53 protein-coding genes and 1 pseudogene (1 of these 54 only partly in view) are annotated in these 56,034 nt (G+C 62.8%); 31 read left to right on the top strand and 23 right to left on the bottom strand.

Features of this window, described 5'->3' with window-relative positions; genetic code table 11:
- From OCL88_RS13090 to OCL88_RS13070, 5 genes and pseudogenes are all read right to left on the bottom strand, one after another.
- Positions 1-472 (bottom strand): annotated as a pseudogene (locus OCL88_RS13090) (lactonase family protein) (it extends 569 nt beyond the left edge of the window).
- 6 nt (positions 473-478) lie between these two features.
- The gene (locus OCL88_RS13085) at positions 479-1,309 is read right to left on the bottom strand and encodes an aldo/keto reductase (protein WP_264962791.1); all 831 of its coding nucleotides are present in this window, start codon (positions 1,307-1,309) and stop codon (positions 479-481) included.
- Between the two features lie 48 nt (positions 1,310-1,357).
- Positions 1,358-2,428: an SDR family oxidoreductase gene (locus OCL88_RS13080; RefSeq protein ID WP_264962810.1), complete on the bottom strand. Its 1,071-nt coding sequence runs from the start codon at positions 2,426-2,428 to the stop codon at positions 1,358-1,360.
- On the bottom strand, positions 2,422-3,393 hold the full coding sequence (locus OCL88_RS13075; RefSeq protein ID WP_264962790.1) for an aldo/keto reductase: 972 nt from the start codon (positions 3,391-3,393) through the stop codon (positions 2,422-2,424). Before OCL88_RS13075 ends, OCL88_RS13080 begins: the two co-directional genes overlap by 7 nt.
- 26 nt (positions 3,394-3,419) lie before the next feature.
- On the bottom strand, positions 3,420-4,241 hold the full coding sequence (locus tag OCL88_RS13070) for an aldo/keto reductase (RefSeq protein ID WP_264962789.1): 822 nt from the start codon (positions 4,239-4,241) through the stop codon (positions 3,420-3,422).
- A 186-nt stretch (positions 4,242-4,427) separates the two neighbouring features.
- Between OCL88_RS13070 and OCL88_RS13065 the strand changes: the two genes are divergently transcribed.
- A complete protein-coding gene (locus OCL88_RS13065; RefSeq protein WP_264962788.1) occupies positions 4,428-5,309 on the top strand; it encodes a helix-turn-helix transcriptional regulator in 882 nt (293 codons plus the stop codon).
- A 61-nt stretch (positions 5,310-5,370) separates the two neighbouring features.
- Here OCL88_RS13065 and OCL88_RS13060 read toward each other — a convergent pair whose 3' ends face one another.
- Both OCL88_RS13060 and OCL88_RS13055 read right to left on the bottom strand, forming a co-directional pair.
- A complete protein-coding gene (locus tag OCL88_RS13060; RefSeq protein ID WP_031216171.1) occupies positions 5,371-5,580 on the bottom strand; it encodes a dodecin in 210 nt (69 codons plus the stop codon).
- A gap of 94 nt (positions 5,581-5,674) precedes the next feature.
- Positions 5,675-6,481, bottom strand: a complete 807-nt coding sequence (locus OCL88_RS13055) for an SDR family oxidoreductase (protein WP_264962787.1) — start codon at positions 6,479-6,481, stop codon at positions 5,675-5,677.
- 154 nt (positions 6,482-6,635) lie between these two features.
- Here OCL88_RS13055 and OCL88_RS13050 point away from each other — a divergent pair, with 154 nt between their 5' ends.
- Positions 6,636-7,067 carry a universal stress protein gene (locus tag OCL88_RS13050; protein ID WP_264962786.1) on the top strand — a complete coding sequence of 144 codons (432 nt, stop codon included), beginning with the start codon at positions 6,636-6,638 and terminating at the stop codon, positions 7,065-7,067.
- A 68-nt stretch (positions 7,068-7,135) separates the two neighbouring features.
- Here the strand turns inward: OCL88_RS13050 and OCL88_RS13045 are convergent, their stop codons facing one another.
- From OCL88_RS13045 to OCL88_RS13020, 6 genes are all read right to left on the bottom strand, one after another.
- The gene (locus tag OCL88_RS13045) at positions 7,136-7,927 is read right to left on the bottom strand and encodes a cyclase family protein (RefSeq protein WP_264962785.1); all 792 of its coding nucleotides are present in this window, start codon (positions 7,925-7,927) and stop codon (positions 7,136-7,138) included.
- A 7-nt stretch (positions 7,928-7,934) separates the two neighbouring features.
- Positions 7,935-9,539 (bottom strand): phytoene desaturase family protein, encoded by a 1,605-nt coding sequence (locus OCL88_RS13040; protein ID WP_264962784.1) that lies wholly within the window; start codon positions 9,537-9,539, stop codon positions 7,935-7,937.
- Between the two features lie 13 nt (positions 9,540-9,552).
- On the bottom strand, positions 9,553-11,271 hold the full coding sequence (locus tag OCL88_RS13035; protein WP_264962783.1) for a flavin reductase: 1,719 nt from the start codon (positions 11,269-11,271) through the stop codon (positions 9,553-9,555).
- A gap of 43 nt (positions 11,272-11,314) precedes the next feature.
- Entirely contained in the window at positions 11,315-12,553 is a 1,239-nt protein-coding gene (locus tag OCL88_RS13030; RefSeq protein ID WP_264962782.1) for a styrene monooxygenase/indole monooxygenase family protein, read from the bottom strand.
- Positions 12,554-12,611: 58 nt separating this feature from the next.
- Positions 12,612-13,400: an SDR family oxidoreductase gene (locus OCL88_RS13025; RefSeq protein ID WP_319951658.1), complete on the bottom strand. Its 789-nt coding sequence runs from the start codon at positions 13,398-13,400 to the stop codon at positions 12,612-12,614.
- A 145-nt stretch (positions 13,401-13,545) separates the two neighbouring features.
- Complete coding sequence (locus OCL88_RS13020) at positions 13,546-13,701, bottom strand: hypothetical protein (protein ID WP_264962781.1); 156 nt, start codon at positions 13,699-13,701, stop codon at positions 13,546-13,548.
- Positions 13,702-13,862: 161 nt separating this feature from the next.
- Here OCL88_RS13020 and OCL88_RS13015 point away from each other — a divergent pair, with 161 nt between their 5' ends.
- Entirely contained in the window at positions 13,863-14,834 is a 972-nt protein-coding gene (locus OCL88_RS13015; RefSeq protein ID WP_264962780.1) for an AraC family transcriptional regulator, read from the top strand.
- Between the two features lie 73 nt (positions 14,835-14,907).
- Here OCL88_RS13015 and OCL88_RS13010 read toward each other — a convergent pair whose 3' ends face one another.
- Positions 14,908-15,609 (bottom strand): FadR/GntR family transcriptional regulator, encoded by a 702-nt coding sequence (locus OCL88_RS13010; RefSeq protein WP_166184919.1) that lies wholly within the window; start codon positions 15,607-15,609, stop codon positions 14,908-14,910.
- 71 nt (positions 15,610-15,680) lie between these two features.
- Positions 15,681-16,484 carry an alpha/beta fold hydrolase gene (locus OCL88_RS13005; protein WP_264962779.1) on the bottom strand — a complete coding sequence of 268 codons (804 nt, stop codon included), beginning with the start codon at positions 16,482-16,484 and terminating at the stop codon, positions 15,681-15,683.
- A 121-nt stretch (positions 16,485-16,605) separates the two neighbouring features.
- Between OCL88_RS13005 and OCL88_RS13000 the strand changes: the two genes are divergently transcribed.
- The 5 genes from OCL88_RS13000 (at position 16,606) to OCL88_RS12980 (ending at position 21,988) form a co-directional block, all read left to right on the top strand.
- Complete coding sequence (locus OCL88_RS13000; RefSeq protein ID WP_410868384.1) at positions 16,606-18,120, top strand: four-carbon acid sugar kinase family protein; 1,515 nt, start codon at positions 16,606-16,608, stop codon at positions 18,118-18,120.
- Between the two features lie 23 nt (positions 18,121-18,143).
- Positions 18,144-19,043 carry an NAD(P)-dependent oxidoreductase gene (locus tag OCL88_RS12995; protein WP_021471278.1) on the top strand — a complete coding sequence of 300 codons (900 nt, stop codon included), beginning with the start codon at positions 18,144-18,146 and terminating at the stop codon, positions 19,041-19,043.
- Between the two features lie 152 nt (positions 19,044-19,195).
- Positions 19,196-20,665 carry a GntP family transporter gene (locus OCL88_RS12990; protein WP_166184931.1) on the top strand — a complete coding sequence of 490 codons (1,470 nt, stop codon included), beginning with the start codon at positions 19,196-19,198 and terminating at the stop codon, positions 20,663-20,665.
- Positions 20,665-21,540, top strand: coding sequence for a class II fructose-bisphosphate aldolase (locus OCL88_RS12985; RefSeq protein ID WP_264962777.1), 876 nt, complete (start codon positions 20,665-20,667; stop codon positions 21,538-21,540). Before OCL88_RS12990 ends, OCL88_RS12985 begins: the two co-directional genes overlap by 1 nt.
- 55 nt (positions 21,541-21,595) lie before the next feature.
- Positions 21,596-21,988: a DUF1304 domain-containing protein gene (locus tag OCL88_RS12980; protein WP_264962776.1), complete on the top strand. Its 393-nt coding sequence runs from the start codon at positions 21,596-21,598 to the stop codon at positions 21,986-21,988.
- Positions 21,989-22,002: 14 nt separating this feature from the next.
- Here the strand turns inward: OCL88_RS12980 and OCL88_RS12975 are convergent, their stop codons facing one another.
- Entirely contained in the window at positions 22,003-22,422 is a 420-nt protein-coding gene (locus OCL88_RS12975; protein WP_264962775.1) for a VOC family protein, read from the bottom strand.
- Positions 22,423-22,590: 168 nt separating this feature from the next.
- Between OCL88_RS12975 and OCL88_RS12970 the strand changes: the two genes are divergently transcribed.
- Together OCL88_RS12970 and OCL88_RS12965 are read left to right on the top strand one after the other, a co-directional pair.
- A complete protein-coding gene (locus tag OCL88_RS12970) occupies positions 22,591-23,931 on the top strand; it encodes an acyltransferase family protein (protein WP_264962774.1) in 1,341 nt (446 codons plus the stop codon).
- Complete coding sequence (locus OCL88_RS12965) at positions 23,928-24,284, top strand: GNAT family N-acetyltransferase (protein ID WP_021471272.1); 357 nt, start codon at positions 23,928-23,930, stop codon at positions 24,282-24,284. The genes OCL88_RS12970 and OCL88_RS12965 overlap by 4 nt, the downstream gene beginning before the upstream one ends.
- 3 nt (positions 24,285-24,287) lie before the next feature.
- Here the strand turns inward: OCL88_RS12965 and OCL88_RS12960 are convergent, their stop codons facing one another.
- Positions 24,288-24,890 (bottom strand): hypothetical protein, encoded by a 603-nt coding sequence (locus OCL88_RS12960; RefSeq protein WP_264962773.1) that lies wholly within the window; start codon positions 24,888-24,890, stop codon positions 24,288-24,290.
- Positions 24,891-25,029: 139 nt separating this feature from the next.
- Here OCL88_RS12960 and OCL88_RS12955 point away from each other — a divergent pair, with 139 nt between their 5' ends.
- From OCL88_RS12955 to OCL88_RS12910, 10 genes are all read left to right on the top strand, one after another.
- Positions 25,030-26,643, top strand: coding sequence for a sigma-70 family RNA polymerase sigma factor (locus tag OCL88_RS12955; RefSeq protein ID WP_264962772.1), 1,614 nt, complete (start codon positions 25,030-25,032; stop codon positions 26,641-26,643).
- 287 nt (positions 26,644-26,930) lie between these two features.
- Positions 26,931-30,563: a DUF11 domain-containing protein gene (locus OCL88_RS12950; RefSeq protein ID WP_264962771.1), complete on the top strand. Its 3,633-nt coding sequence runs from the start codon at positions 26,931-26,933 to the stop codon at positions 30,561-30,563.
- A 17-nt stretch (positions 30,564-30,580) separates the two neighbouring features.
- Entirely contained in the window at positions 30,581-30,979 is a 399-nt protein-coding gene (locus OCL88_RS12945) for a hypothetical protein (RefSeq protein WP_264962770.1), read from the top strand.
- Between the two features lie 269 nt (positions 30,980-31,248).
- Positions 31,249-32,811 carry an aspartate aminotransferase family protein gene (locus OCL88_RS12940; RefSeq protein ID WP_319951657.1) on the top strand — a complete coding sequence of 521 codons (1,563 nt, stop codon included), beginning with the start codon at positions 31,249-31,251 and terminating at the stop codon, positions 32,809-32,811.
- Positions 32,808-34,142 (top strand): lysine N(6)-hydroxylase/L-ornithine N(5)-oxygenase family protein, encoded by a 1,335-nt coding sequence (locus tag OCL88_RS12935; protein ID WP_264962769.1) that lies wholly within the window; start codon positions 32,808-32,810, stop codon positions 34,140-34,142. The genes OCL88_RS12940 and OCL88_RS12935 overlap by 4 nt, the downstream gene beginning before the upstream one ends.
- On the top strand, positions 34,139-34,729 hold the full coding sequence (locus OCL88_RS12930; RefSeq protein WP_264962768.1) for a GNAT family N-acetyltransferase: 591 nt from the start codon (positions 34,139-34,141) through the stop codon (positions 34,727-34,729). The genes OCL88_RS12935 and OCL88_RS12930 overlap by 4 nt, the downstream gene beginning before the upstream one ends.
- Complete coding sequence (locus OCL88_RS12925; RefSeq protein WP_264962767.1) at positions 34,726-36,561, top strand: IucA/IucC family protein; 1,836 nt, start codon at positions 34,726-34,728, stop codon at positions 36,559-36,561. The genes OCL88_RS12930 and OCL88_RS12925 overlap by 4 nt, the downstream gene beginning before the upstream one ends.
- A gap of 127 nt (positions 36,562-36,688) precedes the next feature.
- A complete protein-coding gene (locus tag OCL88_RS12920) occupies positions 36,689-37,480 on the top strand; it encodes an SDR family NAD(P)-dependent oxidoreductase (RefSeq protein WP_264962766.1) in 792 nt (263 codons plus the stop codon).
- An 831-nt stretch (positions 37,481-38,311) separates the two neighbouring features.
- Positions 38,312-38,746, top strand: a complete 435-nt coding sequence (locus OCL88_RS12915) for a hypothetical protein (RefSeq protein ID WP_264962765.1) — start codon at positions 38,312-38,314, stop codon at positions 38,744-38,746.
- A 20-nt stretch (positions 38,747-38,766) separates the two neighbouring features.
- The gene (locus tag OCL88_RS12910; protein WP_264962764.1) at positions 38,767-39,237 is read left to right on the top strand and encodes a hypothetical protein; all 471 of its coding nucleotides are present in this window, start codon (positions 38,767-38,769) and stop codon (positions 39,235-39,237) included.
- A gap of 123 nt (positions 39,238-39,360) precedes the next feature.
- Here OCL88_RS12910 and OCL88_RS12905 read toward each other — a convergent pair whose 3' ends face one another.
- Positions 39,361-40,410: an FUSC family protein gene (locus tag OCL88_RS12905; protein ID WP_264962763.1), complete on the bottom strand. Its 1,050-nt coding sequence runs from the start codon at positions 40,408-40,410 to the stop codon at positions 39,361-39,363.
- A gap of 137 nt (positions 40,411-40,547) precedes the next feature.
- Here OCL88_RS12905 and OCL88_RS12900 point away from each other — a divergent pair, with 137 nt between their 5' ends.
- Entirely contained in the window at positions 40,548-41,018 is a 471-nt protein-coding gene (locus tag OCL88_RS12900; RefSeq protein WP_264962762.1) for an SRPBCC family protein, read from the top strand.
- Positions 41,015-41,530, top strand: coding sequence for a GNAT family N-acetyltransferase (locus OCL88_RS12895; protein ID WP_264962761.1), 516 nt, complete (start codon positions 41,015-41,017; stop codon positions 41,528-41,530). Before OCL88_RS12900 ends, OCL88_RS12895 begins: the two co-directional genes overlap by 4 nt.
- Before the next feature lie 57 nt (positions 41,531-41,587).
- Here OCL88_RS12895 and OCL88_RS12890 read toward each other — a convergent pair whose 3' ends face one another.
- Positions 41,588-42,211, bottom strand: coding sequence for an FMN-binding negative transcriptional regulator (locus tag OCL88_RS12890; protein WP_264962760.1), 624 nt, complete (start codon positions 42,209-42,211; stop codon positions 41,588-41,590).
- Positions 42,212-42,233: 22 nt separating this feature from the next.
- Entirely contained in the window at positions 42,234-43,166 is a 933-nt protein-coding gene (locus OCL88_RS12885; protein ID WP_264962759.1) for a DMT family transporter, read from the bottom strand.
- Here OCL88_RS12885 and OCL88_RS12880 point away from each other — a divergent pair.
- Entirely contained in the window at positions 43,165-44,574 is a 1,410-nt protein-coding gene (locus OCL88_RS12880; RefSeq protein WP_264962758.1) for a PLP-dependent aminotransferase family protein, read from the top strand. The genes OCL88_RS12885 and OCL88_RS12880 overlap by 2 nt on opposite strands.
- 8 nt (positions 44,575-44,582) lie before the next feature.
- On the opposite strand, the gene OCL88_RS12875 is transcribed toward OCL88_RS12880, so the two are convergent.
- Entirely contained in the window at positions 44,583-45,323 is a 741-nt protein-coding gene (locus OCL88_RS12875) for a FadR/GntR family transcriptional regulator (RefSeq protein WP_264962757.1), read from the bottom strand.
- A gap of 110 nt (positions 45,324-45,433) precedes the next feature.
- On the opposite strand from OCL88_RS12875, the gene OCL88_RS12870 reads away from it, so the two are divergent.
- From OCL88_RS12870 to OCL88_RS12845, 6 genes are read left to right on the top strand one after another with little or no spacing between them, the layout of a single operon-like run.
- Positions 45,434-46,693 (top strand): ABC transporter substrate-binding protein, encoded by a 1,260-nt coding sequence (locus OCL88_RS12870; RefSeq protein ID WP_264962756.1) that lies wholly within the window; start codon positions 45,434-45,436, stop codon positions 46,691-46,693.
- Complete coding sequence (locus tag OCL88_RS12865) at positions 46,693-47,676, top strand: carbohydrate ABC transporter permease (protein WP_264962755.1); 984 nt, start codon at positions 46,693-46,695, stop codon at positions 47,674-47,676. Before OCL88_RS12870 ends, OCL88_RS12865 begins: the two co-directional genes overlap by 1 nt.
- Positions 47,673-48,506: a carbohydrate ABC transporter permease gene (locus OCL88_RS12860; protein ID WP_264962754.1), complete on the top strand. Its 834-nt coding sequence runs from the start codon at positions 47,673-47,675 to the stop codon at positions 48,504-48,506. The genes OCL88_RS12865 and OCL88_RS12860 overlap by 4 nt, the downstream gene beginning before the upstream one ends.
- 10 nt (positions 48,507-48,516) lie before the next feature.
- Positions 48,517-49,704, top strand: coding sequence for a mandelate racemase/muconate lactonizing enzyme family protein (locus tag OCL88_RS12855; RefSeq protein WP_264962753.1), 1,188 nt, complete (start codon positions 48,517-48,519; stop codon positions 49,702-49,704).
- A gap of 25 nt (positions 49,705-49,729) precedes the next feature.
- Positions 49,730-51,211: an aldehyde dehydrogenase (NADP(+)) gene (locus OCL88_RS12850; protein WP_264962752.1), complete on the top strand. Its 1,482-nt coding sequence runs from the start codon at positions 49,730-49,732 to the stop codon at positions 51,209-51,211.
- Entirely contained in the window at positions 51,212-52,381 is a 1,170-nt protein-coding gene (locus tag OCL88_RS12845; protein ID WP_264962751.1) for a fumarylacetoacetate hydrolase family protein, read from the top strand. It begins immediately after the preceding gene.
- 115 nt (positions 52,382-52,496) lie between these two features.
- Here the strand turns inward: OCL88_RS12845 and OCL88_RS12840 are convergent, their stop codons facing one another.
- Together OCL88_RS12840 and OCL88_RS12835 are read right to left on the bottom strand one after the other, a co-directional pair.
- Entirely contained in the window at positions 52,497-54,119 is a 1,623-nt protein-coding gene (locus OCL88_RS12840) for an MFS transporter (protein WP_264962750.1), read from the bottom strand.
- A 274-nt stretch (positions 54,120-54,393) separates the two neighbouring features.
- Positions 54,394-55,164 (bottom strand): putative protein N(5)-glutamine methyltransferase, encoded by a 771-nt coding sequence (locus tag OCL88_RS12835; RefSeq protein ID WP_410868834.1) that lies wholly within the window; start codon positions 55,162-55,164, stop codon positions 54,394-54,396.
- A 269-nt stretch (positions 55,165-55,433) separates the two neighbouring features.
- Between OCL88_RS12835 and OCL88_RS12830 the strand changes: the two genes are divergently transcribed.
- Both OCL88_RS12830 and OCL88_RS12825 read left to right on the top strand, forming a co-directional pair.
- Complete coding sequence (locus OCL88_RS12830; protein WP_062094694.1) at positions 55,434-55,631, top strand: hypothetical protein; 198 nt, start codon at positions 55,434-55,436, stop codon at positions 55,629-55,631.
- Positions 55,632-55,676: 45 nt separating this feature from the next.
- Entirely contained in the window at positions 55,677-55,937 is a 261-nt protein-coding gene (locus tag OCL88_RS12825; RefSeq protein WP_166186786.1) for a hypothetical protein, read from the top strand.
- Positions 55,938-56,034 lie beyond the last annotated feature (97 nt).

Genomic DNA, 56,034 nt, shown 5'->3' with positions numbered 1-56,034 from the left:
GAAGCATCAGGCTGGAGTGAGCGCGACTGGGCCGCGGCTCGTCGGTGGGTCCGTTGTGGTGGGGGTCGACGGCGGCTTCCGCGCTAAAGCGCGAGGTGATGGCGCCGTCGTCGTCCAGTTCGAAAAGGATGACCTGCCCGTCGCCCCAGCAGGTGGTGATGATGAAGCGGCCCTGTGGGGCGGCTGCCACATGGCAGGTGGCTTCCCCTGTAGGCTATGCCTCTCCGAATGGTTCCAGCTCGGCCACTCCCGTGCGGCGGTAGGGCTGCACCGTGCCGGCCTCCTCGGCTACTGCATAAAGGATGGGCAGTGTGGGGTGCCGTGCCAGGAATGAGGGCGAATTGGCGGTGACGGCCAAACCGACGGCTTCGAGGTTGCCCTGCCCGTCGATGGCAATAGCGCCGATGCCTTCGCCCTTTGCGTTGCGGTCGGCGGTGTAGGACCCGGTCCAGATCATTGATTCCACGCTCATCCTTCCCTAGTGTCCTTGGACGTCCGAATCGACTCCGGTGTCAGGTCCGGCGTCGAGTGTTTGCAGGCGGTCCAGGTCCTGCCCGTCCAGTTCGAAATCGAAGACATTCAGGTTCTCCTGCATGCGCTTCGGGTTCGCCGTCTTGGGGATGGCAACCAGGCCTTGTTGGACGTGCCAGCGAAGTACCACCTGGCCGGGAGTCTTCCCGTGCTTTTCGGCAAGCCTGGCCAGGACGGGAGCGTTCAAGAGATCAGTGCTTGCACCAAGGGGACTGTACGATTCGGTGACGATGCCGTTCCGTTCGTTGAAGGCGCGGGCGGCAGGCCGTGGAATGGCTGGGTTGATCTGGATCTGGTTGACGGCCGGAACCACGTCCGTCTCCGCGAAGAGGCGGTCGAGGTGGGCGGGCTTGAAGTTCGAAACACCGATGGAGCGGACCTTGCCTGAAGCCTGCAGTTCTTCGAAGGTCTTCCACGTGGAAACGAACTCATCGCGCCGGGGGAGTGGCCAGTGGATGAGCAGGAGGTCCACGTAGTCCAAGCCGAGGCGTTTCAAGGAACTGTCCAAGCCGGCAACAGCTTTGCCCGACCCTTGGAACTCACCATTGAGCTTGGTGGTGATGAACAGTTCGCTGCGGTCCACCCCGCTGTTCCGGATTCCTTCGCCCACCCCGGCCTCGTTGCCGTATTTCACCGCGGTGTCGATGTGCCGGTAGCCGAGTGACACGGCTTCCTCAACGGCCTTTGCAACCTGGGTGTCATCCAGCGGCCACGTGCCAAGGCCCAGTTGCGGGATCTTGTATCCGTCATTGAGTTCTATGAGCGGGGCTGACGCCATGGGCACGATCTCCTTTGCTGAAACGAAAAAGACAGGTTCCTTGCTTTTCTACGCCGGGGACGTGGTGCTTGGCAACAGCGTCCGCCGCGACCAGTCGTAGAGCTGGTCAGTCAACTCCATGTAGTCATCCTTCACCACCTGCAGTTCAGGATGCCGGTCGTGCCACTCCACGATTTCCCGGGCACCATCGGCAAAAGGAATGGTGGCCGTGAAATCCGGTACAAGGGCTTTGATCTTCGAGTTGTCGAACACAACCGAGTGGGAACGATCGCCCAGCAGGTTGGGACCCAGCTCCGCGCTGTGGGCCGCGATGGTTTCCGAGGACACGTGGAACAACTCCGGCTCCGCAACACCCGCGGCCCTGGCGAAAAGCCCATAGATCTGGTTCCACGGCAGGTACTCATCCGAGGTAATGGTGTAGCTCTCGCCAATGGCCTGCGGACGCCCGAGGAGCCCGACGAATGCCTTGGCAAAGTCGCGGCTGTGCGTCAGCGTCCATAGCGACGTTCCATCGCCGTGGACCAGCACAGGCAGTCCGGCACGCATCCGGTGGATGTCCGTCCAGCCACCCACCATCGCGATCTTGGTGCGATCGTAAGTGTGGGATGGGCGCACCACCGTCAGGGGGAAATCCTGTTCACGGTACGCATCCCAGAGGAGTTCCTCACAGGCGATCTTGTCCCTCGAGTACTGCCAGAACGGATTCTTCAGGGGCGTGGATTCCCTGATGGGCAGGGTGGTAGGCGGCTTTTGGTACGCCGAGGCTGAACTGATGAACAAATACTGACCCGTGCGCCCACGGAACAACTCCATGGCAGTCCGGGCCTGGCCCGGAGTGTAGGAGATAAAGTCCGCGACGGCGTCGAACTCCCTGCCGCCAAGTACCTCACGCACCGCTGCCGGTTCCCGGATGTCCGCGTGCAACACTTCGGCGCCGTCCGGGACCGGCCGCCCGGCTGACCGTCCCCGGTTAAGGATGGTCAGCCGGTGGCCCAGCGCCACGGCGCGTTCAGCCGCCGAGGTGCTGATGACTCCGGTCCCGCCGATGAACAGGATGTTCCGCGGCGAGACGGTGTCCGCTGCTTTTCCAAGGCTGCCTGTGTGAAGATCGCTCACCAGGCGTAATCCTCGGGGGCAGGGCGATGGCCCGGGAAGATGTCATCCAGCCTCTTAAGGGCGTCATCACTGAGGGTGACGTCCAAAGCGCGGATGGCAGAGTCCAGCTGTTCCTGGGTGCGGGGACCCACAATCGGTGCCGTCACCGCGGGCTGGTGCAGCAGCCAGGCAAGAGCCACATCGCCGGGAGCGTGGCCCAGTTCGTCAGCGAAGTCCTCGTACTGGCGGATCTGGTCTTCATGCTGGCGCAGGGTCTCCAAGGCGCGTCCTTCGGTGCGTCGGACGCCTTCTTCTTCCTTTTTGAGCACGCCTCCCAGCAGCCCGCCCTGCAGGGGAGACCACGGGATCAGGCCCAGGCCGTACTGCTGCGCTGCCGGGATCACTTCGAGTTCCAGCTCGCGGCGGAACAGGTTGTAGATGGACTGCTCGCTCACCAAGCCCGTGTAGTTCCGCCGGTGTGCTGCCTCCTGGGCCTGGGCGATGTGCCACCCGGCAAAGTTGCTGCTGCCCGAGTAAAGGATCTTGCCCTGTTGGACGGCCACCTCAATGGCCTGCCAGATCTCGTCCCACGGAGTGTCCCGGTCGATGTGGTGGAACTGGTAGATGTCGATGTAATCCGTCTGCAGCCGCTTCAGGCTGGCATCCAGGGCGCGCCGGATGTTCAGGGCGGACAACTTGGACTCATTCGGGCGGTCCGTCATGGTGCCGTAGAGCTTGCTGGCGATCACCGTGCGTTCCCGGCGCTCGCCGCCCTTGGCGAACCAGCGGCCGATGATTTCCTCGGTCCAGCCGCGATGTTCCGTGCCGCCGTAGACGTTGGCGGTATCGAAGAAATTGATCCCGGAATCCAGCGCGGAGTCCATGATCGAATGGGACGTCTCTTCCTCGGTCTTAGGGCCGAAGTTCATGGTACCCAGGCAGAGGCGGGAGACTTTCAGGCCGGAGCGGCCAAGATGCGTGTACTGCATGCTGTTGTCCTTTGTTAGTGCCGGGCTTACATCTGGGTGAAGGAGGCGACGGCGGGATCGGAACCGATGCGCGCGCCCGCCTCAAGGGCGGTGATGGCCGCAAGTTCGGACTCAGTAAGGCTCAGGTCCGCAGCGCCGAAGTTCTCGCGCATGCGGCTGGAGTCCGCGGACTTGGGAATCACGATGGTTCCCTGGGCCAGGTGCCAGGCGAGGATCACCTGGGCGGGAGTGGTTCCGTGCGCCGACGCGACGAGTGCCACCTGCTCGGCGTTGAGGTCCTTGCCCTGGCCGAGCGGGCTGTAAGCCTCGACGGCGATGGTGAGGTCGCGGCATTTGGCGGCCAGGTCGGCCTGTTGGTAGGTGGGGTGCAGTTCGATCTGGTTGACGGCCGGCACTACCTCGGACTCGCGCAGGAGGGTGTCCACGTGGTCGGCGAGGAAGTTGGAGATACCGATCGCGCGGATCTGCTTGTCATGGTAGAGCTTCTCCATTTCCTTCCAGGCCTGGGTGTACAGCCCCTGGGACGGGACGGGCCAATGGATCAGGTAGAGGTCCAGGAAATCCAGACCCAACGCTTCACGGCTGCGTTGGAAAGCGTCGTAGGCCTCGCCCTGCTCGCCGTTGCGCAGCTTGGTGGTGATGAAGAGCTCGTCCCGGGAAAGTCCGGAAGCTGCAATTGCGGCGCCAACGCCGGCTTCATTGCGGTAGGCCGCGGCGGTGTCGATGTGACGGTAACCGGCCTCGAGGGCGTCTTCCACTACCTTCTGGGTCTCTTCCGGAGGCACTTGGAAGACACCGAATCCAAGCTGCGGAATGGTGACGCCGTTGTTCAATGTCAACTCTGGCATGAGGGGTCTCCTTCGAAAGTGGTGTGCGTTGTCGGATCTCCGGAAAACGTTTTCGGAGGCTCTGCTTCGAGCCTATTCAGTTTTGGCTACCACGTCAGCAGAAGTGCGTGATCCTGTTTTTCCTAGGTCTGCCAGTCCTACCCAAAGAGGTGGTGGTGCCGGCTGTTGCACCGGCAGAATGGATGGATGGGTCAAAGCGCTGAGTTCGGAAAGTTCCTCAAGGTCATGCGTGCGCGCCTTTCCCCGGAAGACGCCGGCACGCTCGGTTCAACCGGCTCCCGCCGGGTCCCGGGGCTTCGCCGGGAGGAAGTGGCCAGGCTGTCCGGAGTAAGCACCGACTACTACACCCGCCTGGAGCAGGGGCGGAACATCCATCCGTCCAAGGCAGTACTGGACTCCGTGGCGAGGGCCCTCCGCCTGGATGTGGGGGAGCGGGCCCACATGATGGACCTTCTTGCGCACTGCGCCAACTCGGCCGCGGGGCCGGGGCCGGTTCAGAAAGTGCGTCCGGCCGTGCGGCAGTTGCTGGACGCAGTGGGCGACGTGCCGGCGATGGTCCTTGGACGCAGGACCGACGTCCTGGCCGCCAATCGCATGGCCAACCTGCTGTTTACCGACTTCACCTCCTTGCCCGCCGCGGAAAGGAACCTGACCCGTTGGCTCATCCTGGATGCCAGCGCGGGAACGCTGTTCCGGGACTGGAAGACCGTTGCCGCCGAAGCCGTCGGAGCGCTGCGCATGGATGTGGGCCGCCACCCGAACGATCCCCAAACCAACCAGCTGGTAGGTGAACTCGCCGTTCACAGCGAGCAATTCCGCCAATGGTGGGCCGGGCACAGGGTAGCTTCGCGGTCCGCCGGAACAGTCCGTTTGCACCATGCCGTGGTGGGCGACCTTGAACTGAACTTCGAAACCCTGAGTCTCCCGGACGACGCCGACCAGCACCTGCGGGTCTATTCCGCCAAGGCCGGTTCGCCGTCGTCGGACGCATTGACGCTGCTGAGCAGCTTCGGCGAGCCGGACACGGTTACTGAGGTTCCAGAACCCGCCCGCCGAGATGACAGTTAATGCCAATGTTGGCACCAAACATTGGCATTAACTGTCAATTCGGCGAGGGGCTGGCCAGCGCTTAGCGCTCCAGGCGGAAGCCAAGCTTGATGGTGACCTGCCAGTCGGCAACCGCACCATCCTCGAGGTGGCCGCGGATTTCCTTGACCTCGAACCAATCAAGGTTGCGCAAGGTCTGCGACGCTGTGCCGATGGCGTTCTTGATGGCGTCGTCGACGCCCTCGGTGGAAGTTCCTACAATCTCGGAAACGCTGTATGTGTGGTCAGCCATGGTGCTCCTCATCATCGTGTTACGAATCCTGGAAATCGGGCCTGCACGCAGGCCGTCCATGCAGACTAGCCCACGGAAGTTCGTGCGGCCAGAGCTAGTTTTCGCGCCAATCGTTGCTGGTGATGTGCGAACCCGCTTGTGGTCCCATTTGCAGCATCCCGCCGTCCACGGGCCAGGAGGCGCCGTTGACGTAGCTGGATTCGGGGGACGCCAGGAAAGCTACGACGGCGGCAATCTCGCGTGCGTCGCCGGGGCGGCCCACGGGTACTCCGGGACGTTCTTCCTGGTGCGGGTCCTCGTCCGTTTGGCCCGTCATGGGGGTGGCGATCTCACCGGGTGCCACGTTGTTGGCGGTGATGCCGTACTGCGCCAGCTCCAGCGCCATGGTCTTGATGAGGCCACCCAGCCCATGCTTTGAAGCATCGTACGCTGATGCGCCTACCCGCGGCTGGAACTCGTGCACGCTGGTGATCGCGATGATGCGCCCGCCGCTGCCTGCGTCCACCATGCGCTTGGCTGCCGCCTGCATGGCCACGAAAGCACCGTTGAGATTGGTGTCCAACGTCTGCATCCACGTCTCAAAGTCCAGCTCCAGGAACTTGGTTCCGTCTCCGGTTCCTGAGTTGTTGACGAACACATCCACGCCGCCAAGTTCGTCGGCGAGCCGATCGATCGTTGCCGCCGTCTCCTGAATCCTGGTGGTATCCAGCTGCTCCACTACTGCCTTGCGGCCCAGGCCCCTCACTTCTTCGGCGGTCTCCTGGGCGCCCTGCTCATCCGAGTGCCATGTGATTCCCACGTCCATGCCTGCTTTGGCCAGCGCGACCGCCGTGGCGCGGCCAATGCCGGAATCCGAACCCGTGACGATCGCCGTCGTCGGGTTGAAAGCTTGCTGTGCCATGATCCTGCCTTTCGGTTGTGCTCGAGCCGATACCGTATCCCTACCCGTTGGGACACGGCCGTAAACAAGGAGCAGCGGCAACTGCTGATCGCGTGTAAATTTCTTTGAAGTACCACCGGACCACCACCCATGAATCCATCAATGAGGAGAACTCATGTCAGAAGTGATCGTCGTCGGCGTTGACGCCAGCGAAACGGCCAAGCGGGCAGCCGTGGCGGCAGCCAAGATGGCCAAAGCACTCGGCGCGGAACTGCACGTCATCAGCGGCTTTTCTGATGACCGGATCGAAGAGTTCGGCAGTGGCAGCGACCGCATTACGGTCTCCTCGGCGGACTCCGCCGAGTACGTTGCGCGCAAGGTGGCCGAGGAACTGGACATCCCGGACAACAGCGTGAAGTACTACGCTGCCCGCGGTACGCCGGCCAACGCCCTCATCAACTACGCCGAAACCCACAACGCGTCGTTGATCGTTGTGGGGAACAAGCGCATGAAGGGCCTTGGCCGCGTGCTGGGCAGCATCGCCAACAGCGTGGCCCACGGGGCTCCGTGCGACGTCTACATCGTGAACACGGAAGTGGACGCTTAAGTCCCAAGTAGCTGGCAGTAGGGGTTGTTCTGAGAGCTCAGAACAACCCCTACTGCCAGTCAGATGGGCTACCGCTGTTCCGCGGGACCGCTTTCCACCAGCGCGTAGACGCGGCTGGGGCTGCCTGTGCCGCCGACGATCGGCAGGGGAGCAACCACCAGGGTGGCGCCCGTAACCGGCAGCCGGTCCACGTTCCGGAGCGAGGTCACGCCGTACTTGTCCGCGCCCAGGAGGAAGGAGTGGACGGGGAACATCGGATCCAGTGAGCCCGCCTGGCCAGCATCGATCCCCACGGTTTCAACGCCGAATCCGCTGATGGAGGCGTTGCTGGCAAGCCATTTGGCACCTGCCGCAGAGACCCCGGGAGTGTGCGGGCCGGCGTCGTCCGCGTTCACGAAAGCCGCAGCATCGGCGCCCCGGGCTGCCCAACCGGTCCGGAAGATCACCCAGCAGTTCTCCGGGAAAAGGCCATGCTCTTCCTGCCACTGCTCAAAATGTTCCGGCTCCAGGAGGAAGTCCGGATCGGCGGTGGCTTCCGCAGTTTTGTCGAGCACCACCAGCGGACCCACGAGGCGGTGCGGTTCGATCTTGTCCACGGACTTGCCGTCCTTGCCCGTGATCCAGTGGACCGGGGCATCCAAGTGCGTTCCGGCGTGCTCGCCCACCGTGACGTCGTTCCACGCCCACGCCGGGCCGGCGTCGTCGAAGTTGCTGACCGGCGAGACCGACAACCCAACCGTGTTCGCAAAAGGCTGCGGCAGGTTCAGGATGGGGGTTTCGGGACTGAGCGGGGTAGTAAGGTCGATGATTTTCACCGAGCCGTTGGAAAGGGCTGCAGTGAGCCCGGCCAGAACAGACATTGTTCTCCTATCGCTGGTTTCGCTTGAAAGGGTTGGATTTCCTGGTTGTCAGGCGCTGTGCCACGAGGTGGCCTGAACCACCGGAGAGGCCCGGGCCGGGGTGGGTGGAGGCCCCGATGTGCCAAAGTCCTTTGACGGTCGTGTGGTGCCCGGCAGCTTGTGGAAACGGCCGCCAGAGCAGGTTCTGGAAGAGCTCGGCCGAGCCGCCGTACGGGTCGCCGTTAACAGCGTTCGGATTGATTGCAGCGAGGTCCGTGGGGGCGATGATGTCTGAGGCCAGAACGGTAGCCCGCGTTCCCGGCGCGAACTGCTCAAGCCGCTCAAGGACACGGTGCAGGTAGGCCTGCTTCAACTTCTCCGACCAACCCCCGGCCACGGACAGCTCACCCGCAGCGTCCCCTACCGGCTCGAACGGAACCTCCTGGAGCTGCAGCCACAGCGTCGCTTTGCCTTCGGGCGCCCTGGAGGGATCCAGGACGCACTGCTGTCCCACCACGATGGTTGGTTCCGCGGGCAAGAGCCCCGCCTCAGCCTGGGCGCACGCGATGCCCGTGCTGTCCGATCCGTTGCTGATATGGACCAGCGGAACCTCGTTGAGGCGGGGATCCAACCATTGGACCGGCTTGTCCAGGGCAAGGTGGACCTGCATGGCGCCGCGGCCGTTCTGGTACCTGCGGGCGGCGTCGGCCAGCTGCGCGGGGGCATCAGGCAGCAAACGCGTGTAGAGGGCTTGGGGCGAAACGTTGGCCAGCACGGTACCCGCTGGGACAATCCCCTGAGAGGTGCGGACCCCGGTCACCGAGCCGGACACCGAAAGGATTTCCCGGGCCTCGGTGCCAAGCATGATCCGCACCCCGTTGTCCCGGAGCAGCGATTCAAAGGCTGCAACAAAGCGTTCGGCTCCGCCCTTGACCACCGGCAAGCCGAAGGTGTGCATGCTCATGGCCATCACGGGCAGCATCACGCCACCTGTTGCCTGGTCCGGGCCGAGGCCTGCATGCAGGAGCCAGGGAGACCATAGCTGGTCCGTTTCCCAACCATCGAAGCGGCTGCGGAGGTAGTTGCGGCCGCTCATCACGGCGTCCCTGAGAAAGGCCTCGTTGGCCTTCACCTTGCCGGTCCGCGCAGCGCCAAAGCCCAGCCGTGCCAGCTCTTTGAGGGACCGCAATTCCGCCCCGAACGCCCCGAAGACGGTCCCGGCGTGACGGCCCAGGTCATCGAGCATGGTGAGGTAGGCCTGCTGATCCGCCGGGTGCTTGAAGGCCTTCGCCGTCTCCGCAGGATCCCGGTGGGCAAGGGCCACCCTGTGCTCGCCGGTCGCAGGGTCTGCGGCTACCGACGCGGTGACGGCGCCGTCCGTGTTGCAATACTCCAGGCCCCTCTTGTGCAGTTCACTGCCCAGCACGGCGTACGCGCCGCCGGAAACAAAGAGTGGATGCCACGACGAAAACGAATCGTGGATAAAGCCCGGCAGCGTCCGTTCGCCTGAGTGGATGAAGCCGCCCAGCCGGTCGGACTGTTCGATCAGGCAGACCTGTTGTCCGGCGAGGGCAAGCTCCGCAGCGGCAACCAAGGAGTTGATACCGGAGCCGATGACGGCAACGTCGTTCATGGATGACGCCCTTTCAGAAGTCGGGGTGGCTGGCTGTCGCGTGGTACTTGCCGCTATGGAACACCAGGGGAGAACCGCCGTCGTTGCTGTACTTCTCCACTTCGCCAACGTAGATCACGTGGTCGCCTGCGTCGTGGCGCGACACTGTGCGGCACTGGAAGGTAGCTACCGCACCGTCCAGCAGGGGCACCCCGGCAATGCCTTCGGTGGTTTCGGCACCTTGGAACTTGTCCGAAGCCGGCGTAGCGAACTGGCGGGACAGCACGTGCTGATCGCTGGCCAGTACGTTGATGGCGAAGTGCGTCGATTCCTCGAAATCCGTCAGGCTCGGGGCCCGCTTGCTGGGGCACCACAGGACCAGGGGCGGTTCCATGGACACTGACGTGAAGGAGTTCGCCGTCATGCCCACCTTCCGGCCGTCCGGGGAGACGGTGGTGACTACCGTGACGCCGGTTGCGTATTGGCCCAATGCGCTGCGGAAATCACGCACATCGAAGACGGCGGAGTCCTCTTCCTTGCGCGCCTGCATGAAGTCTGCAGCCGCCGTCGGGTCGAACCACCACGGATAGGAAGTCCGCGGATCGTCGAACCCGGCCACGATGCTTGCGGCCAGGGCCGGATGCTCGGCGGCTTCGCGCAGGAGGGTGGCCTGATGGTCCCGACGCGGCTTGAGCAGGTCATTCGTCCACGCCACCGACCACTGGCCCCACCCGCGCCAGAACTCGTCGAACGTGCGCTCCATCCATTCCCTGTCGAACGGTTGCCGGCCACGGCGCACGATCGCATCGAGGTAGTACTTGGCTGCCAGCGTCGCGTTGTTTGACCCCTGGCCGGTCAGCGGATCGTTCAGGACCACGGCGTCGCCAAGCCCGAAGACCAGACTGCCGTTCGCCAGTTCCCCCACCGCGGACCGCACCGTTGGAGTGATGCGTCCCAGGAGCGTGGCGCCGTCGTCGGTCAGTGCGGCGCCTTCGAAAGCGGCGGCCTCGTGCGGGAAATGGTCCCGGAGCAGCTGCAGCGAACGCTCCAGCTGGTCTTCGGGACTTACGACGCCGGACCAACAGTCCATGGGGCCGCCCACCACTCCCTCGAACACCATCATGCGGCAGGGGCCGGACGCGGTGAGCCCCGGGAAGGTGAAAAACTCTCCCACTCCCGGCGCCATGGACATCCGGATGGCGGCAGCCCCGCCGTCGTCCGTTTCGGTAGCGGTGACGTAATTGAGCGCCAGCACCCGCTGGGGACGGTCGAACGGCGACTTGGCCTTGTCCCGGGGGAACACCTGCCCGATTTCGCCCTTTCCGGTGCTGACGATCACCAACTCGTAGTCCCGGGCCAGTTCTTCCAGGAGGCGGGGAGTGACTTTCTCGATCCGGAAGTCGCCGCCATTCGCGACGAACCGTTCGATCCAGTGCGCGCTCTTGAGCCGCTGGTCAACTGACCTTGCCGGACCGTCCAAGGGGGCTTCCCACTCAATCGGTTCCTGACCCTCAACGCGCAGGTGGATGGAGCCAATGGCGGGGGCAGCTCCTGAGTCGGGAATCGCGGTTCCCATTTGTGCTTCGGCGTCCAAGGCGGGTGCGAACATGCACTGGCTGGACATGACTTTCCCTGACCTGATTTGGGCTGCCGAGCGGTCCGAGAACAGCGTGACGGCGTAGCCCTCCCGTTGCAGGCCCAAGGCCAGCTGGGCGCCGGATTCGCCGGCTCCGATGATTGCGATTGTGCGCATGGTAAATCCTTATTAGCAGGGGCGTGCTATGAAAATCCCGGGGTCAGGAAACCTTGGCACCCAGGGCTGCGAGGTACTCCTCGGCTTTGTCCGGGTACATGAACCACTCCTGGAATTCCGGCGGGTGGTTGAAGCCGTTGGCAAAGCGGTGCGCGATTTCCGGAACCTGGTTTGCTGCGCCCAGCAACTCAAGGACGTGCGGCGGGGGAGGAGCCAGCAGGGCATTGGTCCAGTGTGCAACGTGTTGGGCGTAATCCCAATAGCGTTCGAACGTGGCCTGCATGAACGCCGGGTCATAGCTGCGATCGCCGTGCTCAATGATGCTTTGCAGGTAGGAGGCCGCGCACTTGCTGGCGTTGTTGGAGCCCTGGCCGGTAATGGGATCGTTCAAAACCACGACGTCGGCAAGGCCAAGTACCTGCCTTCCGCTGGGGAGCGCGGCAATCGGGTGGCGGACGGTGGGGGCGAAGCGGCCCTGCAGGATGCCGTTGGGGTCGGTCAGTTGGACGTCAGCAGCCCGTTCGGCTTCCCATGGAAGGAAGGTCTCAAGGATGTTCTTGGAAGTTTCCAGGTGCTCTTCCGGAGTAAGGCCCTTCCACACATCCATGGGACCGCTCGGGACGCCTTCGAAGACCATGATTTCGCAGGGGCCGGTGGTGGTCAGTGCTGGAAAAACGAAGTACTCGCCCACTCCCGGGATGAGGTTGAAGGAGACCGCCGAGTACTCTTCACGGGGCTTCAGTCCGGTGACGTAGGTGAGGGCCAGAGCGCGTTGGGGTGCGTCATAAGTGCTGCGTTCAGCGTCCCGCGTGAAGAGTTGGGCGATTTCGCCCTTGCCCGCGGCCACGATCACCAGGTCCGAGTTCAGTGCATAGCGTTCCAGCTCATCAACGCCTGCATCTTCGAACACCAGCTCGCCGCCGCGTTTGATGAACTCCTCCATGAACCTGGGGAACTTGACGCGTTGGTCGATGGACTGGGCGTGGTAGTCCAGCCTCGAGGCCCAGCTGATGGCTTTCTCACCCGGAAGTTCGGGGTGCGGGATGGTGAACGAGATCCCGTCCACGGTGGGTGCATCGGGCCAGAAATCAAGTCCCAACGCGCGCTCGTGCTCCAAGGCGTTGTGGAAGATGCACTGGCTGGAGGCAACTTTTCCGTCCCGAATCTCTTCCGGTGTCCGGTTGGAGATGGTGGTTACCTGGTAGCCGGCGTCCAGCAGGCCGATGCCCAGCTGAAGGCCGGACTGGCCCGCGCCGACGATCGTAATGTGGCGTTGCGTCATGGTTCTTGCCCTTCTATGGTGGGGACGTTGTCGAAGCTGTCGGGTGGATTGTTGGCGTTTAGTTGGCGGCCAGGAGCGGGATGGTTTCTTCGGCGCGTTCCGGGCCCAGTGCTGAATAGCCGCCGTCCACGGCCCAATCTGCGCCCGTCACGAAACTGGCTTGGTCGCTCGCCAGGAAAGCGACGACGTCACCCACTTCGCGTGGCCGGCCCACTCTTTTGAGGGCGTGGAAAGGCGCGGCAACAGCGTCCGTCTTGTCGAGGTTCCCGTTGCTGAGGGAATCCATGATGTTGCTCCATACCCAGCCGGGGCTTACCGAGTTGACCCGGATGTTGTCCGGAGCGAAGTCTACGGCCATGCTGCGGGTGACCTGGACCAGTGCAGCTTTGCTTGCGGGGTAGAGCCAGCGGCCGGACTGGGCAACGGAACTGGAAATGGAGGTGAAGTTGATGATCACACCGTGTCCGGACTTTGCCAGATGCGGCCTGGCAGCGTTGGCGGCCATTACTGCGCTGACCAGGTTGACGTTGAGGGCCTCGAGCCAGTCCGCCCGGCCGGAGCCTGCGCCTTCGTCCTTGTAGGTGCAGGCCAGGTTCACCAGGATGTCCAGGCCGCCGTGGCGGGCCACTGTCTCCTCGATCAACTCGTTGAGGGCGGAGTCGTCCGTAATATCCGTGTGGGAGTAGTGGATCCCTTCCCCGAGCGCCTTGGTGACCGTACCGCCGTCGGGGTCAATGTCGGCTACCACCACAGTGGCTCCTGCGTCGCGCAACGCAGTGACAACGCCTTGGCCCACCCTGGTTGCTCCGCCCGTGACCACTGCGGTCCTGCCTTCGAGTCCTGACATGGCCAAACCCTCTCCTTTGTGGATTCTGCTGATGAGCGAATGTGGCGTGCTTCATATTCGCTGTGAAGTGACTCTAGGTAGCCGCCGGCCTCCGGGAATATCCACTTGGCGGGGACGTCATCCGGAATGCGCAACGGAGGCGGAATCAATCGCCGGGGTACTGTTCGTCGTCTTCCTCGAGCCACCCAACCCAAGGAGCGGACGTCACCGTTGCCCCCGGCGTGCGCAGCTGCTTTTCCCAGGCCTCAAAGTGCCGCTCCCACTCATGGCGGCGGTCGTGAACCAGCTTGATGTTCTTCACGGAGTTTTCACCTCCTTCAACGCTGTTGCAGAAATATGACGTGCGTCATACTTGGTCTAAGAGTGACTTTAGGCAGCTGCTCAGGTTCGGAATATCCGCCAGGCGTAAGGATCATCCGGAAAGCGAAATGCCGTACCCAGACCCTAGGTAGGTGCCATGTGGTGAGGATCCTTCCCCGCGACGTCTTGCGTGGGCGGCCGACGACTGCCACCAGGGATGTTGACGAGGCGCACGCGAAAATAGCCGAGCTGTTCTGCGGCCATGAACTTGCGCCCCGTGCCAGCAAGGCTGCCGTTGACATGAAGCTGCGCTCGCTGCACCGCGGGGATTTAGGTATCGAGTTCCTGGATTACGGGGCCGATGTGCGGATTGAGCCGGAGGGCCTGCAGGATTTCCATCTGGTCCAGATCCCATTGGCGGGCCACGCCTCCATGCAGGTGGGGTCAGACAGTGTCGAATCAACCCCGCGTATGGCTTCCGTTCCGCCTGTTGACCGTCCCTTCAGTATGTCGTGGGACGCGGGCAGCCCGCACCTGATTGTGTACGTTCGCCGGACTGCGCTTGAACGGGTGGCCACATCGCTCAACGGTGGCCTGGAGCCCAAAGGCGGGCTCGGCTACGGCATGGACCTCACAACCGCAGCCGGCAGGGCGTTCCTGAGGTCCGTCGTCGAACTTCATGATGACCTGATCAGCAAGCCGCAAGCGGCGACGCCTGCGTTCGTGCAGGGATTGCTGGCGGACAGCATGATGTCGCGGCTGCTGATGGCCATGGAAGCTCCCGAGCCCGGGAGGCGGGATGTGGAAACGGAGAGCCGCTTGGTCAGGGAGTGCCGCGAGCTGTTGGCGCGGCATGCCTTCGAGGAACTGACAGTGCCGGACATCGCGGAGTGCCTTGGCGTGTCGGTGCGCACGCTGCAGACGGCGCTCCGGGCGGAATGCGGTGCTACGCCGTCGGAGTTGTTGCGGTCGATCCGCCTGGACCGTGCCCGAGAAATGCTCTTGGAAGCCGATCCGAGGGAGCAGACGGTGACCGCAGTGGCCGAGTTGTGCGGGTTTACCCACCAAGGGCGGTTCTCGGCGCTGTACCTGCAGACATTCGGTGAATTGCCGTCGGAGAGCCTGCGCCGCTAGCCCAACTGACTGGCATTAGGGGTTGCTCTGAGCCCTCAGAACAACCCCTACTGCCAGTCAGATCGAGGAGGCGCTAGGCCTCCAGCACGTACGTCTTCAGATCGTCCAAGGTCTGCTGCATGTGCTCGTCCATGGCAAGCCGGGCGTCGTTGGCGTTGCGGGACTCCAAGGCCGTGGTGATGCTTCGGTGGTGCTTGATGGCGTGTTCCTGGATCTCGGGAACCGCTGAAGTCTGCGTGCGGCGGGCCTCGAGCACGCGATGCAACGGCTCGAACAATACGGCTACGAACACGTTGCCGGAGGCGTGCAGGATGACGTCGTGGAAGGCGAGGTCGGCCTCGACGAACGCTGCAACATCGTTGATCTCATGGGCGGACTGCATCTGCTCCACGTGATCCTTGAGGACCGCGAGGTCCTCGTCTGAAATGCGGCCGGCGGCGAGCTCACAGGCGCCGGTCTCCAGCATGCGCCGGAGTTCGATGAGCTGGATGGCGGCCGCCGCATCCTTGGTACCTTCGGACGCCGCGCGCAGTACGGCCTCGAGCGAAGTCCACTGATTCAGGGGGTTCACGAACGTTCCCCGGCCGCGCTCAACACTCAGGATCTTCTGGGCTTCAAGGGTTTTCATGGCTTCGCGGACCGTCATGCGGCTCACCTCGTGGCGCGCGCTGAGCTCCAGCTCGCCCGGGACCACCGTGCCGGGCGGAAACTCGCCGGCGACGATCCTGTCCAGCAGCTCATCAGCAACGACGCCGACCAGCGACTTGCGTGCCATGGGTCCCCCTTTCCTTGCTTCCGATCTCCCATCCCGCGGTTCCCCCTTTGGCGGGATGGTTGTCAGACATCTTACGCTGGCAGTGGCCGGCTTGTTTTCCAAAACTCCATCAGCGTCACAGCGCAATCCTCCGGCTGTTCCCAGTGGACGCTGTGCCCCGCGTTCTCCACCGCCTTGAGCTGCCTGCCCGGAGCGGCCGCTGCAAAGTCGGCCATCTGGTCGATGGAACGCACGCGGTCGCCCACTCCGGCGATGACCAGCAGGGGCGCCTGGACGCGCCCGGGTATTGAAGGCCCGACGCCGGTCATGGCCGCCAATGCGCTCGGGGCAAGAACCCGGAAGGGCAGGTCAAAGCCTTTGCTGAGCTTCTCTTCATCCTCCGCCGGGAGTTCCCCGTACCAAGCCCTCATGCACTTCCCGACGAACCCCTCATCGAAGTGTCCCTGCTCCACCTGCGCCCGGATCAGGTTGCGGAAACCGGCGTTGGGCGGCGCGGGCACCATTCCCACGAGCGTCAGCGTAGCCACGAGGTCCGGCCGTCCTGCGGCCAACGTCAGGGCGACGCTGCCTCCCATGGAGTGACCCACCAGGTGGACGGGACCGGAAGTCATTCGCCCGATCGTGGCTCCGACTGACGCTGCAGCCGTCTCCAGGGTCCACTCAAAGTCCTGCGGAAGTTCCTGGCCGGCGTGGTAACCGGGGAGGTCCAGGATCCACACGGTCTGACCACGCTCCACAAGCTTTGAGGCCAAGGGCTCCCAGTAAGCCGATCCGGATGCCCAGCCATGGATCAGGACTGCGGGGGGCTGGTTGTTCGGGGCCTCGGAGGGCTCGCGAACGTCAACAAAGCAGGGCGGGACCCCGATGTCAGCCATGGTCCCTAGCCTAGCCAGCGTGATCGCCTTGCGCGGTAAGGAGCGCTGTGTCACACTGGCATTGAAATGTTAGATGTCTGACATCTTACATTCACAATGATTGCCGCTTAGATTTCCCACGATGGAGTGTTCCGTGATCCCTGAAGCCGAAGTCCTGGCCGCCTTCCCGGCGGAAGTTCAGATCCCTGCGCAGCTGGTGGCCGACGCCGTTGCAGCGTCCTCGGCGAACAGCCCCCGCATCCTGGTTGTCCTGGACGACGACCCCACGGGTACCCAGTCCGTTGCCGACCTCGCGGTGCTGACCCGCTGGGACGTGGAAGATTTCACGTGGGCCTTCGATCACATCCGCCGGAACCAGACCAAGCCCGCCGTCTACGTCCTGACGAATACCCGCAGCTTGGACCCGGCCGAGGCGGCGGCGCGCAACGAGGAAATCGTCCGCAACGCCCTTGCCGCAGCTGCCGGCGACGTGACGCTCGGCTTCGTGAGCCGCAGCGACTCCACCCTTCGCGGCCACTACCCGCTGGAGCCTGACGTCATCGCCGCAACCGTGGCTGCAGAAACGGGCGGTGCCACGGACGGCGTCGTGATTGTTCCTGCCTTCCCTGACGCCGGCCGCGTCACCATCGGCGGCGTGCACTACATGCGCGGCTCCGGGGACGACGCTGGCGCACTCACCCCGGTTGCTGGGACCGAATTCGCCAAGGACGCCACGTTCGGGTTCTCGAATTCCCGGATGGCCAAGTATGTGGAGGAGAAGTCACAGGGACGCTTCCCCGCCGAGGACGTGATTGTCCTGGACCTGAACATCATCCGCGCCGGTGCCTCGGCACAGGATCCCGCCATCTCAGCCAAGGCGATCGCCGACGCCATCGAGCCGGCTACCGACTCCACCCCGATTGTGGCGGACATCGTCACCGAGAATGACTTCCGTGCGCTGGCCCTCGGCCTGGAAGAAGCGGAACGCCGCGGCAAGAAGCTCCTTTACCGCGTTGGCCCGCCGTTCGTCCGTGGCCGCATCGGCCAGGAGATCCGCGAGGCGCTCACTGGAGAAGAGGCTTACGCCGGCAACACACCCTCCACCGCCGGGGGCCTGATTGTGGTCGGCTCACACGTTGGCGTGACCACCCGCCAACTCAACGTCCTCACCAGCGAACACAGCAGCGCCAGCATCATTGAGATCGATGTGGAAAAACTCGTTGCCGAAACCAAAACAGCAGCGGAAGCTGAGCAGTACATCGCAACAGTGGTCAGCGACGTCGTCGATGCCCTCCGGGAAGGCGACGTCATCGTCCACACCAGCCGCCTGCTCATCAAGACCGACGATCCCGCAGCGAGCCTGAAGATCGCCCGCACGGTTTCTGCCGCCGTCGTATCGGTCGTGAACCGGACCCTGAAGACCTTCCCGCCGCGCTTCGTCATCGCAAAGGGCGGTATCACTTCCTCCGACGTTGCAGCGCACGGCCTGGAAATCCGCCACGCGATTGTCCGGGGGCCGATGCTTCCCGGAATCGTCTCCCTCTGGGAACCCGTGGACGGCCCCGCGAAGGGCATCCCGTACATCGTCTTCGCCGGCAACGTGGGCGACGACCAGTCACTGGCCCACGTCACCCGCAAACTCAGCAGCACTTTCTAGAAACACCTTCAACGGAGAACATCATGACCAGCAACTACACCGTTACCGTCCTCGGCCTGGGCGCCATGGGCCTGCCGATGGCAACCCGCCTTGCATCCGAGCTGACCGTCCACGGCTTCGACATCGCCGAAGCCCGCCTGGATCTCGCCGCCGCGGCAGGCATCAAGACCTTCAGCACTGCCCGCGAAGCCTCCGAAGGCGCGGACGCCCTGCTCCTGGCGGTCCGCAACGGCGAGCAGCTGAACGACGTCCTGTTCGGTGAGAACGGCGTGGCTCCCGTCCTGAAGCCGGGCGCCGTCGTGATCCTCGGCAGCACCGTGGGCACCGAGGCCATTCCGGCAACGGTGGCCAAGCTTGCCGAATACGGTGTGTCCCTTGTTGACGCCCCGCTGTCCGGTGGCCCGAAGCGCGCCGGGGAAGGCGACCTCCTGATCGTCGTCGGCGCTGAGCCCGAGGCACTCGGGAAGGCCCGTCCTGCCCTTGAGCTCCTTGCCTCCACCCTCAGCATCGTTGGCGACAAGCCCGGTGACGGCCAGGCCCTCAAGACCGTCAACCAGCTCCTGTGCGGCGTCCACATTGCCGCAGCTGCCGAGGCCATGGCCCTCGCCGACGCGCTTGGCCTTGACCAGGCCAAGACCCTCGCCGCGCTCGAAGCCGGCGCTGCGGGATCCTTCATGCTCTCCAACCGCGGCCCCCGCATCCTGGAGGCCTACACTGAAGAAGGCGCCGAAGTCCTCAGCCGCCTGGACATCTTCGTCAAGGACATGGGAATCGTCGGCAAGGCGACCCGCGCCGCCGGCCTGGCTGCTCCCGTCGCAGCCGCCGCCGAACAGCTCTACCTCCTCGGCCAGGCCCAGGGCCTCGCCGCTGCCGACGACTCCGCCGTCATCAAGGTTGTGGCACCCGCCAAGCGCACCGCCTAAGCGGTGCTGCTTCAGCGCTACCGCCAGCCGCAGCGTCCGCATGGGCGCTTCAGCACCTCAGTAAAGCCCGCGACGACGGCGGTCCCCCCTCCGCCGTCGTCGCCACCTTTCGCCGGTCCCCGGACCGGTATGTCATAGGAGACATTTCCCCAATGAACCCCCTCATTAACTCCTTGATGGTTCGCGCGGCCGACGCGCCCGCCATCAAACCCGCAGTGGAGCTGGGTACTCCGCTGCTGCTGACCATCGCCGCTGCAGGCATCGCACTGCTGCTGGTGCTGATCATCCGCTTCAAGATCCAGGCATTCGTCGCACTCCTGGCCGTCAGCATCCTTGTAGGGGTCGCTGCGCAGATCCCGCTGAAGGACATCTTCACGGTGGTGACCACGGGTGTGGGCAGCACCATGGGCAAGGTTGCGCTGCTGATCGCCCTCGGTGCCATCCTTGGCCGCATGATCGAGGTCTCCGGCGGCGTGCAGTCACTTGCCACGCACTTCACGGAGAAGCTTGGCGCCAAGCGGGTAGCCATCGCGCTGACCGCGGTCGGCTTCCTTGTTGCCATTCCCGTGTTCTTCGAAGTGGGCGTCATCGTCCTCGTCCCGATCGTCTACGCCTTCGCCAAGATCGCGAACGTGCACCCGATCAAGTTCGGCCTGCCCATGGCCGGCATCATGCTGTCCATCCATGTGGCCGTCCCGCCGCACCCGGGCATCGTTGCCGGCGCCGGCGTCTTCGGCGCCGACATCGGACTCATCACGCTTATTTCGCTCATCATCTGCGTTCCGCTCGGCTTCCTGTCCTACTGGGTTGCCAGCATCATGAACCGCAAGGAGTACGAGCTGCTCCCCGGCGTCAAAGCCCAGGTGGAGGAGTTCGGCTCGGCTGAGACCCTGGTTCACGTAGGCCACGACGGTCCCGGCGCCCGCGCCATCGCTCCTCCGCGTCCCGGCCTGATCATGTTCCTGATCGCCGCCCCCATCGTCCAGATCCTCCTTGGCACCGTCGGCACGCTGACCATCCCCAAGGACAACTACTGGTACGGAGTGGCGTCGTTCATCGGCAATCCGTTCTTCGCCCTGCTGGTTGCCGTTGCTTTGTCCTTCTTCCTGCTGGCGGTCCGCCGCCATTGGTCCCTGAGGGAAACAGGAGAGATCTTCGAAGGCGCACTTCCTCCCATCGCATCCATCCTCATGGTTGTTGCAGCCGGTGGCGTGTTCGGCGAAGTCCTCCGCACGTCCGGCATCGGTGCCGCGCTGTCCCACACCCTGGACAGCCTTGGCCTGCCGGTGATCGTGCTCGGCTTCATCATCTCCCTCGCCCTCCGCGCCGCGCAGGGCTCGGCAACCGTCGCAATCGTCACGACGACGGGCCTGCTCACCTCCGCGGTCATGGAAGGCGGCTACTCGCCGGCCCAGATCGCCGTGATCGTGATCGCCATCGGGTTCGGTTCGCTCGGCTTGTCCCACGTTACGGACGCTGGCTTCTGGACCGTGGTCCGCTACTACGGCCTCACCGTGTCCGACGGACTCAAGACCTGGACCGTCCTCACCACCATCCTGGGCCTGGCCGGCTTCGCCCTGACGTACGTGGCGTGGATCCTCGTGGGCGGGCTGGGCCACTGATGCGTGCCCAACTCGACCAGCTGGTCAACTCTGCCCTGGCCGCCGGATCCGCTGTTCCCGCTTTCACGTGCTACGACTTCACCACCGCCATGGCCGTGGTTTCGGCGGCCGAGGAAGCACGGTCAGGCGTGATCCTGCTGGTAGCCCCGAAAACCGCGGCAACGCCTAACGGACTGCGACTCATCACAGCCTTGCGGGGCCTGGCAGACAATGCCGGTGTTCCGGTCTCCGTGCAGTTGGACCATGCCTCCGAGCTGCAGGTCATCCGTGACTCCGTGAATGCCGGTGCGGACGCCGTCCTGGCCGATGGTTCGTCCCTGGCCTACGAGGACAACATCGCCCTGGTTCGCGAAGTCCGTGCCATGCTCGACGCCGACGGCCAAGCCGACATCGTCATTGAAGCGGAGCTGGGCGGCTTGGCGGGGGACGAGGACCGGGCGTTCGGCGCCTCGGGTGAAGCCCACGACGCCGGCCCTTCCGACGCGGGTTTGACGGATCCGGAGCAGGTGAGCGACTTCGTCGGGCGAACCGGCGCGCAGTTGCTGGCAGTTGCGGTGGGTAATGTGCACGGAAAGTACACGGGCGAGCCCAACATCCGCTGGGATGTCCTGCAGGACGTCGCCGCCCGGACCGATGTTCCGTTGGTGCTCCATGGCGCGTCCGGCATTCCAGCCAGTGAGCTCTCCAAAGCGTCCGCCATGCAGGTGGGCAAGGTGAACTTCAACACCGAGCTCCGCACCGGGATCCTCGCCACGCTCGAGGCTGAGACCGCGGCGCACCGTGCGGACGGCGAGAACCTGCAAGGCTTGCTGGCGCGTTGGAACGGCTCCGCATGGTCGTTCGCCGGCGCCACGCTGGCAATGCTGAACGCCTGACGGCAAGCGCGCCAACAGTCCTCAAACGGGGACGAGGGGAGGCTAGGATCAACTCATGATCCTGGCCTCCCTGATTTTTGCCCTGGTAGCAGCGTTGTTGCACGTCTACATCTTCACCATGGAGTCCATCACCTGGACCAAGCCGGCCACGTGGAAACGCTTCAGCCTCACATCGCAGGCGGACGCCGAAATCACCAAACCGCTCGCGTACAACCAGGGCTTCTACAACCTGTTCCTCGCAATCGGGGCTTTGGCAGGCATTGTTGCCATCTGGGCCGGGGCTCCGCAGGTTGGCTGGACCCTCGTGTTCAGCTCGTGCGGATCCATGCTGCTGGCGGCCCTTGTCCTCGCGGCCAGCGGGCGGAAGTACCTCCGCGCCGCGGTGCTTCAAGGCACAACCCCGCTGCTCGCCGTCGTGCTGGGGATTGTGGCACTCCTGCTGCCGTAGAGAAGTCCTTGCCGCTAGGAAGCGGGCGGACCATCCTGGGCTGCGGCTTGGTCCATCCAAAAGACTTCCCAGTGGTGGCCGTCGAGGTCCCGGAAAGCGCGGCTGTACATGAACCCGAGGTCCTGGGCGTCGTAGGTTTCCGTACCGCCCGCTTCCAATGCTTTGGTGGCAAGCGCATCCACAGCTTCACGGGTGTCGGCCGAGAGCGCAACGATGGCCGCCGTCGAGTTGTGAGTGTCGGCGATGGGTTGCTTGGTGAACTGGGAGAACTTGTCGTGCGTCAGGAGCATGGTGTAGATCGTGTCGCTGAAAACCACGCAGGCTGCGGTTTCATCCGTGAAGTTCGGGTTGATGGTGTATCCGAGTGCGGTGTAGAAGGCCTTGGACGCCTCGAGGTCGCTGACAGGCAGGTTCACAAAGATGGAAGTTGTCATGGCTTTGATCCTGCCGGTTGCAGGTGGCTCCGTCCAGACTTGGTCCACGTTTTGTGGACAAGGATCATGAGCCGTCCCTCCACAACGGCAGCCCCAGGACTCTGGTCCCACCAACCGCTCGGGCGGACAATGGTGTAGCACCAGAAAGCGTGCATCCTAGGGAGAGCCATGGAAAGGGCAAGGCAGAGTCAACCGGCGCAGCGCGACCCGGCAATCGACCTTGTGCGCTTTGTCTGCTTGCTCTTGGTGGTAGTGGCCCATTGCATGATGGTCAGTCCGGTACTGCACCAGGATGGAACAGTCACCACTGAGAACACTCTCATGGAGCAAGCGTGGTTCACGCCGGTGGTGTGGCTACTGATGATTGTTCCTCTGTTCTTCGTCCTGGGCGGCGTCACGGGACTGCAGTCATGGCGGCGCTTGAAAGCGCGGGGTGGCACAGGCTTCGACTTTGCACAGCTCCGGCTCCTGCGGTTGGTCCGGCCCGCCATGGCTTTGCTCGCCCTGATGTGGGCGGGGCTGTGGGCGGCGCTACTGCTGGGCGTCCATCCGCAAGTGATCCAGCTGATGACTACAGGCGCCGCAATGCCGCTCTGGTTCCTTGCGGCGTTCCTGACCGCGCAGCTCAGCATCCCGCTGCTGGCCCGTCTGCATGATCGGCACCCGCTGGCGACCTTCGGGGTGCTCGTTGCCCTGATCATCGCCGTCGATTCCTTGAGGGGCGCCATCCCCTTGCTGGCCTTCACCAACCTGATTTTCGTCTGGTGCGCGGTGCAGCAACTGGGTTTCTTCGTGGTGGACGGCTATTTTGAGCATCGCAGCCGTCCGTGGTTGCTCGGGATGGCGGTCTTCAGCAACCTCCTGCTCGGGCTTGTCACCGGGGTGGGCCTCTACCCAGGCAACATGGTGGTGAACATCAACCCGCCCAACCTGTGCCTGCTGCTCCTGGGCGTATCCCAGGCGGCAACGCTTCAGCTGCTCCGGCCCGGAGTGCGCTGGCTCGGCTCCGTCCGCTGGGTGCGGCGGGTCATTGCTGTTGCCGGGCGCCGTTCCATGACGGTCTACCTCTGGCATCTTCCCCTCCTTGTGGGCATGTCCGCGCTCCTGTTGCTGACCGACTTCCCAAAGCCTTCAGCCGGCACTGCCGAATGGTGGTGGGCACGGATCCCCGTCTTCTGCGCGGTCGTGGGCCTCCTGCTACCTACCGTCGTGCTTCTTGGACGCCTCGAGGACCGTCCGACGGCGGCCAGCCACGCCCGGGGCCCCTCCAGAATCGCAGTGGTAACTGCCGCCGTCGTAGTTTTTGTTCCCGTCGCTGACGCCGCCTTCAACGGCCTGACGCTGGCGCTGCTGGGTGGCGGAGCTGCCTGCTTCGCGCTCGCGGTCCTGCTGCTTGGCAGGGTCCCGACGCCGGTGCTGCCGCCGGCTTCGGTGGAAGCTTCCGGCGAGCGGAACCACCAACTCTCCGCATTGCCAGAGCAAGGTTTACGTGCCAATCTCGAATCATGACCGAGCAAACCGACTCCTTGGCAGACTCGTTCCGCGCTGGCGTGACCACAGTGCGCAACGACCAATTCCACCGCTACGAGCTGCGTGTCGACGGTGAACTGGCAGTGATTGCCCAGTTCATCAACCGGCCCGGTCACATCGATTTCACGCACACGGAGACCAAACCCCAGTTCAAGGGCCAAGGGCTGGCCAAGGTTCTGGCGCACTTTGCGCTGGACGACGTGGTGGCCTCCGGAAAGCGCATCATTCCCCACTGCCCGTATATCGCTGCCTACCTGCAGAAGCACGAGGGTTACGAGCTGGACGTCGACTGGCCGGCGGAGAAGCCGGTGGGGGAACCGGACAACGAGTAGGCCCTAACCCAACCGCCCGTGACGTCGGCGGGGCTTTAGGGAAGAACCGCGGCTGGCAGGGCGATAGGCCACCTCCGGGCGCGCTGGACCGGACATCCATCCCGTAGGCGCTCCGTTGAGCGAAACGATCGCGTCGTGTTCGTCGGCGATAATTTCGCCGCGGCACGTAGCTTGCACCTGCATCGCACTGATCAGGCTGCCTCCGTGGAGGTGGTCCGCATCAGTGACCCTGTACGAGAAAGTCCTCATCATGGTCTGGCCCGGCTCCAGGCTTGGTACCTCCAGCTCCTCGGATCCGGGGTTGGAGGTGTAGTTGAGCGAGTCCATGCCCTCGTTGGTGAAAGATCGCGGAATGAGGCGCACTTGCCTGAGGTGGCTGCGTGAGTCGTTGGTGACCCATGCGGTGAAGATGACCGTATCGCCCGGGACGGCGTGCGCCCTGTCAGCCCTGTAAAGGAGCGCCACCCGGCCTGCATGCTTCTTGCGGATCAAGGCTCCGGAACGCCGTCCGGGCAGGCCTCTCGCAACCTTTTCCGGCCGTCCCGGCGTGCCTTGATTCAGGGCGCGGACGAGCTTCAGCGTGTGGCGGTTACCGCGGAGATCCATTGATCCTCGATCCACTGGGGGGCGTGATATTCCCCTTAGTGGGCCTTAGAGGCGAATCGTGACGCAGATGACGCGAGTGCATTATCCGGTTACGCATCTGGTTTCAAGTAGCCCGCAATCTGATGTAACACTATTGTTTGTGGATCAAGTATCGGAGGTCGGGGCCAACGGTGGTGCCCCGACCTTGGCGTTGGATGATTACACCGACCCCCAGGCGATCGCCCTGGTGCGGGAAGGCAGCCAGGAAGCCTTCGATGTCCTGTACCGACGCCACTTGAACGCAGCCCTCTATGTCGCGCGGACGCAGGCTGACAATTTCAGCGATGCGGACGACGTCGTGGCAGAGGCCTTCGCTTCCATTTACCAGTCGCTGACTGAGGGCAAAGGCCCCAAAGAGTACTTCCGCTCCTATCTGCTCACCGTCGTTCGGCGCACAGCCCACGACCGGAACCGCAAGTCGCGCCGAGTGCCGGTTGCGGGTGACAACGGCGTTCTGGACTCCGTCGTTATAGATGAAGACCGCATCATCAACGAATTCGAGTCAGCAGTCATGGCCAAGGCGTTCAGGTCATTGCCCGAGCGCTGGCAGGCAGTCCTGTGGCACGTTGACATTGAAGGCTTGAAACCGGCGGCTGCGGCTCCTTTCATCGGGTTGAGCCCGAACGGCGTGTCGTCCCTTGCCCTCAGGGCGCGGGAGGGCCTGCGGCAGGCGTACCTTCAGTTCCACATCGGCGGGTCACCCGACGACGGGTGCGCAGAGTTCTCCAGCCAGTTGGGGAAGTATGCGCGGAACGCCCTGAAGCGCACTACCCGCGAAAAGGTGGACGCGCACTTGGCCGGCTGTGCCAAATGCACCGCCTTGCTCGTGGAACTCAACGACATTCAAAGCGGCATGCGCACGCTCCTGTTCCCGCTGCTCACGGGTGTTGCCTTCACTCCCGACGTCGTGGCGGCCTACTTGTCGGGGACAGCACCCCTTCCCGGAGGGGCGTCCATCGCAGCGGCTTCCAGTGATGCCCGGAGGTCCGGGAGCCCGGGAAAGATCACCGCCGCAGTGGTGGCGGGAGCCCTCGCTATTGCCGGGCTGGCTGCTGCGCTGGTCCCCACCGGTTCCGAGACGACGGCCGCGCCTGACTCCGCGACAGAAGCACCGCCTGCGGTCGTCGAGCCTTCCGCAACGCCTTCCGGCCGCGCCGAACCGCCGGCTGCCAGCCCGACGTCGGACCCTCCTGCGGCGGTCCCGACGGAACCCGCGGCGTCCCCGGCTCCGCGACCCGCCGTCGTCGTGGTCCCGATTGCATCCGCTGCTCCAAGGGCGGCATCGGTTGTGGACTCACCGGTTGTTCTTTCGACGTCGAGGCCCGCACCATCGAACGCAGCCTCCGTCCCGCCTGCCCGAACCGTTGACGCGACTTTCACCGCGGTTCGCGGTTCCAATCCCACGGAAAGGGAACTGAACCTCGTGTTCTCGTTGATGGACAACGGGGCTGCGGAATCCGCCGAGGCAATCTTCAGCCTGCCGGACCAAGCCACGTTTGTTGCCGGCAAGACCACCAGCCCCGCGGGGTGGACATGTTCCAGCGCGGCGGAAAGCAGCCGTCAGGTCCGGTGCACAACTCCTGCTCTTGATCCTCACGGCCTGGATTTCAAACTTGTGGTCGCAATGCCGGTAGCCGCGGACCGGGGCACCCTGCATTACCAGTTCGGCGGCCAGGGCATCGTCACAAAGACATTCAGCAACGCCTTTCATTAGCCAGCGCCTCGCGAATCCAGCCGCCAGGCATGTCATCACCTCGTGGGTTGGCTGAATTAACTAAAAAACTTCGAAATTCGCGACACGAAAGCTGTCTTGCGCCCACAGACAAGTGGTGAGCCGACTGTCGGTCTCTACTGCTGAAGTATGCCGCAGCTTTCGGCGACACGAGTCTCCCGAAACCGGCGCCTGTTAGGTGGTGTGCAACCACCGCGGTGCCGGAGCCGTGAAGTCCGCTCCGACCCAGCGGAGAGGACTTCTCATGGCCGGGAGAAGTAAGCGAGCCCATGAGACATTCCTTACCCATGAAGCTGCTGGCGAGTGTGCTCGCCACAGCTGTCTTTTCGATGGGGCTGGGTGGTGCATTAGCGTCATCGGCCTTGGCAACAACCCCGGGGGCGCCGGGTGTCGCACAATCCGGCACCGTTGTCTTCAACGAGGACTTCGAAAATGGGACGGATGACACCGCGCTTGGAGCCCAGTCCTATTCCGCTTCCGGATCAACCGCATACACCGGGGCCTCAGGACAGACGTACACGGGGTCGCCTCAATGGATCAACGGGATTCGATGCAACGGCGTCATCCTGAGCCATGACAACACCACCACACCCGCCTGGGCCGTCTCCGGAAGCGCCGGTACAGCCACGAACAACCGTTGTGCCGATTCCAGCGGTGTTCGCAGCTACCAGTTCCTGCGCATGCTGGCGCTGGCCATGGGCCAGGAATTCACGCCCGGCTCGCCCTCCACAAACCATGTAAACAGCTCGTACACCGAGTGCCGGTCCACCAGCACATCGGGTGGCACGTGCGATACCCTCCCCACGGGTCCCACCGACGGCCTCATGTTCAAAACAGCGGCGCCTATCGCAGTGACTCCCGGTCACTACTACACGTTCGGTGTGGATACGGCGTACATGAACTGTGGTTTGCCGGCGGGGGAACCCTCCTATCAATTCGCACGGAGCGATGCACTCGGAAACGTGACGCCAATCGGTGCTCCCCTCAACGGCTGCCAATCGACTACGGATCCCAACGTCACCTCATCCGAGCAACAAGTAACCAGCAACGTCGGCGGCATCTTCGGCACTGTGAACAAGTTGGTCCGCATTAATTCCATGACCTCCGACGTTGCCTTCCAGGCGACCACCGAGTCTCTGGGCCTGGAGATGTGGAACACGAATGGAACCACCGACGGCAACGACGGCGCCTTTGACAACGTGCGCTTGGTTGATGTCACGCCGCAGTTGGATAAGTCCTTTACCCCGGGCCTGATCGGTCCGGGCGGGACATCAACCCTCACCCTGACAGTCACCAACACCGATGAACTCAACGCCAAGAGCGACTGGACCATCACGGACACACTCCCTGCCGGCGTCGTCGTGGCCGATGTGCCGAACCTCGGCGGGACATGTGTCCAGGCGTTGGGAACCGACCCGTTCGTGAAGACAGCCAATCCCGGCGGCAACGTCATAACGGTGACCGGCGGAGATCTGGCCTCCCGAATGGTGTCCTGCACTATCACCGTGGATGTCACCGCCACAGCCGAAGGCACGTACGTCAACGGTCCTGCCAGCATCGCGACCAACCTGAACCCGCCGGCGGACGCCAGTCTGGTGGTCCGCGCTCCCCGCCTGGCACTGAGCAAAGCACTGGGCGCTGAACGAACGGCAGCCGCCGACCAGTTCACGGTTGAAATCCGTGAGGGCTCCGCCACGGGAACGGTGGTCAGTAACACAGCTAACTCAACCACCACCGGCTCGGGCGCTGCCGTCTCGGCTGGTACCGGGGTTACGGGTCAGTATGTGGCCAACGCCGGTAGCACGTACTATCTCACCGAGTCGGGCCCCAACCTGTCGGGATACGCCAAGGCCATTAGTTGCACGGATGCCAACGGTTTGCAGACAGGCCTGCCTCACCGGGCAGCCTTCGGTGGTTCGTTGGAGTTGGTTCCGGTGGCCGGCGCGGATATCAGGTGTGTGCTGACCAACACAGCCGTTCAGGCCCCTCAGTTGACGTTTACCAAGATGGCCAATGCATCGGGAATACAGTCCCCAGCGCAGATTGGTGACGTGATTACCTACACGTTCACGGCCGCGAACAACGGTAACGTCGCGCTATCGGGCGTAGTCATTGACGACCCCCTGGAGGGCCTTTCGCCGTTGGTTTACACCTGGCCTGGAACTCCTGGAATGCTGCTTCCGGGTGAGACTGTCACGGCGATGGCAACGTATGCGATCACGCAGGCCGACGTCGACGCCGGTCACGTTGCCAACTCAGCGGTAGCTACTGGTAATCCTCCTACCGGGCCCCCGTTAACGACGCCGCCGTCGGGTACGGATACTCCCTTGACCAAGGCTCCGGCGATGCAGTTCAGCAAGATGGCGGATACTTCGGCGATCCACAACCCGGCCGTTGTTGGTGACGTCATCACGTACACGTTCACCGCAAGGAACATGGGCAACGTGAAGCTGACTAACGTGTCGATCGACGATCCCCTGGCGGGTCTTTCGCCGTTGGTTTACAGCTGGCCGGGAACTCCCGGTGAGCTGTTGCCGGGCGAGTCGGTCACGGCAAAGGCAACGTACCCAATCACGCAAGCGGATATTGACGCGGGCCACGTGGTCAACTCGGCCACGATCACCGGTACTCCGCCGGCAGGTCCCGCTGTGACGCCGCCTCCTGGTACAACGGACACTCCGTTGACCCCGGCGCCGGGGTTGCAATTTACGAAGACGGCTGATTCGAGCAGCGTTCAGGATCCGGCCAAGGTCGGTGACGTCATCACGTACTCGTTTGCGGCGAAGAACACCGGCAACGTGAAGCTGACTGATGTGACGATCGATGATCCGATGGCTGGGTTGTCCCCGTTGGTTTTCAGCTGGCCGGGCAACCCGGGGGAGTTGTTCCCGGGCGAGTCGGTCACGGCGAAGGCCACATACGCGATCACCCAAGCGGACATCGACGCTGGCCACGTGGTCAACTCGGCCACGATCACTGGTGCTCCGCCCGCAGGTCCTCCGGTGGCGCCTCCTCCGGGAGTAACGGATACCCCGTTGACCTCTGCCCCGGCGATGGAATTCAGCAAGACAACCACGGCCGCAGCATCTGATGGACCGTCCCGCGTGGGCGATCACATCGTCTACCGGTTCACGGCCAAGAACAACGGCAACGTGAAGCTGACCAAAGTGTCGATCGATGACCAGATGGAAGGATTGTCGGCTCTGACCTACGTCTGGCCGGGCACCCCGGGGGAGTTGCTCCCGGGCGAGTCGGTCACGGCAGAGGCAACGTACACGGTCACGCAGGGGGATATCGATGCCGGTCACGTCGCCAACCTGGCGACCACCACGGGAACGCCACCTACGGGTCCCGTAGTTGCACCGCCACCTGCCGGCACCGACACTCCGTTGTCTCCGGACGCGGGTTTTGCGTTCTTCAAGACCGCTGACGGTTCCGCCATCGGAGATCCCGCGAAGGTCGGTGACATTATCACCTTCAACTTCACGGCGAAGAACACCGGCAACGTTGTCCTGACGGACGTCGCCATCAGGGACGCGATGCCCGGTTTGTCCGCGCTGGATCACCGCTGGCCTGGAGCTCCCGGCGTGCTGAACCCGGGTGAGACGGTCACTGCCAAGGCGACTTATGCGATCACCCAGGCGGACATTAATGCCGGCCAAGTGTTCAATACGGCCACGGCGTCGGCAGGTTCGACAACGGGAAGTCTGGTGTCAACACCGCCGGCAAACGTTGTGATCAACTTCCCGACGACAGAGGCGACGGGTCCGGACCGAGCTGAAGAACCGCTGGCCTTCACAGGTGTTGTCCTCACCGTGCTACCCATCAGTGTTCTGATAGTTGGCGCTGGCCTGGTCCTGTTCCTTGTGGGACGCCGTAAGAAGCAGGCAGCACGTCCATGAAGAAGTCAGTCGCGTGCATGACAGCGCTACTCATGTCAGCAGTGCTTGCCGGCTGTTCGTCGTCTGGAAGCGGCGGCCAGTCGCCGTCGAACACTACAACGCAAGCGGCCACTACTGGTGAGGCAAAGCCGGCGAACCCGGGCACCGGGATCATCGAAGCCGCCAAGATGACCTCCTGTGATACCGCCACCGGCAAAGTGACAGCCAAGGGGATAGTGACTCCGCCGGACGGTATCAAGGGCACCGTCAAGGTCTCGGTGAGTTGGGTGGACCCGGCAACCTCGGCAGTACTGGCACGCGGCGAGCGATTGTTCAAGGGTGCTAAGCCAGGAAAGGCTTTGGATTGGTCGGTTGAAGCTGAAATCACCAAGCCAGGGACAGAGGCCAAGTGCGTCCTCGGAGCCAGCGTGCTGTAGCGCGTTGCTCAAAAGCGCAGGCTCTTGCAGTGGGGCCTGTGCAGCGCTGGAAGCGGCTGCCTGGATCACCATCCGGGCAGCCGCTTTTCTTGCGCTCCGGCCCCTTGAGGGCGATATTGTGCCGCGAAATTTCCGTTAACGAAAGTCAATGACGGGCTATCCCTCAGGGACCCATACTTCCGAAAGCAATTAGGTCACAAGAGTTTGACGTTAAGGTAAACCTAAGTAAGGTTTGCCTATGCTAAATAATGCAACGGAAGGAAGCTGACGTGACGTCACCAACTGTCGAGGAGCGGATAGCTCAGGAGCAGGATTTCGGCTCCAAAGTGGAGCTGGCTCTCGCTGCCACCAACCAGCTGTTCAATGCGCGAAATTCGCCCAATTATGTCGCGCAGGTTCTCCAGGGCGTCAACGCTGTTTCCACAAAAGTGCAGAGAACCGCCCGGCCGTTTACCGGCGTCGCACCTTCAGCACTGAAGGCGAAAGTTGAAGCCGTGGACCTGAACCGTCCCCTGCCGGATACGGCTGCAGCCCTCGACGAGCTCGACGATCTATACCTCAAGGACGCCATCTACTTCCACGACGCCCGTTACGCGGCCCACCTGAATTGCCCTGTGGTGATTCCGGCACTTGTGGGCGAAGCGGTCCTTTCCGCCGTGAACTCGTCCATGGATACCTGGGACCAGAGTGCCGGGGCCACCATGATCGAACGCCGCCTCATCGATTGGACTGCTGCGCGGATTGGTTTTTCCGCAGAAGCCGACGGCGTCTTTACCTCCGGTGGAAGCCAGTCCAATTTCCAGGCGCTGTTGATCGCGCGCAACCATGCGGTGGCCAAGCTCCGTGCGACCAGCCCCGAAGTGCGCCTGCCGCACCTGCTGGATCGCCTCCGTATCTTCACTTCCGCGGACAGTCACTTCAGCATCCAGAAGTCGGCTTCCATGCTCGGCCTGGGGTTCGACGCGGTGATCGCGGTTCCCACCTCCGAAGACCACCGTATGGATCCAGCTGCGCTGGCGGCAGCCCTGGCGGAAGCGCACGACGCCGGGCTGGTGCCCATGGCGGTTGTGGCCACTGCGGGGACCACCGACTTCGGTTCGGTGGATCCGCTTGCCGAGGTGTCGGCGCTCGTCCGGGCCTACGATTCGTGGCTCCACGTCGACGCAGCCTACGGCGGAGGATTGCTGGTCTCCGGCAGGTACCGGCATCTTCTTGACGGCATACACTTGGCCGACTCCGTTACCGTCGATTTCCACAAAACGTTCTTCCAGCCGGTCAGTTCCAGTGCCGTACTGGTCCGCCACGGTTCAATGCTCGGTCATGTCACTTACTACGCCGACTACCTGAACCCGGAGAGCGCCGCCAAAGCTGAAATCCCCAACCAGGTGGACAAGAGCATTCAAACCACCCGCCGCTTCGATGCGTTGAAGCTTTGGCTGACACTCCGGATCATGGGGGCGGACGCTATCGGCGTGCTGTTCGACGAGGCGATCGAGCTCGCTGGCCGCGTGGGCACACTGCTGGCTGAGGACGCAGAATTCGAACTGGCTGCCGCGCCGCAGCTCAGCACCCTGGTGTTCCGCTTCCGCCCGTCCGTGGATGGAGTCGCCCTGAGCGACGATGCCGCGGACATCCTCAATCCGGCCATCCGCGCAGCAATCTTCGCGTCGGGTGAAGCCGTAGTGGCCGGCACCAAGGTGGCAGGGCGTCACTACCTCAAATTCACCCTGCTCAATGCTGAAGCATCCCTGGGGGATATCCAGGAAATCATCGAACTCATCCGCCGGACGGGCGCCGGCCTGCTCGCAAACACTACGGAGGCCGCTGCATGAGCACCCCGGACAAAGGCAGGATCTACGACGTCGCGGGAATCGGCGTCGGGCCCTTCAACCTGGGTCTGGCCGCGCTGAGTGAGCCCGTGGCGGACCTGGACTGCGTGTTCCTTGAGCGTCGGGACTCGTTCGACTGGCATCCAGGCATGATGCTCGAGCCTGCACACCTGCAGGTCCCCTTCATGGCCGACCTCGTAACTTTGGCCGATCCGACGTCGCCGTATTCATTCCTGAACTTCCTGAAGCAGACCGGACGCCTGTACCGCTTCTATATCAGGGAGAACTTTTACCCGCTCCGCGCCGAGTACAACCAGTACTGCCAGTGGGTAGCCGGCCAGCTCGATTCCGTCCGTTTTAGCACGGATGTGCTGGACGTGGCCTACGACGACGGCGTGTACCGGCTCTCGGTGGAGGGCCCGGATGGCGCTGAGGTGCTTCGCGCCCGGCGGCTGGTCCTCGGCACGGGTACCTCGCCGTACATTCCTGCGTCCTGTGCAGGGATAGTCGACGGCGGGGGACTCGTCCTCCACAACGCCGAGTACCTGTCGAGGAAGAGTGAGCTGCAATCCAAACGGAGCATTACGATCGTGGGAAGCGGCCAGAGCGCGGCGGAGCTCTACTACGAGCTGCTCCAGGAGATCGACGTCCACGGGTATCAGTTGAACTGGGTGACCCGCTCCGGCCGCTTCTTCCCCTTGGAGTACACCAAGCTCACGCTCGAAATGACATCGCCGGAGTACGTGGATTATTTCCACTCGCTCCCGTCCGAGCAGCGGGATTCCCTCATTAATAACCAGAAGAACCTCTACAAGGGCATCAACTCGGATCTGATCGACGATATCTATGACCTCCTGTACACCAAGAGCCTCTCCGGGATCGTCGATACCCAGCTGCATACGCATTCTTCATTGACAGCTGCGGAATGGGATTCGGCCAAGGGGACCCACACCCTCCAGCTCCGCCACGAGGAACACGGACGCGACTACCAGCTGGAGTCCGAGGCCGTGGTGCTGGCCACCGGTTATGCCTACAGGGAACCGGCATTCCTGGCGGGCATCAAAGACCGCATCCGCCGTGACCACAAGGGGCGGTTCGACGTCGACCGTAACTACGGGACCGGCGTCGAACCCGGCGAAATCTTTGTACAGAACGCGGAACTCCACACCCACGGCTTCGTTACCCCGGACCTCGGCATGGCCGCGTACCGCAATTCCTGCATCCTGCGTGAAATCACGGGCCGGGAGATCTACCCCATCGAGCGCAGCATCGCTTTCCAGCAGTTTGGCGCACCTGCCGCAGTTCGGGCTGAAACCGTAGGAGCACCTGTATGAGATTCACCTTCCGTCCCGTCGATCCTGTAGCCGATGCACCCGTCCTCCACAACTGGGTCAGCCAGGAATACGCGAGGTTCTGGGGCATGGTCGGGTGCACGGAACAGGATGTTGTCAACGAGTACTCAGGCATCGCCGCCTCCGGCCATCACCAGGCCTTCCTGGGGCTCGACGGCGGTCTCCCCGCCTTCTTGATGGAACGGTACCTTCCGGAAGCGTCGCCGTTGGCGGATGTCTACGAAGTACAGCCCGGGGACGTGGGAATGCATCTGCTGGTGGCGCCGCCTAGCGGGAGCCCCCGACCTGGCTTCACCACCTCCGTCATGCAAGCCGTGATGGCGGAACTGTTCGATGATCCCGCAACCCGGCGGGTCGTCGTCGAGCCTGATGCCCGGAACCACAAGATCCATGTCCTCAACCAGAAGGTGGGCTTCCGCCCGCACGGCGTGGTGACTCTTCCCGCCGTGGACCCTGCTGAGGACCACAAGCAGGGGCTCCTTAGCTTCTGTACCCGCGAGGACTTCCTCGCCACCCTGACCCCGATTCTGGCCGCGCGCGCCGCGGTGACCGGAGGAGAAACCCAGTGACAAGCACAGCCGAGGCCGAAACAGGACAGTCGCCCGTAGCCCACCTGACGCCGGAGCGTTGGGCCATTGCCAACAGGCACCTGGTCCGCAAAGCGCTCGCAGAGTTCTCGCATGAACGCATCCTTGTTCCCGAACTCATCCGCGAAGAGGGGGACGGAATTGGTCTCTACAAGGTGGTGAGTGATGACGGTTCCGTGGAGTACCGCTTCCGCGCCCGGGTCTTGGAACTGGAGCACTGGTCGGTGCTCCCGGATTCCATTTCCCGGCTCCGGGATGGCGGGGAGCTGCCGTTGGATGCCTTGGATTTCATTGCCGAGTTCCACGAAGCCCTCGGCATCAGGATGGAAATGCTGCCTGTCTATTTGGAAGAGATCAGCAGCACCCTGGCCGGCCATGCGTACAAGCAGGGCAAACCCTTCGGTTCCGTTGAACTTGCCACGGGCGTGACGGGTGGCACCGATGTTGCTGCCGACTTCCAGGCAATCGAGCACAGCATGACCGAGGGCCACCCGTGCTTCGTTGCCAACAACGGGCGACTGGGTTTCGGTATTGAGGATTACCACGCTTTTGCACCCGAGACCGGAGCTGCCGTCCGGCTGCAGTGGATAGCGGTCCATCGGTCCAAGGCTGTGTTCACTTCGAGTGCCGGTTTGGACTACAAGACGCACTTTGAAACGGAATTAGGGCCCACCACCTTGGCCTGGTTCAACGCCGAACTCTCCGCCTCCGGTCTGGATCCGGAAGAGTACCTCCTCATGCCCGTGCACCCTTGGCAGTGGGAAAACAAACTCACCGTTACGTTTGCAGCGGAAATCGCCCAGCGGCACATTGTGAACCTTGGCTACGGCGAGGATGCTTACCAGGCCCAGCAGTCCATCCGGACGTTCTTCAACACCACCTCACCGGAGAAGGCCTACGTGAAGACGGCGATGTCCGTGCTGAATATGGGCTTCATGCGGGGGTTGTCGCCGCAGTACATGAAGGCCACGCCGGCCATCAACGACTGGCTGCAGGAGCTGATCGACAATGACCAGGAGCTCCAGGACCGGGGCCTGGCCATGATCAAGGAAAGTGCGGCGATCGGTTACCACAACCACTATTACGAGGCTGCATCGGCCAAGGGGTCGCCGTACAGGAAGATGCTGTCTGCCCTGTGGAGGGAGAGTCCCCTGCTATTGCTTGAGGATGGCCAGCAGTTGGCAACCATGGCTTCCCTGCTGCATATCGATGCTTCCGGAACCTCGATGGTTTCGTCGCTGATTGGGCGCTCCGGGCTGGAGCCCACGCAATGGTTGCGCCGCTACTTCGATGCGTACCTCGTGCCGCTGGTGCACTGCCTCTACAACTACGAGCTCGCGTTCATGCCCCACGGTGAAAACGTCATCCTGATCCTTGAGGACGGCGTACCGGTGCGGGCGATCATGAAGGACATTGCAGAGGAAATCGTGGTCATGGGGGATCGGCTGGAACTGCCCGAGGAGGCTTCCCGGGTAAAGGCGGAGATCCCTGCTGAGGAAATGGTGTTGGCAATCTTCACGGACGTCTTCGACTGCATCTTCCGTTTCCTCTCGGCGATTCTTGTTGAGGACGGAACGATGCGCGAAGACGAGTTCTGGGGCACAGCAGCATCGGTGCTGCGGGAATACCAGGCCCGCCACCCCGAACTCGCCGATCAGTTCGCCAGGCACGACCTCTTCGCTCCGGACTTCGAGTTGTCCTGCCTCAACAGGCTGCAGTTGCGGAACAACCAGCACATGCTGGATATCTCCGATCCCTCCGGGGGCCTCCAAATGGCGGGACGTTTGGCCAACCCTCTGGCTAAGTTCGCCTGACGCTCGTTTCGTCCCCTCACCCTGGCCGCCGAGTTGACACTTAATGACAATCCGCCGCGCCAGCATTGTCATTAAGTGTCAACTCGGTGGGGGTGGCGGAGGAGTTGCGGGGCGTTAGGGTAGGGCCATGACCACTCGAGCCAACGAACTCACTGCCCTTGTCACCGGAGCCACCGCCGGCCTGGGCGCGGAGTTCGCCCGCCAGCTCGCCGAAGCCGGGCACCATCTGGTCCTGGTTGCCCGCGATGAAGAGCGACTCAAAGCCAAGGCCGAGGAACTCGAGCGCGACTTCAGTATCTCGGTGGAGGTGTTGCCGGCGGACCTGACCTCCGACGTCGGGGTTTCTGCAGTGGCGGACCGCCTGCGGGACGCAAGCAGGCCCGTGGACGTGCTGGTCAATAACGCGGGGATCGGGCTCTTGAAGTCGTTCGAGGACAACGATCTTGAGGAAGAGCGGAGGCACTTGCGCCTCCACGTCCAGACTCCCATGGAGCTATGCCACGCCGCCCTCGAGGTCATGCTGGCGCGGGGCAAGGGCCGGATCATCAACGTGGCCAGCGTGGCGGCCTTCGCCAACCGGGGCAGCTATTCCGCGGCCAAAGCCTGGCAGGTGACGTTCAGCCGCTGGGCGAACACCGCTTATGCAAAGTCGGGCGTACGGGTCACCGCAGTCTGCCCGGGGTTCACCCACACGGAGTTCCACGATCGGATGGGCATGGATAAGTCCGTGGCGCCGCGTTTCCTCTGGCTGAAGGCCGAGCGGGTGGTTCGTGAAGGCCTCGAGGACAACGCCAAAGGCAAAGCTGTGTCCATCCCGACGCGGAGGTACAAGGTGGTCACCTTCTTCGCGCGCGTCCTCCCGGCGAAGCTGACCGCAGGCCCGCCGAGACGCCCGGCGAAGCTTACCAAGTTCAACTGATTCGCATCAGCTTCTCAGAACAAGACTGTGTACCGGCCGATCATCCTTGGCCCGGTTCCCGAAGCTGCGTCTGCGCGCTGAGGGGTTCCTGTGGCGTAGGAAAGTCCACCTGCGAAATGGGTCGATTTGCGAGATCGACGTATCCGTGTTGTTGGATGCACTCTCGCACGAGCATCCGGATGGACAGCGAAGGATTGTCTTGCAGTTCCATCCATGCATTCACAGCCTCGTCGGCTCCCGGTACATATAACCTGTACCGGGAAGCCGGTTTCTTCACCGTCGGCCGCGGCCTTGCTTCAGTCATATCGGTCCCTTCAGCGCTTGAGTGGATATCGCAGATCACCCGGAGCAGTGCCCATTCAAGCCAGTAGTTCACCCACTTCGGACCCTGAATGGGTCATGAACGACCTGAATTGCACCCGCGAGCTACCCATAAGTGATCTCTTGGCTTGGATCATGACGCAGATCGTCATTGCCGCTCGGGGATGCTGGCACGAATCGATGCGCAGGAGCACTTCCCAGCTTGACCGTTCCCGCGAACCAGATGGCCTTTAGGACTTCCTGGGTTGGTGAAGTGGGGCCACAAACGGGCCGAATTGGGCCAAATTCGGGCTTCAATTGTTCATTATTGGACAATTCTTATCCAAAGGTGATCGGCAGTCATATTAAAACTCGAGAAAGCTTCTCGGAAAATACAGAATATTGTGGATTTCGCTTTCATTATGTCTGTGGTCTTGTTAGATTGAGCCCACTCTGGAGATTCACTCAGTTCTGTTATTACTCGCTACTCGGGGGAAATAAGTGCGAAGAACCACCAAGATACTTCTAGGAATGAGCCTTGCTGCATCTCTGGCCCTGGTGCCCGCCGCCGCTCAAGCGGGGTATGCCCCGGGTGACAGGGGTGTCTATACGGTCAGTGGCATCACATATTGGAACCAGGCGAACACGAATGTTACGACGTCAGCCGCAACCGGAGAGACCCGCAGTGGACCCGATACGTACTGTGTATCACCTGGTTCCATAGCCATTCGGGGCAAGGTATTCGAGAGCAGTTCGACGGGAACGGCAGCTGCCTTGCGAGCGGAAAGCGTTGTTTGGTACACGAACGCGACGCTGTGCCCAGGTGAATACAACGGGTACAGCGCTTACTACTACTTTGGTGGCGGTTTCAGGTACTTCTACAGCGGCGGAGATTCGTGGGCATGGAACAGCGGGGGTTACTACAACTGGTACAACACCATTCCCGGAAAGGTTCAAAACCCGTGAATCACTCAACAGGAGGCGGTATGACCGTAAAGAAGATCAAAGGCGGGAAGGCTCTACTGTCCGTTGCCTTGACCACGGCGCTGCTCGGCGGAATCGGAATCGGCATCGCTCAGGCACTACCCGCTGAAGTGCAAGCAACTACATCGGAGAAGGAGATAACGCCGGTTCTTGTGCACGATGGTGATGCGGGGTTTGACCGCAACGAGTCTGGATTGAGTTACGGTGTTCCGACGGAAATCGATGGCCGCCTCGCCGAGCCTGACCTTATCCGGGCATATGCCACCAACGGAAAGCTCGGCTACATAAAGAACACCGAACGAAAAGTCGCCTCCGGCGATCCGTCCATCTTTAAGTCTCCCCAAGAGGCTTTACGATGGCAGGAATCACGGGGCGACGGTCCTGTCACGGTTCCGGTCTACGACTTGGACGGAATCACGCAAATAGGAATTTTCGAATTCTCGACCGGGCAACCAACAGGAACGTTGAAGTAACTGGTGATCCGCCATTCAGTGAGTCGCTGCTGAATCTATGCAAGACCCGGCGCCCCTGTGGCGCCGGCTCTTTTGGGTGTTCCAAGCCATCAGCATCTGGCTGACCGCTTTACGAGACACGCATTAGCTCCACCTATGCCGCTGCACCACCACTGCAACGGCAATACCGATGACCGCTCCCACGAACGTCTCAACGGCCCGCTCCAGCACCAGCACTCCCGGATCCATGGGTGCCGCCAGCTGCGCGATCAGCAGGACCACGGGGGTAAAGAACACCATGGCCCAGCCGTAGTGCCTGGCCATGAACAGCTCGGTGGGGAACTGGCATAACATCACGATCACCGCGAGTACCACCGGGCCGTGGCTTGGGAAGTACTGAAGCGGCGACACCGGACTCGGGAAAAGCACGACGGCGACCACCCCCAAGCCGAGGAACGTCCCCACGATCCTGTGGATGCCTCGGTGGACGCGGCTTGGCAGATCGGCACCGGCCAGCGGGACGGCCGCTGCTGCCATGGCCCAGTGCGGGTGGCCGCTGCCACTGAGTACGCCGCAAACCCCGGCCGCGCTGACTGCAAGGACGTAGCGCGTCGCATGGACCAGGGCTGACTGCCGTAGAGGCCCCCGCAACAGTGGTACGTCCCGGACCGCACCCCGTTCCCATGAGCGGGTTCGCAACCACCCCGCAAAGCCAACCACGATCGAGAACGCTGCCGAGGCAGCACCGATGAGCACCGCCGTCGTAAATGGAACGCTGGTGGGTACTGACGCGCAGGCACCCAGGGCGAGGATTCCGAAGAACGGTCCGACGGGCCTTAGCTTCGCGGCATCACAGAAGAAAGAGCCGGCACCCGCGAAGAGCGTAGCCACGAGCACGAGCCACCACGAATGAATATGGTTGACGGACAGGAAGGTGCCGATGGACAGGCCGCCCACCAGCAACAGCGCCGCCTGTGCTTGGTGCCTGAGCCGAAGTTGGTGCGATTCATTGCGTCCGTACATGCCGGTCAAGGCGCCGAAGACTGCATACATCATGAGTTCGGGGCGGCCGATGACAATAAGGAAGAGTCCAGGCACAACCACGCTGAGCCCGACGCGTACGGCCGATAGCCTGTCGTTGTTCGCCGGACCGATCCGGTGAAGTTCCCGGGCGTGCGTCATGAACACGGACATGGGAACACCACCAATCATCAAGGGCTTGTGGGCTAAAGGCTCACGTCCGAAAATTATCAGGATTGCCGCGCGAGCTGCCAAAAGCCCGGTCACAACGCGTAGTAAGGACTGTCAGAGGAATCTGGAAAGATCGAGATATGCCCGTAGCTTTCGTCTGCAGAACCCGCTCCACCATGCCACCGGCGGACCTGTTCAACTTGTCCCGAAACATCGACGCCCACGTGGGCTCCATGACCAAAAGCCGGGAGAGGGCAATCGCCGGCACCACCACAGGGCTTATCTCGGAGGGCGAGCACGTGACCTGGCAGGCATGGCATCTGGGCGTCAGGTTTCGCATGACCAGCCGGATCACCCACATGGAGGCGCCGGCGTCGTTCACGGACCAGCAGGTCCGCGGACCCTTCAAGTACCTCCGGCACACCCATGAGTTTCGGCCCGATGGCAGCGGCACGCTGATGGTGGACACCGTTGAGTTCGCCGCACCGTTCGGTGCCCTGGGCCGGCTGGTGGAGAAGCTTGTCCTGGCGCGCTATATGGAGAACCTGATCCGGGAGCGGAACGAGTTCCTTGTGGCGCAGGCCCTTGCAACACCGGATCCGGGCCGATGATCCGGCTGGCGCATTCGGATGACCTCGGGCAGCTGCAGACCATTGAGCGCGCCGCGGGGGAGGCCTTCCGTTCCCTGGGCATGGACCAGATTGCCAACGACGAACCCTTTCCCCTAGACGTGTTGCAGGAGTATGTCTCTGCAGGACGGGCCTGGGTTTACGTCGACGGCCTCGACTACCCCGTGGCCTACATCCTTGTGGACGTGGTGGACGGAAACGCCCATGTGGAACAGGTGAGTGTTCACCCGGACCAGGCCCACCAAGGCATCGGCCGGGAACTGCTCCATGCCGCCCGGGTTTGGGCGAGGGGCCACGCCATGCACCGTCAGACCCTCAGCACCTTCCGGGACGTTCCCTGGAACGCGCCGTACTATCGCCGCCTCGGTTTCGAGATGTTCGACGCCGGGCTGCGGGGGCCGGAGCTCACCCGCCTGATGGAGCATGAGGCGGAGTTGGGACTGACGCGCTGGCCGCGGGTGGCGATGTGGCGCCCGGTGGTCCCGCCCGCGTAGGTTCCGCCACCGCAGGCAAATGCGCCATGGCCACTCCTGGACGTCTGATTGCCGGGTCTATGAGTTCCGTGCCCGCTCAACGTCGGCTGCACTGGCCGCGTCGCCTACCGACCGGAGTCCGGCGATGACACCTTCCACATCAGCCGGCGTCCGGTTTTGGCTGAGTTTCGCTTTCGCCTCCACGCGCGTCATCACAAGTTCGACGCCGACTATCGCCTTCAACTGCCCGGCAATGAAGCGCTGCGGTGCCTCGTCCACCGACCAGGGACGCGCCATCGCCGACTCGTGGTGATCCGAAAGCTGCCGGACGTGCTTTCCCAGCCAGTCGCCGTCGTCATGGATCACCAGCCGGCCGTAGACGTGCGCGGTGGAGTAGTTCCACGTGGGAACCACCCGTCCATGCTCGGCCTTGGAGGCGTACCAGGAGGGGGAAATGTAGGCGTCCGGACCTTGAAGGATCATCAACGCCTCACCCGTCGCAGGCGTTGACCATTGGGGATTGTTGCGCGCCATGTGGGTTTGCAGGGCGCCGTGGTCCCCAACGGAGGGGTCAAAGACGAAGGGCAGGAGCGTGGCGAGCAGGCCGTCCGGTGTCATGGTCACGAGGTTGGCGGCCCCGGAGTTGCGGAGCAGTGCCTCGATGGTCTCTTCGGATGCGGCGAAGTGGGCGGGGGTGTACATGGAAGTGTCCTTTCAGCTTGGGTTAGGGGCGCGACGGCGGCGCGAGCCTCACGCGCACGGCGGCGCCTGCGCAGAGGATCACCAGGAGACCGCCGATAACGGTGGTCAGGGTGAGGGATTCGCCGAGCAGGAGAGCTGCCCACGCGATGGTCATGACGGGCTGTACCAACTGGATCTGGCTGACTTGGGCCATGGGCCCGATGGCAAGCCCGCGGTACCAGGCGAAGAACCCGAGGAACATGCTGACCACGCCTAAATAGGCAAAGGCCGCCCAACCGGCCGGCGTCGTGGAAGGGAAGCCAGAGGCCAGCGACATGGCCGTCAACAGGACCATGACGGGCGAAGCCACCACCAAGGCCCAGGAGACGGTCTGCCATGCACCCAGTTCGCGGGCCAACAGGCCGCCTTCCGCGTAGCCGATAGCGGCGGCCACAACGGCTCCGAGCAGGAGAAGGTCAGCCCAGTGAAGTGACCCAAAGCCGCCCGACTGCGCCAGGGCGAAAACCACTGCGGCCACCACGCCCACTCCCGTGAGCACCCAGAACAGGGGCCTCGGACGTTCGCGTCCCCGCATGACGGCCACAGTCGCTGTTGCTGCCGGCAGAAGGGCAATGACAACGGCGCCGTGGCTCGCGGAGGTGCTGGTCAGGGCAAAGGTGGTGAGTAGCGGGAACCCGGCCACGATTCCGCCGGCGACTACTGCCAGGCGCAACCACTGCATGCCTTGGGGGAAGCGTTGCTTGGTGATTGCCAGGGCAGCGGCAGCAAGGATGGCGGCTGTTACTGCCCGGCCGGCTCCGATAAACAGGGGCGACATCCCATCGACGGCCACCCGCGTCAAGGGAACGGTGAAGGAGAAGGCGAACACGCCCACAAGCCCCCACCAAATTCCGGATGCGGTGGGCGTGGGTAACGCTGGCGACTGAATGAGAGTAGCGCTACTATGTTGGTTCATGAACAACGATAGCAGTTCACGGATAGTCTCGCGACTGAAAGAGTGGATTGCCGCAGCCGCCCCCGGGGCCCGACTGCCTTCCACGCGCCAACTCGTGGCGGAGTATCAAGCGAGCCCCGTGACAGTGCAGAAGGCACTGAGGACACTCACCGCCCAAGGGCTTATCGAGAGCCGTCCCGGCGTTGGAACGTTCGTCCGCGCCTACCGCACCGCGCGTCCGGTGGATTATGGGTGGCAGACGGCTGCCCTTGGTGCGCTCCAGGCACCCCGGCTAACCAACACCGCTGCGATGCGGAGTGCGTCCAATGATGTGATTGCCTTCCACTCCGGGTACCCGGCGCGCGAGCTCCTCCCCGAGAGGCTGGTTCGTTCGGCACTGACCCGTGCGGCGCGTGGCGAGGCCGCGTTGTCCAGGCCGCCCGTCGCGGGTCTGCCGGAGCTGCGGTCGTGGTTCGCGCAGGAACTTAGTACCTCAACGCCGGTTGGCGTGACGCCGCCCCAGCCAGGCGACGTCGTCGTGCTTCCTGGAAGCCAAAGCGGACTGAGCTCGATCTTCCGCGGCCTGGTGGGCCACGGCCAGCCGCTGCTGGTGGAGTCGCCCAGCTATTGGGGCGCGTTGCTTGCGGCCGCGCAGGCGGGTGTCCGCGTGGTCCCGGTACCGAGCGGGCCGGACGGTCCTGACCCCGCACAGCTGTCTCGTGCTTTCGAAGAGACGGGCGCCCGCATGTTCTACGCCCAACCCAACTTCGCGAACCCGACCGGTGCCCAGTGGTCGGTTCGGCGCGGCGAGGAAGTCCTGGACGTGGTGCGGGCCCATGGCGCTTTCCTTGTGGAGGACGACTGGGCCCACGACTTCGGAATCACTGCCCAATCAGTGCCGGTCGCCGCCAAGGACGACTCGGGGCACGTCCTCTACATTCGTTCGCTGACCAAGAGCGTGTCCCCGTCCATCCGCGTGGCGGCGGTGGTCGCCCGCGGCCCGGCCCGGGAGCGGATCCTTACCGCCCAAGCCGCCGAGTCGATGTACGTCAGCGGCCTCCTGCAGGCGGCCGCGCTCGACGTCGTCACCCAGCCCGGGTGGCAAACCCACCTCCGGGGAGTCTCGGCTCAGTTGCAGTCGCGGCGGGACCTTCTGGCCACCAGCCTCAGCGAGCACATCCCGGAGGCCCACCTGACGCACCTGCCCAAGGGCGGCCTGAACCTCTGGTTGCGGCTTCCGGACGGGGTCGACGCCGAACGCCTCACCAAGGATTGCGAGGCGGCCGGTGTCCTGATCGCCGCAGGTTCCGAGTGGTTCCCTGCCGAACCCGAAGGGCCGTATGTCCGGCTCAACTATGCCGGGCCCAACCCGGGAGCGTTCCCGGAAGGGGTGCGGATTATCGGTGCGGCGCTGAAAGGGCAGCTGTAGCTTCCGCGCTAGCGGGAGTGCAGTTCTGTATCGAGCCCCGGAAGGTCAAGGGGGGATTCAAATTCCGGCTCACCGCTGCTCAAATCAACATCCGATTCGCGGATCGCGTACCGCATGGCTGCCTCAGCCGCTTCCGGATCGCCCTTCTTGATGGCATCCAAAATGGATTTGTGATCGGGTACCGGATCCAGCCAGTGGCCTCCCGGGTGGTGTTGGATCCGGTTCCGCGCGCTGAGCGCGTGCACGATCACCACATCAAGGCGCATCATGAGTTCGTTGTGCGTAGCCCGCAGCAGGCTCAGGTGAAAGTCCTGGTCCGCTGCTGCGAGCCGTTCAACATCCCTGCCTGAGGCTTCGAACTCGGCGAAGGCTTTCTCAAGGGCCTCAAGATCCTCGGGTTTCCTGAACCGCGCAGCGAGCTTTGCGGCGGCCGGCTCAATGACGTCCCTCAACTGGGAGAGTTCGGCCAAGAGGCGGTCGTCGTCGCGCCGTGCTGCGCGCCGCCATTTGATGACGTCGCTGTCCAGTAGCTTCCATGACTTTCTGTCGTTGACGATCGTTCCCCGCCGGGGCCAGGAATCGATCAAGCCCTTTTCGCGGATGACGCGCAGGGCTTCCCGCATGGCGGTTTTGCTCACTCCGAACTCCGGCTCCAGAGAGTCCACATCGATGCGCGTTCCGGGAGGGTAGTCTCCGCGCACGATGCGTAGGCCAAGCATGTCCACCAGCTCGGAGTGCAGGTTCGTCATGGCGATACACTACCCCTTCAACCCGACTATTGCCTTTATACCTATTATTAGTAATAATACTCACATATGTGGGCTACGTCTCACGGAAAGATGCATACGAAGGAGTAGCTATGCCATTTCGCCCCAACCGCCGCGCTAAGACTCTCTCTGTCTTCGCCGCCGTCGCAGTGGGAGCCACCGTTCTTGTCGGTTGCTCGCCGTCCCCGGAGAACGACTCCGGCTCCCCCCAGCCGGCGACTATCACCTTCGCCGCCTCCACCCTCGGAGACCCGGGCCGCGGGCCGGGCCTGCAAAAGCTCATCGATGAGTACAACGCGAGCCAGGACACGGTAACTGTCCAACCCGCTTCGGTGCCGTACCCGACCTTCGGCCAGACGGTCCTGACGCAGATGGGCGGTGGAGAAGGACCGGACCTGGTGCGCTTTGACATGCCCGAGTTCTCCACGGCAGCAGCTTCTGCCCTGCTTGAGCCACTCGATGACAAGATCGACGCCTCCAAGCTCAACCTGATTGCGGGGCCGGACAAGTACCTGAATGTCGACGGACACCGGTACGGCGTAGTCTTCGAGAACTCCAACTACGGCATGTTCTACAACAAGGACCTCATCCCGGAGGCTCCCAAGACTTTCGATGAGTTCATGGAGACTGCCAAGGCCACCACCAAGGGCGACGTCTACGGCCTGGCCTTCCGCCAGACACAAGCTGAAGAAGCAGGCGTCTGGCAGGACATCTACAACTACGTGCTCGGCTTCGGCGGTGACTGGTCCGACGGCGGGAAGCTCACCCTGGATTCGCCCGAGGTTATTGAAGGGCTGGAAAAGTACAAGGAGCTTTACGACGCCAACGTCATCCCCAAGGGCGCGGACGCAGCAACCTTCCGCAAGATGTTCGCCAACGGCAAGGTCGGAATGGAGCTCAACAATGGCGGCTACGTGACCGCTACCAAGTCGGCAAACCCGGCACTGAACTTCAGTGTTGCCCGGATCCCGTTCCCTGAGCAGAAGCAGGGCTCCCTGTTGGCGCCGATCGTCATCAACGCCAACAGCAAGCACAAGGATGCCGCCCTCGACTTCATCCAGTGGATCCTGAAGCCCGAGCAGCAGGTCAAGCTCCAGGAAGTACTGGGCGCCAGCAGCGTCGCGACTCCCACCGAACGCAGCGCCGAGAGCTTGGAGAAGTTCCCCTTCCTCCCGGAGCTGGACAAGCTGACTGAGTCCGGTGTTCCGCAGATTGTCAACGGCTTCGGCCCGCAGACCGCGGACATCCGCCGCATTGTTGTTACCGAGGTTCTTTCCTCCCTCCAGGGCCAGCAGGACATGAAGACTGCAATGGAGAAGGCCCAGAAGCAGGCCGAGGAGCTGGTTAGGTAATGAGCGGCCAAAAAGGGGGACCGCGTCTGCTGTCGCGGTCCCCGGGGACCGGGAACACTTCCAACCCCGTTTCCCCGTCCCCGCGCAAGCGCCGGCGCAAGAGCGCAGTCGGCAGTCCGTGGACGCCGTATCTCTTCCTTGCCCCGGCAGTCCTCTATATCGGTATCTTCCAGCTCTTCCCGCTCTTGCAGGAGGTCTGGCTAAGTTTCACCAGGACAACGCTGCTCAATCCGACCCTGAACGTTTGGGTTGGCCTGGCCAACTATCAGTCCGTCCTCGGGGATGCGTCGTTCCGGCAGACCCTGCTCACCACCCTTCTGTATGTCACCGCCTGCGTCGTCGGTTCGGTAGGACTGGGGTTGGTAGTGGCTCTCCTGCTGAACGGCAGGTTCCCGGGCCGGGCAGTTGCCCGTTCGTTGGTCACCGTGCCGTGGGCCGCTCCCGGAATCGCGGTGGCACTCATCGCGGTATGGATGTTCAACCCGCAATTCGGCCTCCTTACCCGGGTGCTGAAGGGCTTGGGAATAGACCCCGGCGAGAACGGCGTTTTGGATAACCCCCGGTTGGCACTGGCTGCCATCCTCATGACCACCATCTGGCAGCTGGTCCCGTTCGTTGCAGTCGTCCTCCTCTCTGCGCTGCAGAGTGTGCCGCAGGAACTCGTCGAAGCCGCCCAGGTTGATGGTGCCGGCCGGTGGATGATCTTCCGCGTGGTCACCTGGCAGGTGCTGAAACCGACCATCGGTTTGGTCGCCGTGCTCATGACCATCTGGTCGCTGCGCCGATTCGAGCTCATCTGGCTCATGACACGCGGCGGACCCCTGGGCTCCACCAGGACACTGGTCATCGATCTTTACTCACAGGCCTTCGAGTCCAAACAACTCGGGACAGCCGCCGCGATCGGGATGGTGGGCATCGTTATCTCCCTCATCGTCATTATCGGTAGTCGACTGGTCGCCCGTGCGGCCGCTAAGGAGGCATGATGCGCCGCTTACACCTTGGCGTGACTGCACGCATGCTGGCCGTCCTGGTTGTCCTGGGGCTCGCCATCTTCCCGGTGTACTGGATGTTCGTCACGGCACTGACATCGGATGAGGACCTCTTCGGCACGTCGATCAACCTGCTTCCGGACTTCTCCAGGCTCAACGTTTTCAGCGATGCCTTGGCTGACGGCCAAGTAGTCGGGTGGCTGACCAACAGCTTCATCGTGGCGGCCGGCACCACCGCGCTGTCCATCGCCTTGGGTGTGCCCCTGGGCTATGCACTGTCCCGGTTCGGTTTCCGGGGGAAAGCAACTGTCGGTCTCGCCCTGCTTTTCACCCAGATGCTTCCGGAAGCATTGCTGGTTGTCCCCCTGTTTGCCGTTTTCCGCAGGTTCGACCTGCTGAATTCCTTGCACGGGCTTATCCTCGCGGACACGGCCTTCACCCTGCCGGTGGTTGCTTTGATCCTCAAGGGAGCCATTGACGGAGTCCCGCGGGATCTCGACGAGGCCGCGCGCGTGGACGGAAGCAATCCGCCCACGGTACTGTTCCGCATCATCCTGCCGCTCATCGCGCCGGCGATTGCAGCTGCTGCCGTCATCGCGTTCTTCAGCGCCTGGAACGAGTACGTCTTTGCGGTCACGTTCGTCTTCGACAAGTCACTGCAACCGGCCTCGGTTGGCGTGGCCGGCTTCATCGGCGAGCAGGACACCTCTATCCAAAGCATCATGGCGGTGGGCCTGCTGTTCACCCTGCCCGCAGTCGCTTTTTACCTTTTTGCACAGAGATACGTCGTCAGCGGCATGACTGCTGGCGCGGTTAAGGGATGAAGACTCACTTATGAAAATAACCAACCTCGATACCGTGGTTGTCGATTTTTACCGGACAAACCTTATTTTCGTCAGGCTCAGCACCGACGAAGGAATTACTGGAGTGGCCGAGGCGACCCTTGAAGGGCAGGAACACGCCGTTGTCGGTGCCGTTGCTGTCCTCGCGGACGCGGTACGAGGGAAAGACCCGACCCGCATCACAGAGACGATCTACCACCTCAACAGGGATGCGTACTGGCGGGGCGGGCCCGTTTCCATGACTGCGTTGAGCGCTCTGGAAATGGCCATGTGGGATGTCTCGGCGCGTGCCTTGGGCGTGCCGGTCCACCGCATGCTCGGCGGCCAGGTCCGCGACCGTGTGCGGGCCTACGCCAACGGGTGGTTTTCCGGGGCGCGAACTCCTGAAGACTTTGCCGAAGCAGCCGTGCAGACCATCGGACAAGGATTCAGGGGCCTGAAATGGGACCCGTTTGAAGCTGCCGACCTCACCCTGGAACCGCGGGACCTTAAACGGATGCTGGAACCCGTGGCCGCCGTTCGCGAAGCGGTGGGGGACGACGTCGAGCTGTTCATCGAGGGGCACGGCAGGTTCGATGTCCCAACCGCCATCAAGGTGGCCCGCGAAATCGAACAATTCAATCCTATGTTCTTCGAGGAGCCGTGCCCGCCGGATGGGATCGATTCCCTCGTGGAGATCCGTTCCAAGTCTCCCGTACCCATCGCCGCAGGAGAACGTTGGATCGGACGGAGCACGTTCGTGCCGGCATTGGGCCGGCACGCCGTTGACTACGTACAGCCGGACGTCACGCATGCCGGTGGACTGATGGAACTGCAATTCATCGCCACGCTTGCTGCCTCCCAGTACATTCCCTTCGCCCCGCACAACCCCAGCGGACCTCTCAGCACGGCCGCCACGTTGCAGCTCGGCGCCATGGTGCCGAACTTCCGCTACCTGGAAATCATGGCCACTGACGTGCCGTGGCGAAGCGAAATTTCCAGTGAACGGCTGACGCTGACCGAGGACGGGGACATCCTCATCCCGGAAGGACCTGGTCTGGGCATCGAACTCGACTTCGACGCCATCGCTGAACACCCTTACACGCCACACCCCATGCGGATATTCACCGATGCGGTAGCGGATATCCGTCCCCCGGACGCGAGGTCGTTCTTCAACCTGGAAACCACTCCGGTGGGTTAGGGAGCCAAACGTGGAAGGAGGGACAATGTTCACCACAGTCGAGGAAACAAACACCAGGATCACCGCCGCCCACGCGGCCTACGAACAAGCAAGGGACATCGACCCGGGCACGCGTGCCGCATGGTTAGGGGGCATCGCCGCTGCATTGGAAGCGAATGCAGATGAGCTGGTGGCCCTGGGACAAGAAGAAACCCACTTGGACGAGGGAAGGCTTTCCTTCGAGCTCAAGAGGTCCGTCTTCCAACTACGGTTGTTCGCGGAGGAGGTCGTTCGGGGAGAACACCTGGACGCAACCATCGACCACGCCGATCCGACGTGGGGGATGGGTCCGCGGCCGGATATCCGTCGCGTCTCCGTGCCTCTGGGCGTCGTAGGCGTATTCGGGGCCTCCAACTTCCCCTTCGCGTTCAGCGTCATGGGTGGAGACAGCGCATCTGCACTCGCCGCCGGGTGTGCAGTGGTGCATAAGATCCACGAAGGCCACCTGCAGCTTGCCCTGCGCACAGGTGCGATCGTGGAGGAAGCGTTGGAATCGGCAGGTGCTCCGCAGGGACTTTTCTCCACCATCATCGGACGGGCGGCAGCTGAATGCCTGGTGGACCACCCGTTGGTAATGGCTATTGGCTTCACTGGTTCCACCGCCGGAGGAAGGGCGCTGTTTGACCGGGCGGCACGACGCCCGTCACCCATCCCTTTCTACGGAGAACTGGGCAGCATCAACCCTGTGTTCGTCACTGAAGCTGCTTGGAAGTCGCGACGCGATGAGATCCTGGCCGGTTTCGCGTCGTCATTCACTATGGGGATGGGCCAGTTCTGCACCAAACCTGGGCTTCTTTTTGTCCCGGGGGACTCCTCCGCCTTAACCGGCAACGGTGATGACGTCTCTGACATTCTCAAACGGGAAGTCGCAGGCAAGCCGCGCCGCCCGCTCCTTAGCCCCAGACTGCGGGAAGGCTTCGATCGGGCCTTGGAATCCGTGCGGGCCGCACCCGGTGTAGACGTGCTGTTGGCAGGGGACGATTCCGAGGCGCCCCACCCTACTATCCTGAAGACCACGGCTGATCACGTCCGCAAACATCCCGGAATCCTTGAACAGGAGATGTTCGGACCGGCTGCGGTAGTAGTGGAGTATCACCCAGGTGATGACCTGGTCTCCCTGGCAGGATTAATGGTGGGGCAACTGACCGGCACCGTTCATGCCGAACCCCACGAAGACGTCTCGGATCTGCTGTCCACTCTGCGGGAACGCTGCGGCCGGTTGCTGTGGAACGCCTGGCCCACAGGTGTGACGGTGAGCTATGCACAGCACCACGGCGGACCGTACCCGGCCACTACGGCAACCACCACGTCCGTGGGAACGGCGGCGATCGCTCGGTTCATGCGGGCTGTGGCCTACGATTCCTTCCCGCCGTCCCAACTGCCGGCACCGCTGCGTGATGACAATCCGTGGCGGATCCGGCGCCGGGTGGATGGAGTCTGGGAATCACCAATCGGGAAGGAAAAGTGAGTGAATAACGGAAGCCTGGCGGATATCCTGCCGTCGGACGGAACTGATTCCGTGTTGGTTGGGCGTGTCTGGGATCCGAACAGCCAGGGCCCGCGGGTAGTCGCGGTCCGGGGCGAGGAACTTGTGGACCTGACCCCGGCGTTTGGCACCGTGTCGGAACTCTTGGAAAACGACGATCCCGCCCATCTGGTTCTCAACAGCGCTTCGAACTTTCTTCCCTGGACGTTGGGGGAGGTGGTCCAAAACTCTACGTCAGGGGACCGTAACCTCCCGTTCCTCCTGGCGCCTTTGGATCTCCAGGTGATCAAAGCCTGCGGCGTGACCTTCGTGGAGAGCATGGTGGAACGTGTCATCGAGGAACGGTGCGAAGGTGACTTCAACCGTGCTGCGGAAGTTAGGAAGAGCGTCAACAAAGCCCTCGACGGCGGTTTGACTTCTGTCCGTCCCGGATCCGAACAGGCCCTGGAAGCCAAGAAGATCCTGGCCGCCCAAGGCATGTGGTCCCAGTACTTGGAGGTGGGGCTCGGCCCGGACCCGGAGGTATTTACCAAAGCTCCTGTGCTGTCAGCCGTGGGTTATGGTTCCGGCGTTGGTATTCCCGCGTTTTCTTCGTGGAACAATCCCGAACCGGAACTCGTCCTCTTGGTCGATTCCGCGGGCAGGGTCAAGGGTGCTGCACTCGGCAATGATGTGAATCTCCGGGACGTGGAAGGGCGAAGTGCCCTGCTGCTGGGAATGGCCAAGGACAACAATGCCTCGTGCGCGGTTGGCCCGTTTATCCGGTTGTTCCATGGTGGGTTCACTCTGGAGTCCCTTCGGTCTGAAGAGATCACCCTGAACGTGGAAGGGGCCGATGGTCACCGGCTTGAGGGCCGGAACAGCCTCAGCCACATCAGCCGTTCCTTCGAGGAACTCGTAGCGGCCGCGCACGGCCGGCACCACCAATATCCTGACGGTTTTGCCCTCTTCACCGGAACGCTCTTCGCCCCCACGCAGGACCGTGAGGCGGAAGGGCTCGGCTTCACCCACAAGAGCGGTGACGTTGTGACCATTAGCAGCGCGCAGCTAGGAATGCTGGTGAACCAGGTCCGGAACACGGAAGACATGGAGCCGTGGACCTTTGGGATCAGGGCCCTGTTCAGCTACCTGGCTGGACTGGAAAAGGCCTAGTTACAGCCGTAGCCACCAACCTCAAGGAGAGCGCCTTGTGGGTGGTGGCTACGGTGGGCGGTTTGGTTACCGCGAACTATCGGATACGCGCGCAGAAGTTGCAGGCAAGTAATTCCTAAGCAGGTGTCAGGTCCTTCTTGTCCCGGCCAAAGGCAGCATCGCTTACGGGCTGGCCATCGAACGGCATCTCGTTCAGGTTGATGAGCGGGTTGGTGTCCTGGGTTTCCACGAGTTCACGGGCTTCGGCCTCGGTGTCCACGCTGGGCATGGAGCCCGGAAGCGGGCGCTTCGCGGATTCACGCAGGAAGAAGATCGCGATTCCGCCGAGGATGGACCAAACCATGAGATAGTACGCGGGCATCATGTCGTCGCGGGTGGCATCGATCAGGCCTTGGACGATGAACGGCGTGGTTCCGCCGAAGATCGCCACGGAGAAGTTGTAGGCGATGCCCATTCCGCCGTAGCGGCTGGACGTCGGGAACAACGCCGGCAGTGCCGAGGCCAGGTTGGCGACGTAGAACGTCACCGGGAAAGCGATCAGGGCGAGGCCGCACAGCGTGGACCATACCTCGCCGATGCCAATGAGCATGAAGGCAGGGATGGAGAAGACTATGGTGCTGCCTGCGCCGATCCACAGCACAGGGCGGCGGCCGATACGGTCGGAGAGCTTGCCGGTCAACGGAATGCACAGAGACATGATCACCAGGACCGGAATGGTCAGCAAGGTGCCGTGGACGGGATCGTAGCCCTTGGAATCCGTGAGGTAGGTGGGCATGTAAGACGTAAGGGCGTAGCCAACAGTGTTGGCTGCGGCGGCAAGGATCATGGCCAGCAGGATTTGGCGCCAGTAGGCCTTGATGATGCCGATGGGACCCTTGTTGGCATGGACGTCCTGCGAAGCAGCGTTCTTGGCGATGGCTTCCTGCGCATCCAGGGTGGCCTGGAACTGCGGGGATTCCTCGATCTTGGTCCGGAAGTATACAGCGATGATGCCGAGCGGACCGGCAACGAGGAACGGAATCCTCCAGCCCCATTCCTCCATGGCTCCCTGTCCGAGCGTGAGCTGCAGGACCGAGACCAAGGCTGCGCCGAGCGCGAAGCCAATGTAGCTGCCCATGTCCAGGAAGCTGGCGAAGAAGCCGCGGCGCTTGTCCGGAGCGTATTCGCTCACGAACGTGGTTGCGCCGGCGTATTCACCGCCGGTTGAGAAGCCCTGGACGAGCTTAAGGATCACCAGGAGTGCTGCTGCCCAGATACCGATCTGCGCATAGCCAGGCAGGAGTCCGACGGCGAACGTACTTGCCGCCATCAGCATCAGGGTTGCCGCGAGAACCTTCTGGCGGCCAATCTTGTCGCCGAGCCAACCGAACACAACTCCACCAAGGGGGCGTGCGATGAAGGTGGCGGCGAACGTGCCCAGAAGGAAGAGTGTTTGGACGGACGGGTCAGCTTCCGGGAGGAATACGGGTCCCATGGTGGTGATGAGGTAACCGAAGACACCTACGTCGTACCATTCCATAGTGTTGCCGACGATCGTGCCGCCGAGTGCTTTCTTCAGCATCGGCTGGTCCACGACGTTCACATCGGATTCCTTCAACCGGCGCTTCGTCCGAAGCTTCGGTTTCTTGGTGCTTTTACCTACTCTTGCGGAGGCCGGTTCCGGGCCTGCCGCTACCTTGTTTCCGGAGGCGTTCCTTGCGCCATCCGGAGAGACGGTGTTGCTTTGGTCTATGGGCATTTGGGCTTCTCCTAGGGAGGTCATTTGCTTGCGACTTCTGCTGCCCCGCTCTGGGCAGGTGTTCAATTTTACGCGGTTTTGCACACCAATCCGAGTTGGGATCGGTTTTTGGGGCCACTTCGGGGCATGTATTGCTAAGCAATCTTACTTCTCTTTGCCCGGTTTTGCCCCGTCATAACAGGGAAGTAGGTGCCGGCCGCATGCCGTTATAAATTGTTTAGTGAAGTACATCAAACGGCGGCTTTTTCACCGCGAAAGCTAACCTATTGCACCCCTAGGGCCACCGTCCGAGGACCACCGTTGCCCCAAAATCCCCATCGAAAAGGACGCTCGCCCGGAGCCCCGCGTCGACCATCAACGAGGCGGTCGCCGAGGCTTGTTCGTCCGAGGTCTCAATCAGCAGTGTTCCGCCGGGCGACAACCACTCCGGTGAGTCCCTCACGACGCGACGTTGGACGTCCAAACCGTCACTGCCGCCGTCGAGCGCTGTCAGGGGTTCGTGAAGGCGGGCCTCCGGCGGCATCATGGCGATCGAGCCGGTGGGAACGTAAGGGGCATTGACCAGTAGGACGTCCACGCGGCCCCGAAGTTCCGGGGGCAGTGGCTCGAACAGGTCACCCTGGAATACCTGGCCGCCACGCGGGCCGATGTTCCGGGCGGCGCATGCGACAGCCAGAGGGTCGATGTCCGCGCCGTATAGCTGGCAACTGCCCAGCTGATCGCTCAAGGCAGCGCCGATGGCACCGGAACCACAGCACAGATCAACGACGACGGCGCCTGGCTTGGCGACCAAGGCCGCCTGGCGGACCAGGAACTCCGTGCGACGCCGCGGCACAAAAACGCCCGGCTCCACCACCATGCGGCTTCCGGAGAATTCGGCCCACCCCAGGATGTGTTCAAGGGGTATCCCGCTGATGCGCTGCTGCACCATCGACACAAAGTCTTGCTCGTTCCGGGCGGCTCCCATGAGCAGTCCGGCTTCCTCCTCTGCGAAGACGCAGCCGGCGGCACGAAGCGCGAGGACGACGGCAGGATCCGGAGACATTGGGGTCATGCTAACAAAATCACGGTGCCCGGAGGGGTTCACAAACATCGGGCAAGGTAGCTAAGGTGTGACGCATGGGAACACTGATTTTTGAGTAAACCGGCCTGTGCCTTTGTGCGCCGCCGAGTTTCACCCGACAAAAATCCACGCCTGTTGAGGCCCTGCCTCCACGCCGTTCCCGTTGTCGCCTCTTTTGCATCATGATCGCACCGTGACGCCGTGGTTCGTGCGCCTCTCCAGGATTGTAAAAACCTTTGAGGAGTCCACTAATGACTGCCAACACCCCCGACAACAACCAAGCCGCCTCGGGTGGCATTAAGTCCAAACTGACCGACGCCCAGAGGGCCATGCTCGCCAGCAAATCCGGCGGCGGCACCCCCGATGGCTGGAAAAGCACCGGCAAGGGGCACAAGCCAACCCACGCCAGCGGAAAGCAGGCCAAGACCATGAAAAAGGTCCGCTGGTAGGCCTAAAATTGAAGTCCCTTCGTTTCATCGGAGAAAGGAAGAACCATGACCGCCAATCAAGAATCCGGCAACATCAACCCCGAGGTAGCAAGCCACTTGGTGGAGTCCATGGACATGGCCCCCATGCCCGAGCCGACCGCCATCGCAGCAACCCTCGGCACCGGACAAACGAGGCAGTGGCCGGACGGGAACGGCAAGAAACGTCATCCCAAGGACCGCAACCAGGCCCACGGCAGGATGGGACAAGGAGCAGCTGTGACAGCGATCCACCGGACCAGCCGACCGCAGATGCCGCACTCCTCCTAATCACCACTTTCCAGCCCAACTGACCAGCATTTGTGGTTGCTCTGAGCGGGCGGTTTCTAGCGGTTATCGCAACAGGAAGGTTCTGATCATCTCATTT

The sequence above is a fragment of the Paenarthrobacter sp. PAE-2 genome, assembly GCF_026013155.1.
In the GTDB taxonomy this organism is placed as follows: Bacteria; Actinomycetota; Actinomycetes; order Actinomycetales; family Micrococcaceae; genus Arthrobacter; species Arthrobacter ureafaciens.
Note: the sequence above shows the minus strand (reverse complement) of the source record. Positions and strands in the feature narration are given on the sequence as shown.

Excerpts from the sequence above, each read along its gene's own strand:
- OCL88_RS13085 (WP_264962791.1), bottom strand. The coding sequence starts at position 1,309 with ATGGCGTCAGCCCCGCTCATAGAACTCAATGACGGATACAAGATCCCG.
- OCL88_RS13075 (WP_264962790.1), bottom strand. The coding sequence starts at position 3,393 with ATGCAGTACACGCATCTTGGCCGCTCCGGCCTGAAAGTCTCCCGCCTC.
- OCL88_RS13070 (WP_264962789.1), bottom strand. The coding sequence starts at position 4,241 with ATGCCAGAGTTGACATTGAACAACGGCGTCACCATTCCGCAGCTTGGA.
- OCL88_RS13065 (WP_264962788.1), top strand. The coding sequence starts at position 4,428 with ATGGGTCAAAGCGCTGAGTTCGGAAAGTTCCTCAAGGTCATGCGTGCG.
- OCL88_RS13060 (WP_031216171.1), bottom strand. The coding sequence starts at position 5,580 with ATGGCTGACCACACATACAGCGTTTCCGAGATTGTAGGAACTTCCACC.
- OCL88_RS13055 (WP_264962787.1), bottom strand. The coding sequence starts at position 6,481 with ATGGCACAGCAAGCTTTCAACCCGACGACGGCGATCGTCACGGGTTCG.
- OCL88_RS13050 (WP_264962786.1), top strand. The coding sequence starts at position 6,636 with ATGTCAGAAGTGATCGTCGTCGGCGTTGACGCCAGCGAAACGGCCAAG.
- OCL88_RS13045 (WP_264962785.1), bottom strand. The coding sequence starts at position 7,927 with ATGTCTGTTCTGGCCGGGCTCACTGCAGCCCTTTCCAACGGCTCGGTG.
- OCL88_RS13040 (WP_264962784.1), bottom strand. The coding sequence starts at position 9,539 with ATGAACGACGTTGCCGTCATCGGCTCCGGTATCAACTCCTTGGTTGCC.
- OCL88_RS13035 (WP_264962783.1), bottom strand. The coding sequence starts at position 11,271 with ATGCGCACAATCGCAATCATCGGAGCCGGCGAATCCGGCGCCCAGCTG.
- OCL88_RS13030 (WP_264962782.1), bottom strand. The coding sequence starts at position 12,553 with ATGACGCAACGCCACATTACGATCGTCGGCGCGGGCCAGTCCGGCCTT.
- OCL88_RS13025 (WP_319951658.1), bottom strand. The coding sequence starts at position 13,400 with ATGTCAGGACTCGAAGGCAGGACCGCAGTGGTCACGGGCGGAGCAACC.
- OCL88_RS13010 (WP_166184919.1), bottom strand. The coding sequence starts at position 15,609 with ATGGCACGCAAGTCGCTGGTCGGCGTCGTTGCTGATGAGCTGCTGGAC.
- OCL88_RS13005 (WP_264962779.1), bottom strand. The coding sequence starts at position 16,484 with ATGGCTGACATCGGGGTCCCGCCCTGCTTTGTTGACGTTCGCGAGCCC.
- OCL88_RS13000 (WP_410868384.1), top strand. The coding sequence starts at position 16,606 with ATGGAGTGTTCCGTGATCCCTGAAGCCGAAGTCCTGGCCGCCTTCCCG.
- OCL88_RS12995 (WP_021471278.1), top strand. The coding sequence starts at position 18,144 with ATGACCAGCAACTACACCGTTACCGTCCTCGGCCTGGGCGCCATGGGC.
- OCL88_RS12990 (WP_166184931.1), top strand. The coding sequence starts at position 19,196 with ATGAACCCCCTCATTAACTCCTTGATGGTTCGCGCGGCCGACGCGCCC.
- OCL88_RS12985 (WP_264962777.1), top strand. The coding sequence starts at position 20,665 with ATGCGTGCCCAACTCGACCAGCTGGTCAACTCTGCCCTGGCCGCCGGA.
- OCL88_RS12980 (WP_264962776.1), top strand. The coding sequence starts at position 21,596 with ATGATCCTGGCCTCCCTGATTTTTGCCCTGGTAGCAGCGTTGTTGCAC.
- OCL88_RS12975 (WP_264962775.1), bottom strand. The coding sequence starts at position 22,422 with ATGACAACTTCCATCTTTGTGAACCTGCCTGTCAGCGACCTCGAGGCG.
- OCL88_RS12970 (WP_264962774.1), top strand. The coding sequence starts at position 22,591 with ATGGAAAGGGCAAGGCAGAGTCAACCGGCGCAGCGCGACCCGGCAATC.
- OCL88_RS12965 (WP_021471272.1), top strand. The coding sequence starts at position 23,928 with ATGACCGAGCAAACCGACTCCTTGGCAGACTCGTTCCGCGCTGGCGTG.
- OCL88_RS12960 (WP_264962773.1), bottom strand. The coding sequence starts at position 24,890 with ATGGATCTCCGCGGTAACCGCCACACGCTGAAGCTCGTCCGCGCCCTG.
- OCL88_RS12950 (WP_264962771.1), top strand. The coding sequence starts at position 26,931 with ATGAGACATTCCTTACCCATGAAGCTGCTGGCGAGTGTGCTCGCCACA.
- OCL88_RS12945 (WP_264962770.1), top strand. The coding sequence starts at position 30,581 with ATGACAGCGCTACTCATGTCAGCAGTGCTTGCCGGCTGTTCGTCGTCT.
- OCL88_RS12935 (WP_264962769.1), top strand. The coding sequence starts at position 32,808 with ATGAGCACCCCGGACAAAGGCAGGATCTACGACGTCGCGGGAATCGGC.
- OCL88_RS12930 (WP_264962768.1), top strand. The coding sequence starts at position 34,139 with ATGAGATTCACCTTCCGTCCCGTCGATCCTGTAGCCGATGCACCCGTC.
- OCL88_RS12920 (WP_264962766.1), top strand. The coding sequence starts at position 36,689 with ATGACCACTCGAGCCAACGAACTCACTGCCCTTGTCACCGGAGCCACC.
- OCL88_RS12915 (WP_264962765.1), top strand. The coding sequence starts at position 38,312 with ATGAGCCTTGCTGCATCTCTGGCCCTGGTGCCCGCCGCCGCTCAAGCG.
- OCL88_RS12910 (WP_264962764.1), top strand. The coding sequence starts at position 38,767 with ATGACCGTAAAGAAGATCAAAGGCGGGAAGGCTCTACTGTCCGTTGCC.
- OCL88_RS12905 (WP_264962763.1), bottom strand. The coding sequence starts at position 40,410 with ATGTCCGTGTTCATGACGCACGCCCGGGAACTTCACCGGATCGGTCCG.
- OCL88_RS12900 (WP_264962762.1), top strand. The coding sequence starts at position 40,548 with ATGCCCGTAGCTTTCGTCTGCAGAACCCGCTCCACCATGCCACCGGCG.
- OCL88_RS12895 (WP_264962761.1), top strand. The coding sequence starts at position 41,015 with ATGATCCGGCTGGCGCATTCGGATGACCTCGGGCAGCTGCAGACCATT.
- OCL88_RS12890 (WP_264962760.1), bottom strand. The coding sequence starts at position 42,211 with ATGTACACCCCCGCCCACTTCGCCGCATCCGAAGAGACCATCGAGGCA.
- OCL88_RS12880 (WP_264962758.1), top strand. The coding sequence starts at position 43,165 with ATGAACAACGATAGCAGTTCACGGATAGTCTCGCGACTGAAAGAGTGG.
- OCL88_RS12885 (WP_264962759.1), bottom strand. The coding sequence starts at position 43,166 with ATGAACCAACATAGTAGCGCTACTCTCATTCAGTCGCCAGCGTTACCC.
- OCL88_RS12875 (WP_264962757.1), bottom strand. The coding sequence starts at position 45,323 with ATGACGAACCTGCACTCCGAGCTGGTGGACATGCTTGGCCTACGCATC.
- OCL88_RS12870 (WP_264962756.1), top strand. The coding sequence starts at position 45,434 with ATGCCATTTCGCCCCAACCGCCGCGCTAAGACTCTCTCTGTCTTCGCC.
- OCL88_RS12865 (WP_264962755.1), top strand. The coding sequence starts at position 46,693 with ATGAGCGGCCAAAAAGGGGGACCGCGTCTGCTGTCGCGGTCCCCGGGG.
- OCL88_RS12860 (WP_264962754.1), top strand. The coding sequence starts at position 47,673 with ATGATGCGCCGCTTACACCTTGGCGTGACTGCACGCATGCTGGCCGTC.
- OCL88_RS12855 (WP_264962753.1), top strand. The coding sequence starts at position 48,517 with ATGAAAATAACCAACCTCGATACCGTGGTTGTCGATTTTTACCGGACA.
- OCL88_RS12850 (WP_264962752.1), top strand. The coding sequence starts at position 49,730 with ATGTTCACCACAGTCGAGGAAACAAACACCAGGATCACCGCCGCCCAC.
- OCL88_RS12840 (WP_264962750.1), bottom strand. The coding sequence starts at position 54,119 with ATGCCCATAGACCAAAGCAACACCGTCTCTCCGGATGGCGCAAGGAAC.
- OCL88_RS12835 (WP_410868834.1), bottom strand. The coding sequence starts at position 55,164 with ATGTCTCCGGATCCTGCCGTCGTCCTCGCGCTTCGTGCCGCCGGCTGC.
- OCL88_RS12830 (WP_062094694.1), top strand. The coding sequence starts at position 55,434 with ATGACTGCCAACACCCCCGACAACAACCAAGCCGCCTCGGGTGGCATT.
- OCL88_RS12825 (WP_166186786.1), top strand. The coding sequence starts at position 55,677 with ATGACCGCCAATCAAGAATCCGGCAACATCAACCCCGAGGTAGCAAGC.